This is a genomic window from Duganella sp. HH101 (assembly GCF_001758795.1).
GTDB lineage: Bacteria > Pseudomonadota > Gammaproteobacteria > Burkholderiales > Burkholderiaceae_D > Rugamonas > Rugamonas rivuli.
In genome coordinates, this window is the sequence record NZ_LRON01000013.1 from 113953 (window position 1) to 170466 (window position 56514).

Annotated in this window: 50 protein-coding genes (2 of these 50 cut by a window edge); 29 read left to right on the forward strand and 21 right to left on the reverse strand. The window is 66.2% G+C overall.

Annotated features, from left to right (window positions below; genetic code table 11):
- On the forward strand, positions 1-1264 hold the final stretch of the coding sequence (locus tag DUGA2_RS20465) for a Pls/PosA family non-ribosomal peptide synthetase (RefSeq protein ID WP_070271328.1). It extends 2768 nt beyond the left edge of the window; the window shows 1264 of its 4032 coding nt (coding positions 2769-4032); its start codon lies off the left edge, out of view; its stop codon occupies positions 1262-1264.
- Entirely contained in the window at positions 1261-1833 is a 573-nt protein-coding gene (locus DUGA2_RS20470; RefSeq protein ID WP_070271329.1) for a 4'-phosphopantetheinyl transferase superfamily protein, read from the forward strand. The genes DUGA2_RS20465 and DUGA2_RS20470 overlap by 4 nt, the downstream gene beginning before the upstream one ends.
- On the opposite strand, the gene DUGA2_RS20475 is transcribed toward DUGA2_RS20470, so the two are convergent.
- Together DUGA2_RS20475 and bla are read right to left on the reverse strand one after the other, a co-directional pair.
- Positions 1830-2345 (reverse strand): hypothetical protein, encoded by a 516-nt coding sequence (locus tag DUGA2_RS20475; protein ID WP_070271330.1) that lies wholly within the window; start codon positions 2343-2345, stop codon positions 1830-1832. The two genes, DUGA2_RS20470 and DUGA2_RS20475, sit on opposite strands and share 4 nt — an antisense overlap.
- A gap of 29 nt (positions 2346-2374) precedes the next feature.
- Positions 2375-3262: a class A beta-lactamase gene (gene bla / locus DUGA2_RS20480; RefSeq protein ID WP_070271331.1), complete on the reverse strand. Its 888-nt coding sequence runs from the start codon at positions 3260-3262 to the stop codon at positions 2375-2377.
- A gap of 105 nt (positions 3263-3367) precedes the next feature.
- On the opposite strand from bla, the gene DUGA2_RS20485 reads away from it, so the two are divergent.
- Positions 3368-4900, forward strand: coding sequence for an FAD-dependent monooxygenase (locus DUGA2_RS20485; RefSeq protein ID WP_070271332.1), 1533 nt, complete (start codon positions 3368-3370; stop codon positions 4898-4900).
- Here the strand turns inward: DUGA2_RS20485 and DUGA2_RS20490 are convergent.
- Positions 4897-5625 (reverse strand): bifunctional 2-polyprenyl-6-hydroxyphenol methylase/3-demethylubiquinol 3-O-methyltransferase UbiG, encoded by a 729-nt coding sequence (locus DUGA2_RS20490; protein WP_070271405.1) that lies wholly within the window; start codon positions 5623-5625, stop codon positions 4897-4899. The two genes, DUGA2_RS20485 and DUGA2_RS20490, sit on opposite strands and share 4 nt — an antisense overlap.
- 75 nt (positions 5626-5700) lie before the next feature.
- Here DUGA2_RS20490 and DUGA2_RS20495 point away from each other — a divergent pair, with 75 nt between their 5' ends.
- Genes DUGA2_RS20495 through DUGA2_RS20505 form a run of 3 tightly spaced genes read left to right on the forward strand, consistent with a single transcriptional unit; the run spans position 5701 to position 8540 of the window.
- Entirely contained in the window at positions 5701-6294 is a 594-nt protein-coding gene (locus DUGA2_RS20495) for a YdeI family protein (protein ID WP_070271333.1), read from the forward strand.
- Between the two features lie 4 nt (positions 6295-6298).
- The gene (locus DUGA2_RS20500; protein ID WP_070271334.1) at positions 6299-7579 is read left to right on the forward strand and encodes a D-amino acid dehydrogenase; all 1281 of its coding nucleotides are present in this window, start codon (positions 6299-6301) and stop codon (positions 7577-7579) included.
- 40 nt (positions 7580-7619) lie between these two features.
- Positions 7620-8540: a M48 family metallopeptidase gene (locus DUGA2_RS20505; protein WP_070271335.1), complete on the forward strand. Its 921-nt coding sequence runs from the start codon at positions 7620-7622 to the stop codon at positions 8538-8540.
- Between the two features lie 21 nt (positions 8541-8561).
- Here DUGA2_RS20505 and DUGA2_RS20510 read toward each other — a convergent pair whose 3' ends face one another.
- Positions 8562-9533: a LysR family transcriptional regulator gene (locus DUGA2_RS20510; RefSeq protein WP_083296393.1), complete on the reverse strand. Its 972-nt coding sequence runs from the start codon at positions 9531-9533 to the stop codon at positions 8562-8564.
- 114 nt (positions 9534-9647) lie between these two features.
- Between DUGA2_RS20510 and DUGA2_RS20515 the strand changes: the two genes are divergently transcribed.
- Entirely contained in the window at positions 9648-10601 is a 954-nt protein-coding gene (locus DUGA2_RS20515) for an MBL fold metallo-hydrolase (RefSeq protein WP_070271336.1), read from the forward strand.
- A 10-nt stretch (positions 10602-10611) separates the two neighbouring features.
- The gene (locus DUGA2_RS20520; protein ID WP_070271337.1) at positions 10612-11250 is read left to right on the forward strand and encodes a response regulator transcription factor; all 639 of its coding nucleotides are present in this window, start codon (positions 10612-10614) and stop codon (positions 11248-11250) included.
- Between the two features lie 4 nt (positions 11251-11254).
- On the opposite strand, the gene DUGA2_RS20525 is transcribed toward DUGA2_RS20520, so the two are convergent.
- The 5 genes from DUGA2_RS20525 to DUGA2_RS20545 all read right to left on the reverse strand — a co-directional run bounded on the left by DUGA2_RS20525 (position 11255) and on the right by DUGA2_RS20545 (position 15285).
- Positions 11255-11911 carry a YoaK family protein gene (locus tag DUGA2_RS20525; RefSeq protein WP_070271338.1) on the reverse strand — a complete coding sequence of 219 codons (657 nt, stop codon included), beginning with the start codon at positions 11909-11911 and terminating at the stop codon, positions 11255-11257.
- Positions 11911-12324, reverse strand: a complete 414-nt coding sequence (locus DUGA2_RS20530; RefSeq protein ID WP_070271407.1) for a DoxX family protein — start codon at positions 12322-12324, stop codon at positions 11911-11913. The genes DUGA2_RS20525 and DUGA2_RS20530 overlap by 1 nt, the downstream gene beginning before the upstream one ends.
- Positions 12324-14246 (reverse strand): amidohydrolase, encoded by a 1923-nt coding sequence (locus DUGA2_RS20535; protein WP_070271339.1) that lies wholly within the window; start codon positions 14244-14246, stop codon positions 12324-12326. Before DUGA2_RS20535 ends, DUGA2_RS20530 begins: the two co-directional genes overlap by 1 nt.
- Positions 14246-14515, reverse strand: coding sequence for a DUF1427 family protein (locus DUGA2_RS20540; protein WP_083296388.1), 270 nt, complete (start codon positions 14513-14515; stop codon positions 14246-14248). Before DUGA2_RS20540 ends, DUGA2_RS20535 begins: the two co-directional genes overlap by 1 nt.
- A gap of 113 nt (positions 14516-14628) precedes the next feature.
- Positions 14629-15285 (reverse strand): response regulator transcription factor, encoded by a 657-nt coding sequence (locus DUGA2_RS20545; protein ID WP_070271340.1) that lies wholly within the window; start codon positions 15283-15285, stop codon positions 14629-14631.
- Positions 15286-15453: 168 nt separating this feature from the next.
- On the opposite strand from DUGA2_RS20545, the gene DUGA2_RS20550 reads away from it, so the two are divergent.
- The 12 genes from DUGA2_RS20550 to DUGA2_RS20605 all read left to right on the forward strand — a co-directional run bounded on the left by DUGA2_RS20550 (position 15454) and on the right by DUGA2_RS20605 (position 27410).
- Complete coding sequence (locus tag DUGA2_RS20550) at positions 15454-15786, forward strand: hypothetical protein (protein ID WP_070271341.1); 333 nt, start codon at positions 15454-15456, stop codon at positions 15784-15786.
- An 18-nt stretch (positions 15787-15804) separates the two neighbouring features.
- Positions 15805-16509 (forward strand): response regulator transcription factor, encoded by a 705-nt coding sequence (locus tag DUGA2_RS20555; RefSeq protein WP_070271342.1) that lies wholly within the window; start codon positions 15805-15807, stop codon positions 16507-16509.
- A gap of 118 nt (positions 16510-16627) precedes the next feature.
- Positions 16628-16897, forward strand: a complete 270-nt coding sequence (locus tag DUGA2_RS20560) for a hypothetical protein (RefSeq protein ID WP_070271343.1) — start codon at positions 16628-16630, stop codon at positions 16895-16897.
- An 85-nt stretch (positions 16898-16982) separates the two neighbouring features.
- Positions 16983-19124, forward strand: coding sequence for a TonB-dependent receptor (locus DUGA2_RS20565; RefSeq protein ID WP_070271344.1), 2142 nt, complete (start codon positions 16983-16985; stop codon positions 19122-19124).
- Between the two features lie 51 nt (positions 19125-19175).
- Entirely contained in the window at positions 19176-19829 is a 654-nt protein-coding gene (locus tag DUGA2_RS20570) for a MarR family transcriptional regulator (RefSeq protein ID WP_008449769.1), read from the forward strand.
- Positions 19830-19919: 90 nt separating this feature from the next.
- Positions 19920-20462 (forward strand): carboxymuconolactone decarboxylase family protein, encoded by a 543-nt coding sequence (locus DUGA2_RS20575; RefSeq protein WP_070271345.1) that lies wholly within the window; start codon positions 19920-19922, stop codon positions 20460-20462.
- Positions 20463-20567: 105 nt separating this feature from the next.
- Entirely contained in the window at positions 20568-21398 is an 831-nt protein-coding gene (gene rhlP, locus DUGA2_RS20580; RefSeq protein ID WP_070271346.1) for a rhombotarget lipoprotein, read from the forward strand.
- Positions 21391-21918: a rhomboid family intramembrane serine protease gene (locus tag DUGA2_RS20585; protein WP_070271347.1), complete on the forward strand. Its 528-nt coding sequence runs from the start codon at positions 21391-21393 to the stop codon at positions 21916-21918. Before rhlP ends, DUGA2_RS20585 begins: the two co-directional genes overlap by 8 nt.
- Positions 21919-22058: 140 nt before the next feature.
- On the forward strand, positions 22059-24455 hold the full coding sequence (locus tag DUGA2_RS20590) for a TonB-dependent receptor (protein WP_070271348.1): 2397 nt from the start codon (positions 22059-22061) through the stop codon (positions 24453-24455).
- A complete protein-coding gene (locus DUGA2_RS20595; RefSeq protein WP_070271349.1) occupies positions 24456-25856 on the forward strand; it encodes a serine hydrolase in 1401 nt (466 codons plus the stop codon).
- On the forward strand, positions 25853-26770 hold the full coding sequence (locus DUGA2_RS20600) for a MaoC/PaaZ C-terminal domain-containing protein (RefSeq protein WP_070271350.1): 918 nt from the start codon (positions 25853-25855) through the stop codon (positions 26768-26770). Before DUGA2_RS20595 ends, DUGA2_RS20600 begins: the two co-directional genes overlap by 4 nt.
- Before the next feature lie 64 nt (positions 26771-26834).
- Complete coding sequence (locus DUGA2_RS20605; protein WP_070271351.1) at positions 26835-27410, forward strand: NnrU family protein; 576 nt, start codon at positions 26835-26837, stop codon at positions 27408-27410.
- A 4-nt stretch (positions 27411-27414) separates the two neighbouring features.
- Here DUGA2_RS20605 and DUGA2_RS20610 read toward each other — a convergent pair whose 3' ends face one another.
- Positions 27415-27810 (reverse strand): hypothetical protein, encoded by a 396-nt coding sequence (locus DUGA2_RS20610; protein WP_070271352.1) that lies wholly within the window; start codon positions 27808-27810, stop codon positions 27415-27417.
- Between the two features lie 97 nt (positions 27811-27907).
- On the opposite strand from DUGA2_RS20610, the gene DUGA2_RS20615 reads away from it, so the two are divergent.
- Positions 27908-29443 carry a class I SAM-dependent methyltransferase gene (locus tag DUGA2_RS20615; protein WP_070271353.1) on the forward strand — a complete coding sequence of 512 codons (1536 nt, stop codon included), beginning with the start codon at positions 27908-27910 and terminating at the stop codon, positions 29441-29443.
- Here DUGA2_RS20615 and DUGA2_RS20620 read toward each other — a convergent pair.
- The 6 genes from DUGA2_RS20620 to DUGA2_RS20645 form a co-directional block, all read right to left on the reverse strand.
- Positions 29420-30466 (reverse strand): GGDEF domain-containing protein, encoded by a 1047-nt coding sequence (locus tag DUGA2_RS20620; RefSeq protein WP_070271354.1) that lies wholly within the window; start codon positions 30464-30466, stop codon positions 29420-29422. The two genes, DUGA2_RS20615 and DUGA2_RS20620, sit on opposite strands and share 24 nt — an antisense overlap.
- 11 nt (positions 30467-30477) lie before the next feature.
- Positions 30478-33570 (reverse strand): efflux RND transporter permease subunit, encoded by a 3093-nt coding sequence (locus DUGA2_RS20625; RefSeq protein ID WP_070271355.1) that lies wholly within the window; start codon positions 33568-33570, stop codon positions 30478-30480.
- 13 nt (positions 33571-33583) lie between these two features.
- On the reverse strand, positions 33584-34729 hold the full coding sequence (locus DUGA2_RS20630) for an efflux RND transporter periplasmic adaptor subunit (RefSeq protein WP_070271356.1): 1146 nt from the start codon (positions 34727-34729) through the stop codon (positions 33584-33586).
- Between the two features lie 42 nt (positions 34730-34771).
- Positions 34772-36343, reverse strand: coding sequence for an efflux transporter outer membrane subunit (locus DUGA2_RS20635; RefSeq protein WP_070271357.1), 1572 nt, complete (start codon positions 36341-36343; stop codon positions 34772-34774).
- Between the two features lie 158 nt (positions 36344-36501).
- Complete coding sequence (locus DUGA2_RS20640; RefSeq protein ID WP_070271358.1) at positions 36502-37113, reverse strand: EF-hand domain-containing protein; 612 nt, start codon at positions 37111-37113, stop codon at positions 36502-36504.
- A 169-nt stretch (positions 37114-37282) separates the two neighbouring features.
- Positions 37283-38848, reverse strand: coding sequence for a protease pro-enzyme activation domain-containing protein (locus tag DUGA2_RS20645; RefSeq protein ID WP_229214739.1), 1566 nt, complete (start codon positions 38846-38848; stop codon positions 37283-37285).
- Positions 38849-38985: 137 nt separating this feature from the next.
- Between DUGA2_RS20645 and DUGA2_RS20650 the strand changes: the two genes are divergently transcribed.
- From DUGA2_RS20650 to DUGA2_RS20665, 4 genes are all read left to right on the forward strand, one after another.
- A complete protein-coding gene (locus tag DUGA2_RS20650; protein ID WP_070271360.1) occupies positions 38986-39546 on the forward strand; it encodes an XRE family transcriptional regulator in 561 nt (186 codons plus the stop codon).
- A complete protein-coding gene (locus DUGA2_RS20655; protein ID WP_070271361.1) occupies positions 39534-40052 on the forward strand; it encodes a GNAT family N-acetyltransferase in 519 nt (172 codons plus the stop codon). Before DUGA2_RS20650 ends, DUGA2_RS20655 begins: the two co-directional genes overlap by 13 nt.
- 107 nt (positions 40053-40159) lie before the next feature.
- Positions 40160-41830 carry an alkaline phosphatase family protein gene (locus DUGA2_RS20660; protein WP_070271362.1) on the forward strand — a complete coding sequence of 557 codons (1671 nt, stop codon included), beginning with the start codon at positions 40160-40162 and terminating at the stop codon, positions 41828-41830.
- A 91-nt stretch (positions 41831-41921) separates the two neighbouring features.
- The gene (locus tag DUGA2_RS20665; protein WP_373994843.1) at positions 41922-42638 is read left to right on the forward strand and encodes a PEP-CTERM sorting domain-containing protein; all 717 of its coding nucleotides are present in this window, start codon (positions 41922-41924) and stop codon (positions 42636-42638) included.
- Positions 42639-42645: 7 nt separating this feature from the next.
- Here the strand turns inward: DUGA2_RS20665 and DUGA2_RS20670 are convergent, their stop codons facing one another.
- Positions 42646-44052 carry a PLP-dependent aminotransferase family protein gene (locus tag DUGA2_RS20670; RefSeq protein WP_070271364.1) on the reverse strand — a complete coding sequence of 469 codons (1407 nt, stop codon included), beginning with the start codon at positions 44050-44052 and terminating at the stop codon, positions 42646-42648.
- A gap of 143 nt (positions 44053-44195) precedes the next feature.
- Between DUGA2_RS20670 and DUGA2_RS20675 the strand changes: the two genes are divergently transcribed.
- The 4 genes from DUGA2_RS20675 to DUGA2_RS20690 all read left to right on the forward strand — a co-directional run bounded on the left by DUGA2_RS20675 (position 44196) and on the right by DUGA2_RS20690 (position 50700).
- A complete protein-coding gene (locus DUGA2_RS20675) occupies positions 44196-45713 on the forward strand; it encodes a carboxylesterase/lipase family protein (RefSeq protein WP_070271365.1) in 1518 nt (505 codons plus the stop codon).
- Between the two features lie 112 nt (positions 45714-45825).
- Positions 45826-48195, forward strand: coding sequence for a M1 family metallopeptidase (locus tag DUGA2_RS20680; RefSeq protein WP_070271366.1), 2370 nt, complete (start codon positions 45826-45828; stop codon positions 48193-48195).
- The gene (locus DUGA2_RS20685) at positions 48195-48686 is read left to right on the forward strand and encodes a DUF6702 family protein (RefSeq protein WP_307170841.1); all 492 of its coding nucleotides are present in this window, start codon (positions 48195-48197) and stop codon (positions 48684-48686) included. Before DUGA2_RS20680 ends, DUGA2_RS20685 begins: the two co-directional genes overlap by 1 nt.
- A complete protein-coding gene (locus DUGA2_RS20690; protein ID WP_070271368.1) occupies positions 48628-50700 on the forward strand; it encodes a TonB-dependent receptor in 2073 nt (690 codons plus the stop codon). The genes DUGA2_RS20685 and DUGA2_RS20690 overlap by 59 nt, the downstream gene beginning before the upstream one ends.
- On the opposite strand, the gene DUGA2_RS20695 is transcribed toward DUGA2_RS20690, so the two are convergent.
- The 4 genes from DUGA2_RS20695 to DUGA2_RS20710 all read right to left on the reverse strand — a co-directional run.
- Complete coding sequence (locus DUGA2_RS20695) at positions 50697-52412, reverse strand: methyl-accepting chemotaxis protein (protein ID WP_168167804.1); 1716 nt, start codon at positions 52410-52412, stop codon at positions 50697-50699. The genes DUGA2_RS20690 and DUGA2_RS20695 overlap by 4 nt on opposite strands.
- 140 nt (positions 52413-52552) lie before the next feature.
- Positions 52553-53341, reverse strand: coding sequence for a phosphate/phosphite/phosphonate ABC transporter substrate-binding protein (locus tag DUGA2_RS20700; protein WP_070271370.1), 789 nt, complete (start codon positions 53339-53341; stop codon positions 52553-52555).
- Positions 53338-54315 carry a fatty acid desaturase gene (locus DUGA2_RS20705; protein ID WP_070271371.1) on the reverse strand — a complete coding sequence of 326 codons (978 nt, stop codon included), beginning with the start codon at positions 54313-54315 and terminating at the stop codon, positions 53338-53340. Before DUGA2_RS20705 ends, DUGA2_RS20700 begins: the two co-directional genes overlap by 4 nt.
- 9 nt (positions 54316-54324) lie before the next feature.
- Positions 54325-56514, reverse strand: partial view of a TonB-dependent receptor gene (locus tag DUGA2_RS20710; protein WP_168167805.1) — the 3' portion only. 87 nt of this gene lie beyond the right edge of the window; the window shows 2190 of its 2277 coding nt (coding positions 88-2277); the start codon falls outside the window, past its right edge — the gene reads right to left on this strand; the stop codon is at positions 54325-54327.

Here is a 56514-nt window from a genome sequence, read left to right on the forward strand (position 1 = left end):
CTTCCTGCTGGCCTTCCCCGCCAGCACAGTGCTGATCGTGCTGACGGCGATACTGTCGGCCGGCATCCGCTGGAGCGTGCTGCCACGCCTGAAGCCGGGCCGCTCGGCCATCCACAGCAACACCTACTGCGCCAAGTGGCTGGTCAGCCAGATCCAGGAATCGAGCTTGAACGTCCTGCACGGCATTTACGCGACGGTGTTCGCGCCGTACTGGTATCGCCTGCTGGGCGCCAAGGTCGGCAAGGATGCGGAGATCTCCACCGCGCTGGGCGTGGTGCCGGACATGCTGACCCTGGGCGACGAAACCTTCATCGCCGACGCGGTGATGCTGGGCGACGAGGAAATCGACGGCGGCTGGATGATCATGAAGCCGACCGTGATTTCGCACCGCAGCTTCGTCGGCAACGGCGCCTACATCCCGGACGGCACGGTGCTGCCGGAGCATGTACTGATCGGCGTGCATTCGCGCGCGCCGGACAACGATCAAATGAAAAGCGGCGATACCTGGCTTGGCTCCCCGCCGATCAACCTGCCCGCCCGCGAGCAGACCAGCGGCTATCCCGAGAACCTGACCTTCCATCCGTCGCCCTTGCGCCGACTGGGACGCGGCTTGATCGAAGCGTTCCGCATCGTCGCCCCGCACGCGCTGGTGATCGCGGTCGGCTACACGCTGGTGCTGGCGGTGATGCCGGCCGCCGGCGCCGGCCGCTGGGCCGAAGTGACCTGGGACCTGACGCTGGCGGGCCTGGGCTACGGCATCGGCAACTACATCTTCGTGGTGGTGCTCAAGTGGCTGCTGATCGGCCGTTACCGCAAACAGTCGGAGCCGATGTGGACGCCGTTCGTGTGGCTGTCCGAAGGCGTGACCAATCTGTACGAAGGCATCGCCGTGCCGAACTTCATGCGCTACCTGCGCGGCACGCCGTGGCTGCCGCTGGCGTTCAACATGCTGGGTTCGCGCATCGGCAAGGGCGTGTATCTGGACACCACCGACATCACGGAATTCGACTGCGTGCACATCGGCGACCATAGCGAACTCAATGCGCTGACCTGTCCGCAGACCCATTTGTTCGAAGACCGCGTGATGAAGATCGACCGCGTCACCATCGGCAAGAACGTCTACATGGGACCGCGCAGCGCGGTGCTGTACAGCGCTGTCGTCGGCGACAACGCCCGCCTCGGCGCGTTGACGCTGGTGATGAAGGGCGAGCAGATTCCGGCCAACGGCTACTGGGCCGGCTGCCCCGCCGCGCCGGCGAGATGAAGTCGATGCTCGTCTATCGCTGGCCCGGCCGCGTGCCAGTCCTGCGGGAAGGCGTGTTCGTCATCGGCGTTGCTACCAGCGCGAAACGACCTCAAGCCCGCGAACAACTGCGCTCCGCAACGCGGGCGGCGCTGGCCGCAGTGCTTGGCGTTGATGCCGATGCGATCAACATCGAGAGCACGCCAGGCGAAGCGCCGCGCATCCAAGTCGCTGGCGACGAACGCACTATCGGCTGCTCATTCACCCACGACGAGGGCTATGCGCTGGCCGCCATCAACCTGCATGGTTCGGTCGGCGTCGATATGATGGACGTGCAGGACATTCACGACTGGGACAATGTGGCGCGCGACTATCTCGGCCCGCAGGTTTGCGCGGCGCTGCGCGCGGCGCCCGCCAGCAAGCAAACCACTGAGTTCGCACGAGCCTGGACGCGGCACGAAGCCTGGCTGAAATGCCAAGGCCGTCAGCTGAGCGAGTGGCAAGCAGGCTGCGAGCCGTCTACCGGCGTCGCCCTGCGTGGCCTGCCTGAAGGATTGGTAGGCCATCTCGCGATGGCCGACGGGAGTTAGTTCGGCGCGTCGAGGAAGAAGATGGCGGTGAGTTTGGCCGGGGTCTTCTCGGTCGGCTTGTCGATCTGGACTTGCGCGCAGTCTTCGGCCACCAGGCTGCGCCAGTTGCCCACGCCGGCGGCGGAGAAGATCGTATGCGCCTTGGAGCTCATGCTCATATCGATCGCCAGGCGGGCATTGCGCTCGCCGGTCTTGGCGTAGTTCACGCCGCGCAGTTCGATGCCGTAGGCCGTTAGCCAAGGCTCCCACAGGCCCGTTTCCACGCCTTGCACGATGCGATTCAACATCTCTTCCAGCGTCAGGCCCTTTTTCTTCACCGAGCGCAGCACCGCCAGCGACGGCGCGAAGCGCGCATCGGTGCTCTGCTTGCCGGCGCCGCTGTCGCCTATGGCCTTGGCTTCCTTGGAAAACGCCGCATCGCGCTCGGTGTAGTCTCGCATGCGCGAGTAGAAATCGGCGTTCAGGAATGGATTGGCTACCCGGCCCGCAGGCGCTTGTTTTTGGTTCGTCATGATCAGGCCTTAATGTGTAAGGCCGTAGTTTAACCGACCCGGAACGCTTCCACGACAATCTTGCTCGCCTCGGCGAGGATCTCGCTGCGCGCTTTGTCGTCCTTGCCGGGCTGGGTGAGGTAGACCACCAGCACAATCGGCGCCTTGTTCGGCTGCCAGATCACGCCGATATCGTTGGTCGTGCCGTAGTCGCCCGTGCCGGTCTTGTCGGCCACCAGGGAGCCGGCCGGCACGCCGGCGCGGATGCGGGTGTCGCCGGTGGTATTCCCCAGCATCCAGTCCTTCAGCTGCTTGCGCTGCGCTGCGCCCAGGGCGTCGCCCAGCAGCAGCTTTTGCAGCGATTCCGCCATCGCCTCAGGCGTGGTGGTGTCGCGCGGATCGCCGGGCAGCGCGGTGTTGAGCTCCGTCTCGATGCGGTCCAGGCGGAATTCCGTGTCGCCGATAGAGCGCGCAAACGCAGTCACGGCGGCAGGTCCGCCGATCTGCTTCATCAGCAGGTTGGCCGCTGCGTTGTCGCTGTACTGGATGGTGGCTTCGCACAGCGCCGCCACCGTCATGCCTTGGCCGACGTGTTTCTCGGTGATCGGCGAATACGTGACCAGGTCGGTTTTTCGATACGCCACGCGTTTCTTCAGCAGCGCCGGTTCGCGCGCCAGCACGGCGGCCGACAGCATCATCTTGAAGGTGCTGCAAAACGGGAAGCGCTCGTCGGCGCGGTGCAGCAGGCGACGGCCGTCGGCCGTGTTCAGCGCGGCCACGCCCAGCCGGCCACCCGATTCCGCCTCCAGCTTGGCCAACAGCGCGGCGGCCGACAGGGGCGTGGAGGCCGGCGGGCTATCCAGCAGATCGGCGGCGCTGGCGAAGGGGGCGGCGGCCAGGGCCAGCAACAGGGCACGGCGGGAATCGAAAGCGGTCATGGTGCGCAGGTATAGTTAAGACAATATTTCGGATCATACCAGCCGATCCTTAAGCCTGTATTCAATTGAACGCACCCCGATTTGCACCGGATGTAGACTCATCGCATGGCCCCTCAAGTCCTCATCGTCGGCGCCGGTCCCACCGGCCTGGTACTCGCCATACGGCTGGCGCGGCACGGTATCGCCGTCCGCATCGTGGACCAGAACAGCGGCCCGGGCCAGGCTTCGCGTGCCATGGCGGTGCATGCGCGCACGCTGGAGTTCTATCGGCAGCTCGGTTTTGCCGATGTCGTCGTCAACCTCGGCATCAAGATCGAAGCCATCCACCTGCGCGAAGCGGGCGAGGATATCGCCGAACTGCGCCTCAAGGACATGGGCGCAGGCCTCAGCCCCTACCCTTTCGTGCTGGCCTTCCCGCAGGACGACCACGAACGCTTCCTGGTCGAGCAGTTGAAGGCCCTCGGCGTCGAAGTCGAATGGAACACCGCGCTGGAGTCGTTCACGCAGGACGAATGGGGCGTGCGCGCCGTGCTGGTGCGGGGCGGCGACCGCATCGCCTGCAGCGGCGTCTACCTGTGCGGCTGCGACGGCGCCCGCAGCCGCGTGCGCGAATCGCTCAAGCTGGACTTCCGCGGCGGCACTTACGACCACCTGTACTACGTGGCCGACGTCAAAACCTCGGGGCCGGAGAACCGCGACCTGGTCGGCCACCTGGGCGCCAACACCTTCGCGCTGATGCTGCCGGTGCGTTCGCGCGGCATGCAGCGGCTGATCGGCATCATGCCGCCGCAAGCGGAAGCCCTGTCCGAGCCGGGCTTCGAGGACATCCGGCCGGTGCTGGAGCCGCTGCTGGGCATCCGGGTGGAGCAGGTGAACTGGTTCTCGACCTATCGCGTGCATCACCGCGTGGCCTCGCAGTTCCGCGTGGGCCGCTGCTTCCTCGCCGGTGACGCCGCCCACATCCACAGTCCGGCCGGCGGCCAGGGCATGAACACCGGCATCGGCGACGCCGTCAACCTGTCGTGGAAGCTGGCCCTGGTGCTGCAGGGGCGCGGCGACCACGCCCTGCTCGACACCTACCAGGCCGAGCGCATCATTTTCGCGCGCAGGCTGGTCGCCACCACCGACCGGGCTTTCCAGATGATCGTTTCGCAGGGCGCAGGCGGGCAGTTGCTGCGCAGTTGGCTGGTGCCGCATGTGTTCCCGGTGCTGACCGGCTTTACGGCCGCGCGCCGCGCACTGTTCAAGGCTTTGTCGCAGGTGCAGATCCATTATCCGGACAGCCATCTGAGCGGCGGCCGTGCCGGCGAAGTGATCGGCGGCGACCGGCTGCCGTGGGTGCCGCAACCGGATGGCGGCGACAACTTCGACGCGCTGCAAACACTGGATTGGCAGGTGCATGTGTACGGCGAGCCCTCGCCCGCCCTCAGCGCCTGCGCATTTGAGCTATCGCTGCCGCTGCATGCCTACCCATGGACCGATGCCGCCGCCGACGCCGGCCTGCTGCGCGACGCCGCCTACCTGGTCCGCCCCGACATGCACGTGGCGCTGGCCCTGCCGCGCCAGGAGCTCGATTCCCTGCGCGGCATGATCGCGCGCTATCACCTGCGCTTCGCTCCCTGCAAATCCGAAGTTTAGCGCTGGGCGGCGACCAACAGCATCATCGGGCGGTCCAGCTCTTCGGCCAGGCCGGGATTGGCGGCCACCTGGTCGGCTGTCGGCGCCCATTCCTGCACATGCCGCACGTTGAAGCCGGCATGTATCAGGGCATTGAGCGTGGTGCCTATGGTACGGTGATATTTCAGCACGCCCTTGGCCAGCCAGTCGGTGCGGCGCGGCCCTTCGATGGAATAGCCGTCCAGCGGCCAGATCCTGCGGCCACCGGCATCCGTCGCCCAACCCGGCTGCGCGGGCGCCATGTAGACCGGGTGCTCGATCGTGAACACGAACTGCGCGCCCGGCGCCAGCGCCTGATGGATGGTCGCGGCCAGCTTGTCGAAATCCTCGATGTAATGGAAGGCCAGTGAGCTGTACGCAAAGTCGAACGCGCCGGCGGGCAGCGACAGCTGTTCCAGATCGGCGATCCGATAGTCGATATTGGCGGCCTGGGTGGCGGCCTTGGCGCGCGCGATCATCTGTTCGGACAGGTCCAGCGCCAGCACCTGCGCGGCGCCCTGCGCGCCGGCCCAGCGCGCGAACCAGCCGAAGCCGCAGCCCAGGTCGACCACACGCTTGTCTTTGAGCTCAGGCAGCATGGCGCGGATGGCCGGCCATTCGGGGGCGCCGTCCAGGCCATGGACGGAGCGCGGCAACTGGCTGTAACCGGCGAAAAATTCGGGTTGGTCGTAAATATTCTGTGCCATGCGATCCTCCATGCACCCGGCGGCGGGCCGGGTATAATTATTTTTTTGCCACTGTTGATTTCAACGAGGTGCACTATGACAGAGAAGACTTTGAACGCCAAGGTTGATGAATACGTCAGCAAGCCGGGGCAATGGCAGATCGCATACCAAAAGCTGCGCGCCATCGCACTGGCCTGCGACCTGGCCGAAGAATTCAAGTGGGGCAATCCCTGTTACACTCTCGACGGCCAGAACGTCGTCCTGATCCACGGCTTCAAGGAATACTGTGCGCTGCTGTTTTTCAAAGGCGCGCTGATGCAAGACCCCAAGGGCATTCTGATCCAGCAAACCGAGAATGTGCAAGCGGGACGCCAGATCCGCTTCACCAGCGCCGAACAAATCGCAAAAATGGAAGCGACCTTGAAAGCCTACATCCGCGACGCCATCAAGGTGGAGCAATCCGGCGCGCAGGTGGAATTCAAGAAAACCGCCGAATTCGCGATGCCGGAGGAATTCCTCAACCGGCTGGAAGAATCGCCCGAATTGCAGGAAGCCTTCGCCGCACTGACGCCGGGCCGCCAACGCGCCTACCTGCTACACTTCTCGTCGGCCAAGCAGGCCAAGACCCGCGAGTCGCGCGTGAACAAATGCATCCCGCATATCCTCAAGGGCAAAGGGCTGGACGACTAGCTTCATGAAAACCATAGCCATCATCGGCGGCGGCATCACCGGCGTCACCACCGCTTACGCCCTCGCCAAGCGCGGCTTCGCCGTCACGCTGCTGGAACGGCACCGCTACGCCGCGATGGAGACTTCGTTCGCCAACGGCGGCCAGCTGTCCGCCTCCAACGCCGAGGCATGGAACCACAGCAGCACCATCGTCAAAGGCCTGAAGTGGATGCTGAAGAACGATGCGCCACTGCTGGTCAACCCTAAACCCAGCTGGCACAAGCTGTCGTGGTTCGCCGAGTTCGTCGCTGCCATTCCCCACTATCGCGACCACACCATCGCCACCACCAGGCTGGCCGTGGCCGCGCGCGCGCATCTGTTCAGCTGGGCCGAGGAGGAAGGCATAGACTTCGACCTCAAACGCCAGGGCATCCTGCACATCTACCGCGACCGCGCCGGCTTCGAGCACGCGGCCGGCGTATCCAGGCTGCTGGAGCAAGGCGGCCTGCCGCGCCGCGCCGTCACGCCGCAGGAGATGCGCGCCCTCGAACCGACGCTGGCCGGCCAGTACTACGGCGGCCACTACACCGAAAGCGACAGCACCGGCGACATCCACAAATTCACCACCGGCCTGGCGCAGGCGGCGCAGCGCCTGGGCGTGGACCTGCGCTTCGGCCAGCGCGTGACCAAGGCCGCCGCCGACGCCCAGGGCGTCAACATCACCGTCGAGCAGGACGGCGCCGGCGACGCCAGCGAAGCCCGGCGCTACGACGCGGTGGTGGTCTGCGCCGGCACCGCCAGCCGCGAAATGGCGGCCATGCTGGGCGACCGCGTCAACGTCTATCCGGTCAAGGGCTATTCGATCACCGTCAACCTGGAGGACGCCGCCAGCCAGGCCGCCGCCCCCCACGTCAGCCTGGTGGACGACGCCGCCAAGCTGGTCGCCAGCCGCTTCGGCGCGGACCGCTTCCGCGTGGCCGGCACGGCGGAGTTCAACGGTTTCAACCGCGATATCCGCGCCGACCGCATCGCGCCGCTGGTCAACTGGGTGCAGCAATGCTTCCCCGGCGTGAGCACCCGCAGCGTCACGCCCTGGGCCGGGCTGCGGCCGATGATGCCGGACCTGATGCCCCGCGTGGGCCGTGGCAAGGCGCCATCGGTGTTCTACAACACCGGCCACGGCCACCTGGGCTGGACTTTATCGGCCGCCACGGCCGACATCATCGCCGACGCCGTGCTGGCCGCTTTGGGCGCGCCGGCGGCTTTGGTTAGCCAGCGTACCGCACAGGCCTTGAAAATGGCGTAAACTGCCATCATATCCAGCCTGTCTTACAAGGAGATCTGACATGACGGCAAAATCTTTCGCACGTATGACCCTGCTGGCCAGCGCCCTGGCGCTTGCGGTGCCGGCGTTTGCGGCCGAACCCACGGTACACGATGTGTATGTCGCCGCCGAAGCAGGCAAATACACCGAAGCCCAGGAACTGATGGACCAAGTCCTGAAAGCCCACCCGAACAGCGCCACCGCGCACTTCGTCGAGGCTGAGCTATTGGCAAAACAAGGCAAGTTCGCCGCCGCACAGGGCGAGCTGGCCACGGCTGAACGGTTGTCGCCCGGCCTGCCCAAGGTGAATCCTAGCGCCCTGGCCAAGCTGCGCACGCTGCTGGCCGATGGCCAGAAGCCGAAAGCCAACTACTCGCAACAGCAACCGGCACGCAGCAACGCCAGTTACAACAACGGCAACTACGGCGCTCCGCAGAGCAGCGGCATCCCCTGGGGCACCATCCTGATCCTGGGCGGCGGCCTGCTGGGCTTTATCTGGCTGGCGTCGCGCTTCATGTCGCGCCGTAACGCGCAGAACGACGCATCCTACAACCCGGCCGGCTACAACCCCGGCGGCGGCGCTGCCCCCGGCTATGCGCCAGGCGCAGGCTACCCTCAGCAGGGCTATCCACAGCAGGGCTACGGCCAGCCGCAGCAAGGTAGCGGCATGGGCTCGCGCATCATGGGCGGCCTGGCGACCGGCGCCGCGGTAGGCGCGGGCATCGTGGCGGGCGAAGCGATCGCCCGCCAGTTCACCGGCGGCAGCCACGATTCGGGCGCCCAGGCTGCGCCACGCAACGACATCGTCTACGACGATCCGTCGCGCGACGAACTGCTGCGCCGCGATGACATGGGCGGCAACGACTTCGGCGTCAGCGGCGGCTGGGGCGATTCCGGCGGCGGCGGCGACAGCGGCGGCGGTGGCGGCGGCGACTGGGATTAACCCGGCACCGGCATCATCACCTCACGGGGCGCGGCGCTCGCCCGCCCCGGCAGTTTCCATCGCAAGATCCCAGTACGGCGGATCGCCGAAATACTCCCTCAAATGACGTATCAGCAGCTGTGCCTTGACCTGGTTGGAACGACCGGGCATGTGCACCGCGTGGATCGCCGACTCCGTCGGTTCGCGCCGCCCCAGCGCCGCGGCCCGCACCACAGGCGCCATCGGGAACACCGGCACCAGCTGGCCGGCGACGATGGCGTCGCTCACCAGCCAGTTCGCCAGGTGGACCACGCCCGCGCCGCCTATGGCCGCGTGCAGCAGCGAGTCGGTGTCGTCGCAGCGCAGCGTGCCCTTGATGGCCAGCGGCTGGTTCTGGTTCACGCCGTCGAAACGCCACCAGCCGCGCGGCGCCGAGCGCCCGGTGACGGTCAGGCAGTTGTGGTCGAGCAGGTCCAGCGGCGTTTGCGGCCAGCCGTGGCGGGCCAGGTAGGCCGGGCTGGCGCTGACCACGCGGTTCTGGATCGCCAGCCGCGTCGCCACCAGGCCGCTGTCGGGCAGCACGCCGGCGCGCACCGCCACGTCCACCCGGCGCGCGGCCAGGTCGACGATGTCGTCGCTGACGTGCAGCTCCACCTCCAGCAAGGGCCAGTGCTGCAGGAAGCCGGCGATCGCCGGCGCCACATGCAGGCGCCCGAAGGCCGCCGGCGCCGTCACGGTCAGCAGGCCGCGCGGTTCGCTGTCCAGCTCCTGCACGGCGGCCTTGCCGTCGGCCAGTTCGGCCAGGATGTTGCGGGCGCGCGGCAGAAAACGCACGCCGGCGTCGGTCAGTATCATCTGGCGCGGGCTGCGCAGCAGCAGACGGGCGCCCAGTTCGGCCTCCAGCGCGTCGAGCTTGCGCGACACCGACGATACCGCCATCTTCATCTCCGCCGCCGCACGCGACAAGCTACCGTGCTCCACGACTGCCAGCAGGCACTGTAAGCTGTCTATCATCACTTCCCCCTCCATTTTGCAAATATCGCAAATTGCATTTGCCTTAATGGATATTGTGCCATTTTTTGCAAAGATGCATACTGCGTTTAGTAAATTCTTTGATAAGGAAAACCCATGAAATTCATCAGCAACTTCACACCGATTGCCACCGCCATCGCTTTTGCCGCCGCCGCACCCGTCATGGCCGCCGCGCCGCTGGCCGGCACCAACGCGCCCGGCTTCTTCCGCATCATGCTGGGCGACTTTGAAGTGACCGCGATCAGCGACGGCACCGTCGATCTGCCGATGAACAAGCTGCTGCAGCAGGCGCCCGCCAAGACCGACCAGGAACTGGCCCGCTCCTATCTGGCCAGCCCGCTGGAAACCTCGGTGACGGGCTACCTGGTCAACACCGGCGCCAAGCTGGTGCTGATCGACACCGGCGCCGGCAATCTGTTCGGACCGACGCTGGGCAAGCTGCTGGCCAACCTGAAGGCTTCGGGCTACCAGCCGGAGCAGGTCGATGAAGTGCTGATCACCCACATGCACCCGGACCACGTCGGCGGCCTCGCGGCCAACGGCCAGGCGGCCTTCCCCAACGCCATCGTCCGCGCCGACAAGCACGACGCCGACTTCTGGCTCAGCCAGGCCAATATGGACAAGGCCCCGGCCGAGAACAAGGGCTTCTTCCAGGGCGCGATGGCGTCGCTGTCGCCGTACATGGCCAACCAGCACCTGCAGCCGTTTAACGGCGCCGTCGAGATCACGCCCGGCATCCGCGCTGTCGCCAGCTACGGCCACACGCCTGGCCACATCAGCTACATGGTCGAGAGCAAAGGCAAGAAGCTGCTGGTGGTGGGCGATTTGATCCACGCGGGCGCGGTGCAGTTCGAGCACCCGGAAGTGACGATCGGCTTCGACAGCGATCCGAAGACCGCCGCCTACGCCCGCAAGCAAGCCTTCACGGCGGTCGCCAAGGAAGGCGCGCTGGTCGGCGCGGCCCACCTGCCCTTCCCCGGCCTGGGACATCTGCGCAGCGCCGGCCAGGCTTACCAGTGGGTGCCGGCAAACTACACCCAACTGCGTTAAACTGGATCGTATGGAAACAAGCAACACCCCTCGCCCCATCAGCGTCCTTGTCGTTGACGACCACCCCTTGCTGCGCACGGGGTTGGGCGAAGCCATCGCCAGCCAGGCCGATATGCGCGTGGCCGGCGAGGCCTGCAACGGCCGCGACGCGGTCGAGCTGTACCACACCCTGCGCCCCGACGTCACCATCATGGACATCGCCATGCCGGAGATGTGCGGCGTGACGGCGCTGCAGGAGATACGTCGCGAGCATCCCGGCGCCCGCATCGTCATGCTGACCACCTACAAGGGCGACGTGCAGATCATGCGCGCCGTGCAGGGCGGCGCGGCGGGCTTTTTATTGAAGAGTACCTTGCGCAAGGATTTGCTGGATACGATACGCGGCGTGCACCAGGGGCAGCGCCGCATCCCGCCGGAGATCGCGATGGAACTGGCCCAGCACATGGGCCAGGGGCCGTTGAGCCCGCGCGAAACGGAAGTGCTGAATCACGCCGCCACCGGCCACTCCAACCGCCGCATCGCCGAGCAGCTGGCGATTTCGGAAGAGACGGTGAAGGCGCACATGAAGAACGTGCTGGCCAAGCTGGCCGCGAACGACCGCACCCACGCGGTGACGATCGCCCTGCGGCGCGGGATCATCTCGATCTGAACTGTTAATCGTTGGCCGCGCAGGCCAGCCAAAGCAGCAGCGCGCAAGGCAGCAGCAGGCCATTGAAACCGGCCAGCATGAAGGCCAGCGCGCCGCTGATGCAGCCGACGGCAAACGCCAGCACCGGCCAGACCAGCTTCTTCAGGCGCGCCCGCGCATCGGCGTCGCCGCGCAGCATGTCCACCAGATCGATCACCAGCTGCGTCACATTGCCGGTCATGACGGTGGTGGCGGCCACCTTCCCCAGCAACAGCTTGCCGTAGGCGTTCTGCACCGCCATCGCGCCCGCGCACAGCATGCCGGTCAACATGATCAGCGGCGCATCCGGCCGGCCGACCGGCGTGGCCAGCCAGGCGCAGGCAACGCTGGCCGCCATCAACAGCGTCTGCAGCAGCAGGCTGTTACGCAGCTGGCGGCCGCCGCTGCGCTCCCAATGCAGTATCAGCAAGCGCGCCAGCGCCACCCCCAGCACGAACACCGGGAACACCAGCAGCTTGAGCCAGATGTCCGGCGCCGGCTGCGCCATGCCCCGGCCCAGCAGCACGAAGTTGCCGGTAACGTGGGCGGTGAACAATCCGAACAGGCCGATGAAGCCCAAGGTGTCGACATAGCCGGCCAGGAAGCCCAGCGCCACGCTTTGTCTTGTATCGCCGCGCTCCATCAGGGCTCCTTGCGCAGGTCGTGCCATGCCACCAGCAGGAAGGCGCCCGCCAGGCCGAGGTGTTCATAGAAGCCGTTGGCCGCCATGAAGCGCTCCGGTCCCGCGATTTCCCAATAGCGGTTGGCGAGCAGAGTCGCCATCAGCGTGAACACGGCCAGGTAGCCCGCGCCCAGCCAGCGATAGAAGCCGCTCAGTATCAGCAGCGACGCACCCAGCTCGCCGGCGATCACCAGCGCGGCCATCGGGCCGGCCGGCGACAGGCCAAAGTGCTGCATCTCGCCGACGGCGGACTGGAAGTCCATCAGCTTGTTGATGCCGCCTTGCAGATAGGCGGCACAGATCAGCAGCAGGCAGATCCAGCGTAGCGACGGCGTGGCCAGCCGCGTCAGTATAGGTTTGATCGGCGCCGTCATCACACCGCCCAGCAGGCGCAACCCAGCGCGCCCCAGAAACTCTTCAGATCGGACGTCGGCAGCTTGCTGGCCCACGCCGTCGCGTGCTGGTGGCCGTGGACGTTGCACTGGTTGGCGCAGCCGCATGCGGCCTGCTGTTGGCGCAGCTGCTGCTGTTCGCGCTTGCGCTGCTCAAGCTCCTTCAGCGCGGCGCGGTTGTTACCGATCTGCTCACCCCAGCCGGCGTAGCCGCCGAAACGGCGCACCGGCGACCAGTCCGGCATGGCCGGCGGCGGCGCCTCGTCGTAGCTGGCGAACTCGCCGGCCGCGTAGACGATCTTGCCGCCGACGATGGTCAGGCGCGAGCTCAAGTCGGCGATCTCGCTTTCGGCGCAGGCGTAGAAGTCCTTGTCCGGCACGATCAGGTCGGCCAGCTGGCCGGCCTCGATGCGGCCCTTCTTGCCCTCCTCGTTGGAGAACCAGGTGGTGTTCTCGGTCCACATGCGCAGCGCCGTTTCGCGGTCCAGGCAATTGGCGCGCGGGTACATCTGCATGCCGCCCACGGTCTTGCCGGTGATGAGCCACGACAGCGATACCCACGGGTTGTACGAGGCCACGCGGGTGGCGTCGGTGCCGGCGGACACCTTGACGCCCGCTTCCAGGATCTTCTTCACCGGCGGCGTGGCTTCGGCCGCGCCGTGGCCGTAACGCTCGACGAAGTACTCGCCCTGGTAGGCCATGCGGTGCTGCACGGCGACGCCGCCGCCCAGTGCCGCGATGCGGTCGATGGACTGGTCGGAGATGGTCTCGGCGTGGTCGAAGAACCAGTTCAGGCCAGTCAGCGGGATGTCCTGGTTGACGCGTTCGAACACGTCCAGCGCGCGGCTGATGGTTTCGTCATAGGTGGCGTGCATGCGCCACGGCCAGCGGTTCTGCGCCAGCACGCGCACCACGCCTTCCAGGTCGTCCTCCATATTGTCCGGCATGTCCGGGCGCGGCTGGCGGAAGTCCTCGAAGTCGGCGGCCGAGAAGGTCAGCATCTCGCCGGCGCCGTTGTGGCGGAAGTAGTCGTCGCCCTGCTGGTACTTGACGCTCTGGGTCCAGTTCAGGAAGTCTTCCTTTTCGTGCGCGGGCTTTTGCGTGAACAGGTTGTAGGCCAGGCGTATCGTCAGCTGCCTGGCGTCCGCCAGCTGCTGGATCACCTGGTAGTCTTCCGGATAATTCTGGAAGCCGCCGCCGGCGTCGATGGCGCCGGTGACGCCGAGGCGGTTCAGTTCGCGCATGAAGTGGCGGGTCGAATTGACCTGGTATTCCAGCGGCAGCTTGGGGCCTTTCGACAGCGTCTGGTACAGGATGGCCGCATTCGGCTTGGCCAGCAGCAGGCCGGTGGGGTTGCCGGCGCCGTCGCGCAGGATCTGGCCGCCGTGCGGTTCCGGCGTGTCCTTGGTGTAGCCGACGGCGCGCAGCGCGGCGCCATTCAACAGCGCGCGGTCATACAGGTGCAGGATGAACACCGGCGTGTCCGGCGCCACCGCGTTCAGTTCCTCGATGGTCGGCAGGCGCTTCTCGGCGAATTGATGTTCGGTGAAGCCGCCCACCACGCGCACCCATTGCGGCGCGGGCGTGATCGCCACCTGCGCCTTCAGCATGCCCATCGCATCGGCCAGGCTGCGCACGCCGTCCCAGCGCAGCTCCAGGTTGAAATTCAGGCCGCCGCGGATGATGTGGCAGTGGTTGTCGATCAGGCCGGGCAGCACGCGCTTGCCTTGCAGGTCGATGACGCGGGTGCGCGGGCCCGCCAGCGCCATGATCTCGTTGGCGCGGCCGACGTGGGTGAAGCGGCCGTCCTTGATGGCGACGGCTTCGGCGTGCGGATTGCTGCGATCGAGCGTGGTGAACAGGCCGCGGTGCAGGATCAGGTGGGGCGTTTGGTCTTGGCTCATCATGCATCCCCTTTGGTTTCGTCATTCTTTTGCGCGGACGGCAGCTGGCCGAAGCAATGCGGCTTCACGTGCTGTTCGAACCACGAGACCTGCCTGGACTCCGGCTGCCACAGCTGGCGCAGCAGCGGCGGCAGCTGCTCGCCGAGCAGGATGCCCAGCAGGCCGACCAGCGCCACCACCGGCGGCGCCGGCGAGCGCACGTTCAGGAAGCCATAGATTAATCCAACCAGCAGGCCAACGGCCAGCGACACGATATACATTTTCGACATGGGGTTCCTCGGATAGGGGATAAAACTGCACACCTCCAGTCTAGACAACCCCGCCCTTTTTGCCATCACCGGGAATGATCGCCGTTTGCTCACCCTTTGGGGATAGGCTGCGCTCAACCGCCTGTGCCGCAGGCATGCAGGTCGATGATGCCGCGTTCGATCGACAGCGTCACCGCATGGGTGCGGTCGCTGGCGTTCAGCTTGGCCAGGATGTTCTTCATGTGCACCTTGACGGTTTCTTCTGAAATCGCCAGGTGCATGCCGATGCGCTTGTTGCTCTGGCCTCCGGCCACCAGCTGCAGCACCTCGATCTCGCGCTTGCTCAGCGCATTCTCATACCAATGCTCGGCCATGCCGCAGGCCACCGCCGCCTGGATGCTGCGCCGCCCTTCGTGCACGCTGCGCACCGTCGCCAGCAACTCCTTGCGCAGCATGTTCTTGAGCAGGTAGCCTGAGGCGCCGGCAGCGATCGCGCGCCGGGCCAGCACGTCGCCCTCGTAGGTGGTCAGCACCACGATGCGGGCGTTGGGGAATTCGCTGCGGATGGCGATGGTGGCGTCGATGCCGCTCATGCCCGGCATCTGGATGTCCATCAGCGTGACGTCGGGCCGCAGCCGGCGATAGCACTCGATGGCCTGCTCTCCCGTGGTGGCCTCGCCCACCAGGCGCATGTCGTCCTCGGCGGCGAGGACGCTGGCTATGCCTTCGCGGAACATCGGATGGTCGTCCACGCTCAGTACAGTAATCGGCGTTGTCTGGGCCGTAGTCATTGGCGTTCTCAAAATCTTGCGGGGAAGCGGCAGCATGACACAAATACGCCGCCCCGGCCATACCCCCATCTAGGTAGTCCCCGCACCCCGTATCGGGGCGTGGCAAAACGTTACAGAAAGCTTAATCTTCAGCCTGGCATAGCGACACATCGTAAAGGGCGAACAAACATGCGTGGATACACATCCGGTTTTCCACGGGGGAGCGCGGGCGCGGGACTGCTGCTGTTGCGCCTCGCGCTCGCGGCGCAGCTGCTGTGGCACCTGGCCGGCGCGGCCACGGCCTGGTGGCACACCACGCTGGCGGTGCTGCTGTCCCTGATGCTGGCCGCCGGACTACTGACGCCGGTGGCGGCCGCGCTGTGCGCTTGCTACCACCTGCTGTATGCCGGCCATGCGGGTTCGCTGATCGCCGCAGCCACCGCCATCGCCCTGGTATTGATGGGGCCCGGCGCCTACGCGGCGGACGCCCGCCTGTTCGGGCGGCGCAAGATTTTAATGTAACGACCTGGGAGAATTGACATGCGACTGGATACCAAAAACTGGCCTCACGCCGCAATCGGCGGCAATGGCGCGGCGGTTGCCGGCACCATCGCCAACCACGACAGCAAGGTGCGCGTGCTGATCGCGCACAGCGACGCCATCGTCAGCGCAGGACTGGCCGCGCTGCTCGGCGCCGAGGGCGACATGCAGGTGGCGCAGGGCGAGGCCATGGCCCTGCCACAGCCCGTGCAGGCCGACGTGATCGTCCTCGATCACAAGGGCGCGCTGGAATACATGCGCCGCTGCGCCAACGCGCCGCAGCACGCCGGCGCGCAGGCGCGCGTGCTGATCGTCACACAGATGGAGCGCGAATGGGAAGTGCGCACCGCGATGATGGCGGGCGTGCACGGCTACCTGCTGCAAAACTGTACGCCCGACCAGGTGCCGGCGGCGGTGCGCTCGCTGAGCCGCGGCATACGCTACCTGAGCGCGGACCTGAGCCGCTGCGTGGCCGACAGCTTCACCCGCATCGGCCTGACCAGCCGCGAGACGGACGTGCTGCAGTTGCTGGCCCAGGGCCAGTGCAACAAGTCCATCGCGCGCGAACTGGGCATCGGCGTCGGCACCGTCAAGACCCACGTCAAAGGTTTATTCGACAAGCTTGGCGCAACGGCACGCACCCACGCCGTGGTGCTGGCCACGCGGCGCGGTCTGGTGGGCGACGGCGCCATCAGCCAGCATTGACTTCATTACGAGATTGTCATTGGCGTATCCGGCGCAAGCGCTGTAGAATCGCCGCATGCAAGCACATACACGCTCCGTAGGCACATCGCATCATAAGACGCGCACCCAGCGCGTCCTGATGTTTTTCGTGCTGGTGTTCCTGTCGCTGCAACTGATCGGGGCGAGTTCGCACAAGCACTCGTACACCGAAACGCAAAACGATTGCGCCTCGTGCGTGATCGCGCATATGCCGGCGGGCGTTCCGCCGCCGGCCATTGCGGTGCTTCCGGCGGCGATGCTGGCCGCCCTCCTCGTCCTCGTTCCGCAGCGTTCCGTTCGGGCCCTCCGAACCGACTTCCTCACCCCGCCCTCGCACGCGCCGCCCGGCGTTGCCGCTATCTCCTTCTGATCCGCTTCTTTTAGCACCGTTTAACACGGCCGCACTTTGCGTCCCGTGCGCGTACTCGCGCGCCTGAACATTTCAAGGATTTACCATGCAACGCACGCCACAACTCCGTACCATGCCACTGCTGCTGGCCGCAGCTTTCTACGCCCACCACGCCAGCGCCGCCGAAGACGGCAGCCCAGCGATGCAACAGGTGGAAGTCACCGCCGCCCACTTGAAGAGCGCGCGCATCGACCTGTCGCCCAACGTCGGCACCACCGTCTACTCCATCGACCGCCATATGATCGAGCAGCTGGGCCAGGGCGACAACACACCGTTCAATGAAGTGCTGCTGCGCCTGCCCGGCGTGAGCCAGGATTCGAAAGGCTCGGGCTCCATCCACGTGCGCGACGATCACGCCAACGTGCAGTACCGCGTCAACGGCGTGCAGCTGCCGGAGTCGATCACCGGATTCGGCCAATCGATCGACACCCGTTTCGTCCAGCAGACCGATTTCATCACCGGCGCGCTGCCGGCGCAATTCGGCCTGCGCACTTCCGGCATCGTCGATATCCAGACCAAGGAAGGCACGGTCAAATCCGGCGGCCGCATCGGCGTGCTGGTGGGCAGCCATGACTACGTGGCGCCAAGCGCGGAATTCTTCGGCACGCAGGGCGCGTTCAACTACTACCTGTCCGGCAGCTATCTGTCGAATGCCCTGGGCATCGAGAATCCGCTGCCGACCCGCAGCGCGCTGCACGACCGCACCAGGCAAAGCAAATCCTTCGGCGCCCTGTCGTGGTTCCTGGACGAGCAGACCCGCCTGGGCCTGATGTTCGGCACCTACAACGGCCGCTTCCAGATTCCGAACAATCCGGACCAGGCGCCCGCCTTTTCGCTGACCCGCCAGAGCGACGCAACAGCCGGCACCAGCAAGCTGCCGTCGGCACAGCTGGACGAGCGCCAGCGCGAGACCAACCGCTTCCTGGTGCTGTCGCTGCAAAAGAGCGTGGGCGACTTGAACTACCAGGTATCGGCCTTCCATCAATACTCCGAGCTGCACTACACGCCCGATGCGCTGGGCGATTTGATCTACAACGGCGTGGCCTCGGACACGCTGCGCTCCAACTCGGCCAGCGGCGCGCAGTTCGACGCCAGCTACAAACTGACCGACAACCACACCGTGCGCGCCGGCCTGGCCTACTCGCGCCAGACCACCCACAGCGACAACGCGGTCGCCGTGTTCGACACCGACGGCAGCGGCGCGCAGTCCGGCACCGATCCGCGCACCATCATCGACAACGGCAGCAAGACCGGCAAGCTGTCCAGCTTCTACCTGCAGGACGAATGGCATATCGCCGCGCCGCTGACGCTGAACTACGGCCTGCGCTTCGACAAGGTATCGGCCTACGTCGACGAGCAGCAATGGAGCCCGCGCGTCAACCTGGCCTACCAGCTGGCCAGGGGCACGGCGCTGCACGCCGGCTACTCGCGCTACTTCACTCCGCCGCCGCAGGAGCTGGCCGCGCAATCGAGCATCGACAAGTACGCCGGCACCTCCAACGCACCGCAGGTGCCGGTGTCGGACAACGTCAAGGCCGAGCGCACCAACTACTACGACATCGGCTTGAGCCACCAGTTCAGCGAAGAGCTGACCGTGACGGCCGACGCCTACTACAAGAAAATCCGCAACATGCTGGATGAAGGCCAGTTCGGCCAGGCGCTGATACTGTCGCCGTTCAACTATGATCGCGGCTACGCCAAAGGCGTGGAACTGTCGGCCGTGTACAACCGCGCCAACTGGGGCGGCTTCCTGAACCTGACCACGCAGCAGGCCAAGGGCCAGAACATCGTCTCCGGCCAGTCGCTGTTCGGGCCGGACGAGCTGGCGTACATCGCCAACCACTATATCTACGTCGACCACGACCAGACCTACACGGTATCGGGCGGCGCCCACTACCACTGGGGCGACACCAGGTTGAGCGGCGACTTCCTGTACGGCAGCGGCTTGCGCATGACGCCGGACGGCGCCGCGCCGAACTCCGGCACGCTGCCGCACTACACCACGGTCAACCTGTCGCTGACACACGACTGGAAGAATACGGCAGTGGGCAATATCGAAGGCCGCCTGGCGCTGGTCAACGCCTTCGATAAATCCTATCTGCTGCGCGACGGTTCCGGCGTAGGCGTGGGCGCTCCGCAGTACGGTGCTCGCCGCACGCTTTACGCTGGAATTTCGGTCGGATTCTGATTTTAGTTAGGAGTCCTTGATAAACTGGAATTCCTGTGTATAATCGGCGGCATGGACAGCAAAACCAACAAGCCGTGGCAGGATACGCCTGATGTGTCAGCGCGCATCATCTCCTCTATCGGACGCATCGCCAGTGTGATGCGCTCCGGTATGTGGGAGTTCGCCACCGCCGAAAACCTCAATCCGGCGCAGGCCGAGATACTGCAGCTGCTGCAAGGCCGCAAGCAGGGAGTGCGCTTGTCCTGGCTGGCGTCGCAGCTGTCGATCAGCGCGGCCAGCGCCAGCGATTCGGTGTCGGCCCTGGCGGCCAAGGGCTTGCTGTACAAGGCCAAGGCGGAGGACGACGGCCGCGCCACGGCGCTGTTCCTGACCGACGACGGCGCCGCCATGGCGGCCCGCATCGGCGGCGCATTGGGCTTTGCCGAAGACGCCGCGGCCGCCCTGCCCGCCGCCCAGCAGGCCGAGTTGCTGAGCGGTTTATTCAAGCTGATCGCCCAGTTGCAAAAGACCGAGCGCTTCCCCGAGATGCGGGCCTGCCTGTCGTGCCAGTACTTCGAAGCGAACCGCCATCCCGGCAAGCCGGCGCCGCATCACTGCGGGCTGGTGAACGCGCCGCTGTCGGTGGCGCTGCTGCGCATCGATTGTCCCGAACAGGTGCCGGCCGATCCGGCCACGCGCCAGCGCAACTGGAAGGTGTTTGCCTGAGATTTTTTTTGACCATATTAATTAGGACTCCTATTTGTTTTTACCCGCAGCACCTTAGTCGTACTTTTTTAACCCATGAAAGGAAACACCATGAACCGCATCGCTCTCGTCTCCCCCGCCGACACCACCGGCGAACGCCAACAACTGCTGGCGCAAATCCACGGCGCGTTCGGCGCCACGCCGAACATGTTCAAGGCCGTCGCCAATTCGACCGCCGCGCTGAAAAGCATGTGGGGCGCGTTCGGCGCCCTGGGCGGCGGCGTCATCGACGCCAAGCTGGGCGAGCAGATCGCCGTCGCCATCGCCGACCGCAACGAGTGCGACTACTGCCTGGCCGCGCACACGGCGCTGGGCCGCAAGGCCGGCGCCAGCGCCGAGGAGATGAGCGCGGCGCAAGCCGGCCAGTCCGACTATCCAAGGACCGCCGCCGCGCTGCGCTTCGCCACCGCCGTCGTCAACAACCGCGCGCAGATCGCCGACGAGGAAGTGGAAGCGCTGCGCGCGGCCGGCTTCGACGACGAAGCCATCGTCGAGATCATGGCCCACGTCGCGCTGAACCTGTTCACCAACTACGTCAACGTCGCCTTCAAGGTGCCGGTCGACTTCCCGTCGGTGAAGCTGCGCGCCAAGTAAAGTCCACCGGGGCGATACCGCCTGTAGCACAGGGTGATACCCGGGCAACCGGGCTTTCACCCGGGGTTTCAGGAACGCATAATCCGCCACTACCGGAGAATCCACATGCGTATCCTGAATATCCTGATCATTGCGCTGGCGGCGGCCTTGCTGTCGAGCTGCGCTTCCATGAGCTACAGCCGCAGCGTCAAGCAGACCGGCAGCATCGTCGACTATCTCTACCCGGACGCCAGGTCCGCGCCGGCCATGACGCCCACCATCACGCGCCTGCGGCCGCCGGTGCGGGTCGGCATCGCCTTCGTGCCCGGCGCCGGCTGGGGCAACGGCCTGCCGGAGACGGCGCGCATGAAACTGCTGGAACGCGTGCGCGACTCCTTCTCCAAGCACCCATACATCGGCAAGATCGAGATCATCCCGACGCAGTACATGCGCGCCAAGGGCGGCTTCACCAACCTTGAACAGGTGGCGCGCATGTTCGACGTCGAGGTGGTGGCCCTGCTCTCCTACGACCAGGTGCAGTTCAACGACTCCAACGCGCTGTCGGTGCTGTACTGGACCATCATCGGCGCCTACGTGGTGCACGGCGACCAGTACGATGTGCAGACCATGCTGGACGCCTCGGTGTTCGATGTACAGAGCCGCAAGCTGCTGTTCCGCGCGCCGGGCACCAGCCAGGTCAAGGGCAGCGCCAGCTGGGCGGGCTTCAGCGAAAAATCCCGCGCCGCGCAGACCGAAGGCTATAACGCCGCCGTCGACCAGCTGGTTCCCAACCTGCAGGCGGAGCTGGACAACTTCCGCGAGCGCATCAAGCACGACGCCAATTACCAGGTCGAGAACAAGGAAGGCTACAAGGGCGGCGGCGCGATGGACTGGGCCGGCCTGGCGCTGGTCGCGCTGCTGGCTGGCCTGGCGTGGGGACTGCGGCGCCGTGAATGAGCTGCTGGAGTTCGACCGCCACGCGCTGCTGGCCGGGCAGTTGTGGCGGCTGTGGACCGGACACCTGGTCCACTACACGCCGCAACACGCGCTGATCGATTTCGCGGTGGTGCTGGCCGCCGCCGTGATCGTGGTGCAGCTGAGCGCCACGCCGGCCATCGGCATGCGCCGTCTGGCGCTGGCGCTGTGCCTGGGCGCTCCGTTCATTTCAGCGGGGATGCTGCTGATCGCGCCCGGCTGCGTCAGCTATCGCGGCGCCTCGGGCATCGCCGCCATGCTGGTGGTGATGGCGGGCGGCGCGCTGTGGCCGCGCGCGGCGCGTTCGGTGCGCGCCGCGCTGCTGCTGATGGCCGCCACGCTGCTGGCCAAGATCGGCGCCGAGGCTGCGGGCGCGGTCCACGGCTTGAGCGATCTACCGGCCGACGTGGTGGTCGCCTGGCAGGCGCACCTGCTGGGCGTGGCCGCGGGCGCCATCGCGTTCGCGTTCGCGGCCCGCAAGCCCCGGCTGCAACTGGATTAACTATCAATATAAATCCTACTTGTTTGTGTTTCACAAGCCTCACCATTGCCGTTAATTCTTGTGTATCTGGCATGGATATAGGCATAATCGCTCGGACTTAAACGATCACGGCCCGATGTGTATCCTAACTGGAGTACGACATGAGCATCCCCGCCCGCACCGTCATTTCCGCCAGCCTGGCCGCTGCCTTCCTCGCACCGGCCGCGTGGGCGGCGGACGAGATTCCGTCGGTGGTCGTCACCGCGCAATCCCGCAAGCAGTTCGTGCAGGACGTGCCGATGACCATACAGGTATTGACCGCCAAGGACATCGACGCCATCGGCGCCAAGGACCTGGGCGACTTGAACGGCTACATACCGGGCCTGGTGGTGGACGCGGTCGAGCCGACCCAGCCCGGCTTCGGCATACGCGGCGTGCAGACGGGCGATTTCGGCATCGCCACCGATTCGCCGGTCGGCATCTATGTCGATGGCGTCTACACCGGCAAGACCGGCGGCGCGCTGATGAACTTCATCGACATCCAGCGCATCGAGGTGATCAAGGGGCCGCAGGGCACGCTGTTCGGCCGTAATAGCGCGGCCGGCGCCATCGCCATCACCACCAACGAACCTGGCAAGGAAGTCGACGCCGCCGGCCGCGTCAAACTGGGCAAATACGGCCGCGCCAATGCCGACGTGATGATCAACCTCCCGATCAGCGACACCTTCGCCGCTCGGCTGGTGGCGGTGCGCTCGGGCAGCGAGGGCTGGGTCGACAACACCAGCACCGGCAAGAAGTCCGGGGGCGACAAGGACTGGGCCACCCGCCTGATGTTGCGCAAGGACTTCGACGCCGCCAAGCTGGTGTTCGCGTGGGAGCACGAGAACATGGAGCAGTACGGCCGCCCTGCCTTCGGCGTCATCAAGGATCCCCGGCTGCCGCTGGGCGGCTACACCGGCGTCTACGACGCGGCCTACACCGCCAACTTCGTCAACCCGTTCACCGCGCCGCTGCAGAACGACCAGCAAGGCACCGAGGGCCGCATGTTCGACGGCGCCACGCTGCGCTTCGAAACGCCGCTGGCCGGCATGGTGTTCAACTCCACCACCGCCTACCGCCGCTTCACCACCCACAACATCACCGACAACGACGGCGGCAACCGCCCCGACCTGTACCTGACCACGCAGGACGCCAAGCGCGCCCGCAGCTTCCAGCAGGAGTTCAAACTATCCGGCAAGAGCGGCCAGCTCGATTGGATCGCGGGCCTGAGCTTCTACCACAACAACGAGCATCAGGACGCCGGCGCCTTCGTCACCACCGGCACGCTCGACACCCTGAGCCAGTTCGCCGGCGGCCAGCCGAATTTCGCCATGCTGTTCGGCGGGCTGGCGGCGGCGGGCCTGCCGGGCGTCGGTCCCGATACGGTGTTCAGCTGGGACGAGTCGCACTACAGCGACGTCCGCACCAGGTCGGCCTCGATCTACGGCGACACCATCTGGCACCTGTCGCCGTCGACCAACGTCACCGCCGGCCTGCGCTACACGCAGGACAAGAAGCAGATGACCTGGTTCGTGCCGGGCCGCGTGTCGCCGCAGCTGGACAACTTCCTCAACAGCTATGGGCCGCTGGCCGGGCTGGATGCGTCGGCCTTCCCGTCCAATGTGATCTTCAGCACGGCCGCGCAACTGGCGGCGTCGCCGGTGACGCGCGAGAAGGACTGGACCGACTGGAGCCCGCGCCTGGTGCTGGACCATAAGCTGAACCAGGACACGCTGCTGTTCACCTCCCTGTCGCGCGGCTACCAGGCGGGCGGCTTCAACATCTTCACGCCGCCCAATCCCGCCGCGCCGGCCGCCGCCGGCAAGGACCCGAGCTTCGCGCCGGAGAAGATGACCAACTTCGAAGCCGGCGTGAAGCTGGCCCTGCCCGCGCTGCGCGCCACGGTCAACGCCTCGCTGTTCGCCTACAAGTTCAAGAACCTGCAGGACATCCAGCTGTACAGCGTGGGTACGGTGCCGACCTATAACGTGGTGTCCAGCGACCAGAAGGCGCATGGCCTGGACCTCGATGGCCGCATCCGCATCTCGCCGCGCGTGACGGTGTTCGGCGGCATGGAGTATATCGACCAGACCTACACCCGCTACCAGCGCCTCGACGCCGCCGGCAACGTCACGCTGGACCTGGGCGGCCAGCCGGTCGGCACGCCGCGCGTGACGGCGATGGCGGGCGTGAACCTCAACTGGGAGACGCTGGGCGGCCGCAGCAGCCTGAATTTCCAGGGCACGCACGCGACCGCGCAGCGCTGCAACAACGACACCGCCAAGCTCCAGTGCCTGAGCACCGCGCAGCTCAAGACCGGCAAGGCCACCAGCAAGTTCGATCTGCGCCTGGCCTGGGACAGCCCCAGCTCACGCTACGGCGTGGCGCTGCTGGTCAACAATGTGTTCGACCAGCGCTACATCACCAATCTTGGCGGTCAAACCGAACAGTACGGCGGTCCCTACGCCTACCTCACGCCGCCGCGCATGATCGCTGTCGAATTCCGGGCCAGCCTGTAGATGGCGCGCTGGCTCAAGCTGGCCGCCGCGGCAGTGCTGGTGTTGCTGGTGCTCCTGGGCGGCGCGGTGTTGACGCTGGCGCTGCATCCGCCCGAGCTGCTGCGCGTCGGCGCAGGCTACGGCGCCAAGATGGTCTGCTCCAATGTCTTCATCGCCGGCCGCGACGCGCAGGCGGTGCTGGCCGACGATGTGCAAGCGCCCGGCCATCCCATCCTCAAGCTGCTGCGACTGCGCGTCGACACAGACCGCAAGCTGGTGCGCGCAGACCTGCTGGGCTTTGTCGGCAAGGGCCTGGCCGTGTACCGGCCCGGCACCGGCTGCGCGGTGGTGCCGGACGGCGAGGTCGGGAAGGCCATGCAGTACCAGTTTGCGCCGCTGAAGGTGTGGGCGCCCTCGTCCAGCGTGCCGTGGCCGACCGGCTCGCAGCCGGAAACGGTGCCGGCGGTGCAGGCCTTGCTTGAACAGGACGCGCTGGCCGGTCCCGGCATGCGCGGCATCGCCGTTATCCACCAGGGCCGCTTGATCGCGCAGCGCTACGGCGCGGGCTTCCACGCCGGCGTGCCGCTGCTGGGCTGGTCGATGACCAAGACAGTCAGCGCGGCGCTGGTCGGCATGCAGATCGCCGACGGCACGCTCAAGCCGCAGCAGAACGGTTTCTGGCCGGACGCCGGCGACCCGCGCGCGGCCATCACGCTGGCGCAGTTGATGGCGATGAGCAGCGGCCTGCAATTCAACGAGGGCTATGGCGCCGTCTCCGACGTGACGCGCATGCTGTACCTGGAGCCGGACATGGCGGCCTACAGCGGCTCGCTGCCGCTGGCGCAGGCGCCGGGCAGCACATGGAACTACTCCAGCGGCACCACGCTGCTGCTGTCGCGCATCTGGCAGCGCGCGGCGGCCGACGCCAAACACGCGGCGACATCGGCCGCCGTGCTGTCGCTGCCGCGCGAGCGCCTGTTCGATCCGCTGGGCATGAGCAGCGCCGTGATGGAAGCGGACGCGCGCGGCAATATGGTCGGTTCCAGCTATATGTATGCGAGCACGCAGGACTGGGCGCGCTTCGGCCAGTTCCTGTTGCAAGACGGCGTATGGCAGGGCAAGCGCCTGCTGCCCGAGGGCTTCGTCGCCGGCATGCAGCAGGTGGCGCCGGCATCGGGCGGTCAATATGGACAGGGCCAGGTGTGGCGCCGGGGGCCGTCCGGCGCGACGCCGGAAGGACAGAATCCCGATCTGCCGTTCAAGCTGCCGGCCGACACCTACTGGCTGGAAGGCCACGACGGCCAGAGCATCGCCATCGTGCCGTCGAAGCAGCTGCTGGTGGTGCGGCTGGGACTGACCCCGCACAGCTTGAACTATCAGCCGCAGGCGCTGCTGGCCGCCGTGGTCAAGGCGCTGGAATGATGGCGGCAGCCGGCGGCGCGGTTCCCTACAGCCTGTTGCGCCATCAGGGCGCGATGCTCAGGGCCACCGCCAGGATGCTGTTGCAGGCGGCCGGCAGGTCCGTGCTGCCATCATCCTCCGCACGCCGGCGCGCAAGCGCCCCGCCCCCTGCGCACGCCATCGCGCCGCTACGGCGCCGCATCGCCGCACCGCCGGCGCAACTGGTCGAACACTACATCCGCTGGTGCGGCGCGGCCGGCCGCTACGACGGCGAGCTGCCGCCGCATATGGTGTCGCAATGGAGCCTGCCGCTGGTGAGCGAGCTGCTGATGCAATTGCCCTACCGGCTCACCGGCATCATCAACCAGGGCGTGTCCATGATCGTGCACGGCCCTCTGCCGCGCGGCGCGGCGTTGATGCTGCACGCTTCGGTCGAGCAGGTCACGCAAGCCGACGGCTGGGCGAGAATCGTCGTCGCCATCGTCACCGGCACGGCGCAGGAAGCGCGGCTGGTGGAGACCAGGCTGCACATGCGGGTGCGCCTGCCCGGCCCGCGCAGCGCGCGCAAGGCGCCGGCGCGGCCGCCCGATCCGGCATGGCGGAACGCCGGCACATGGCGGGCCGAATCCAGCGACGGCCTGCGCTTCTCGCTGCTGACCGGCGACTTCAATCCCATCCACTGGTGCGGGCCGCTGGCGCGGCGCTCGGTGTTCGGCGCCAAGGTGCTGCACGGCTTCGGCAGCCTGGCGCGCAGCTGCGAGACGCTGGCGCCGGGCAGCTTCCGCGAGATCGAGGTGCGCTTCCTGCGCCCCGTCGCGCTGGACGGCGATGCATTGTCGGTGCAGCTGGCGCCCGAGGCCGATACCGACGGCCGGCGCGCGCTGCGGCTGGTCGGCGCGGCCGATACCGTGCATCTGGCCGGATGGCTGCGCTGATGTTGCGTGCCGCCGCCTGCCGGTGTATCGTCACCGCAGTTCAACCACTACCAAGGATGCAACGATGACCGTACTGATACTGGGCTTGCTGGTTTTTCTCGGATTGCATTCGGTCCGCATTTTCGCCGACGACTGGCGCAGCGCCATGCGCGCGCGCCTGGGCGAGAACGGCTGGAAGGGACTCTACTCGGTGGTGTCGCTGGCCGGCTTCGGTTTGATCATCTGGGGCTACAGCCTGGCGCGGCAGCAGCCCGTCGTTGTGTGGTCGCCGCCGGCCTTCATGGCGCACATCGCCGCGCCGCTGATGGTGCTGGCCTTCATCCTGCTGGCGGCGGCCTATGTGCCGGGCAACGGCATCAAGGCGCGCCTGCACCATCCGATGACGCTGGCCGTCAAGGTCTGGGCGCTGGCCCACCTGCTGGCCAACGGCACGCTGCATGACATCGTCCTGTTCGGCAGCTTCCTGGTGTGGTCGGTGTTGCTGTTCCGCGCGGCGCGCCAGCGCGATGCCGCCGCCGGCACCGTCTACCCGCCCGGCAAGTGGGCGGCGACGCTGGCCACGGTGGCGGTGGGTTTCGGCGCCTCGGTGCTGTTCGCCCACTGGCTGCACCTGATGCTGATCGGCGTGAAGCCGTTCTAGCGGCTCAGCGGCACTTACCGCGGATGATGGCGGAGATCACCCAGGGCAGCGAATACGGCCCCACCACGGCGATGGGGCCGATGTAGGCCGGCTGCAGCTTGAGCGCGTCCTCGTGCAGGCAGTCGGGCACCTTGGCCTGTTCGAAGGCGGCGCTCATCTTGTCGCGCACCGTGGGCGAGGTGGTGCCGAAGGCGCCGGCGGTGCGGGTGGCCGGGTCGACCGGATGCGGATCTTCGGCGACGACGGCGCGCACCGCCTGGCGTATCAGCTCGTCGGATAGCGGAGGCGGCAGGCTGAGATCGCGCACTGTCGGCTCGGGCTGCGGCGGTGCTTGCTGCGGCGCGGCCAGCGCGGCCAACGGCGGCAGCGCCAGCCAGGCGGCGATGATCATTTTCCTCATCCAATCTCCATTTTTCACACTCGATAGGCGGCTATGCTCACATCATAACAAAAATGCATTAATATGAGCAGTCCTCCCCCATACTGAAGGATGGCACATGACGGACTGGACCAGCGGCTACGTGGCGGACATCGGCTACACCTACGGCTGCTATGATTTATTGAATCCCCTGCGCGCCAGGCTGGCGCTGCTGAAGGCCGGCGTGGTGCTGCCGCAGACCGGAACCGCCTGCGAACTGGGCTACGGCCAAGGGCTGAGCGCGAACATCCATGCCGCCGCCTCGAGCACCGAATGGTATGGCACCGACTTCAATCCGGCGCAGGCCGGCTATGCGCAGGAACTGGCGGCCTGCATCGAAAACGGCCCGCAGTTGTTCGACCAGTCGTTCGCCGAATTCTGCAGCCGCACCGACCTGCCGGACTTCGACTTCATCGGCCTGCACGGCATCTGGAGCTGGATCTCGGATGAGAACCGCGCCATCATCGTCGACTTCGCGCGGCGCAAGCTCAAGGTCGGCGGCTTGCTGTACATCAGCTACAACACCCAGCCCGGCTTCGCGGCGATGGTCCCGGTGCGCAACCTGATGGTGCAGCACGCCGCCATCATGGAGCCGCCCGGCGCCGGCGTGGTGGCCAAGGTCGATGGCGCCATCGCCTTCATCAACAAGCTGCTGGCCACCGAGCCGATATTTGCGCGCCTCAACCCGCAGATCGCGGAGCGCCTCAAGAAAATGGCCAGCCTCGACCGCCACTACCTGGCCCACGAATATTTCAACCGCGACTGGCTGCCCATGTCCTTTGCCGACATGGCGGGCTGGCTGTCCTCGGCCAAGCTCGATTTCGCCTGCACGGCGGCCTACGGCCAGTTGGTGCCGGCGCTGAACCTGACGCCGGAACGGCAGGCGCTGCTCAACGATATTCCCGATGCGGTGTTCCGCGAGAGCGTCTTCGATTTCATGATCAACCAGCAGTTCCGCCGCGATTACTGGGTCAAGGGCAAGCGCAAGCTGCAGGGGAGCGAATACGCCGAACAACTGCGCGCCCACCGCGTGATCCTGTGCGCGCCGGCCGAGACGATCAAGCTCACCGCCAGCGGTGCGCTGGGCGAGGGCACGCTGGCCGAAGCCATCTACGCCCCCCTGATCAAGCTGCTGAGCGATCATGCGGTGCGCAGCATCGGCGACATCGAGCAGGCGCTCAGCGGCAACGGCATCGTGCTGACGCAACTGCACGAGGCCTGCCTGCTGCTGGCCGACAAGGGCGCGCTGGCGAACGCGCAAGACCCGTCGGTCACGGCCCGGCGCCGCCCGCAGACCGCGCGCCTGAACCAGCGCCTGCTGCGCCAGGCGTACGACGGCGGCGAGGTGTCGTCGCTGGCCAGCCCCGTGACGGGCTCCGGCGTCGCCGTCAGCCGCTTCCAGCAACTGTTTATCAACGCCATCGCCGAGGGCAAGCAGCAACCGTCGGAGTGGGCCTATTACGTATGGCAGATATTGAAGGCCTCGCGCCAAACCATTTCACTGGAAGGCGTCGCGCTCACGACCGATGAGGAAAATCTAAGCGAACTGGGCACTCAAGCCACCGAGTTCCGCGACCGCTGGCTGCCGCTGCTACGCGCCCTCGGCATCGTCTGACGCCGCCACCGCGTCGGCCACACGGACGGCGTTGCGGCCGCCCTGCTTGGCCGCGTACAGCATTTTGTCGGCCTGCATCAGCCAGTCGGCCGGCGCGGTGCGCTTGTCCATCGCCGCCACGCCTATCGATATCGTCAGCGGATGGCCGTCGATCAGGCAGGTCGCGGCGACCGCCGCGCGCAGGTTTTCCGCCAGCCGGCTGGCCGCCGGCAGCGCCGCGCCATTGGCGATGATGGCGAACTCCTCGCCGCCGTAGCGGAACAGGCGGTCGGTGGCGCGCGTGTGCAGCCGCATCACCTCGCACAGCCGCACCAGCGCCCGGTCGCCGGCCGCATGGCCGTACTGGTCGTTGACCTGCTTGAAATGGTCCAGGTCCAGCAGCAACAAACAGGACGCCAGGTGCGGACGGCGCTCGTCGGCATGGTCGGCCAGCTTGCGGTCCAGCGAGCGGCGGTTGCCGACGCCGGTCAGGAAGTCCAGCTCGACCTCGGTGTGCAGCGCCTTGTTCTGCTCGCCCGTGCGGTGCGAGAAGATGTAGGCGAACAGGTTGACCAGGCCGACGGTGACGACGATGGTCATCAGGTTGAGCAGCTCCAGCTGCGGCGCCAGGATCGCCACCAGCCCCACCAGCGAGCCGCCGTTGATCGCCACCGCCACGCCGGGCCGCAGCACGAAGTAGCAGGCGATCATGGTCGGGTACACCCAGTAGACCAGCGACACGCCGCGCAGATACACCGTCACCAGCATGCCGGCCGAATACACCAGCGTGACGCAGAAGCTGGCCACGCGGTGGCGGCCGGTGCGCCAGACGTGGACGATGACCGCCAGCATGGCCAGCACCAGCGCTATGTCGACCGCGGCCGACAGCCAGTTGCGCTGCACCAGGCGGTAGATGCCGAACGGCAGGATGCTGGGGATGCTCAGCGTGCACAGCAGCATCAGGATCACTTCTTCGATGCTGCGCTTGCGCCTGCCGGACAACCAGCCGAAGCGGCCGCCCCCTCCCTTTTCTGCGTCGGACATCTTCTATCGCTTTACGTGGCTTGGCCGGCGCCGTGGGCCGGGGTTGCGCCGCCGTGCTGGGCGGCCAGTTGCGCGGCCTGCGGGTCGGCCTTGTGCTGGCCCGACAGGAACAGATACATGGCCGGCACCACGAACAGCGTGAACAGCGTGCCGATCGACAGGCCGGTGAAGATCACCAGGCCCATCGCGTGGCGGCCGGCCGCACCCGCGCCGGAAGCGATCACCAGCGGCACCACGCCGAACACCATGGCGGCCGTCGTCATCAGGATGGGACGCAGGCGGGTGGCGGCCGCTTCCTCGATGGCCTCGCGCTTGCTCTTGCCGGCGGCGCGCAGGTGGTTGGCCACTTCGACGATCAGGATGCCGTGCTTGGAGATCAGCCCCATCAGCGTCACCAGCCCGACCTGGGTGTAGATGTTGATCGAGGCGTAGCCGAGGAAGATGAAGGTCATCGCGCCGAACAGCGCCATCGGCACCGAGAACAGGATCACGATAGGATCGCGGAAGCTCTCGAACTGCGCCGCCAGCGCCAGGAACACGATGATGACGGCGAAGGCCATCGTCACCACGAAGCCGCCCGATTCGCTCATGTACTGGCGCGAGCCGCCCGAGTAGTCCACCGTGTAGCCCGACGGCGCCACTTCCTTGACGGCGTTGCGCAGGTATTCCAGGATCTCGCCCTGCGAGGCGCCGGTGACGCCGGCGATGGTGGCCGAGTTCAGCTGCTGGAAGCGGGTCACGGATTCCGGCTGCACGCTGTACTTGATGCTGGCCACGGTGCTGGCCGGTATCATGGCGCCGCCCGGGGTCTTGATGTAGAAGTCCAGCACGTCGGCCGGGTTCAGCCGGTCGACCTGCTGCACCTGCGGGATCACCTTGTACGAGCGGCCCGAGATCGAGAAGTAGTTGACGTAGCCGCCGCCCAGCGCCGCGCCCATGGCGTTGCCGAAGTCCTGCTGCGTCAGGCCCAGCGTGGCCAGCTTGTCGCGGTCCACCTCGACCCGCGCCTGCGGCGAATCGATCTTCAGGTCGACGTCGGCGAAGTAGAACTTGTTGTCCTTGCGCGCCTTGTCCAGCACCGCCTGCGCCACCGTGTTCAGGTTCTCGAACGGCTCGGTGGTGGTGATGACGAACTGCACCGGCAAGCCCGAGCTGCCCGGCAGCGCCGGGAACTGGAACGCCGCCACGCGGCCGCCGGCCACCTGGTTCCATTTCTGCTGCAGGTCTTGCTGGATCTCGTGCGCCGAGCGCGAACGCTTGTCCCAGGACTTGAACAGCACGCCGCCGATGCCGGAATTGGTGGTCGGCACGCCGGTGATCTGGAACATCTGCTCGTACTCGGGCAGCGCGTGCGCGATGTCGAAGATCTGCTTGGCGTAGGCCTGCATCTGGTCCGAGGTGGCGGTCGGCGCCCCGACCACCTGCGACAGCACGATGCCCTGGTCCTCTTCCGGCGCCAGTTCCGACTGCGACATCTTGAACATCACGCCCAGCAGCAGGCTCAGGATCAGGCCCATGACGATCAGCACCGGCCAGGTGTTGAGCAGGCTGTGCAGCAGGCGCAGGTAGCCGTTGTGGACTTTCTCGAACACCTTGTCGATGGCCTTGACGAAGCGCCCCTCGTCCTGCTTGGGATCGAAGAAGTGGCCGCACATCATCGGCGACAGCGTCAGCGCGACGATGCCCGACACCGCCACCGCGCCGGCCAGCGTGAAGGCGAACTCGGTGAACAGCGCGCCGGTCAGGCCGCCCTGGAAGCCGATCGGCACGTACACCGCGATCAGCACCACCGTCATCGCCAGGATGGGCGAGCCGAGCTCGCGCGCGGCGATGATGGCGGCGTCGAAGGGCTTGATGCCCTCCTTCATGTGGCGGTCGACGTTCTCGACCACGATGATGGCGTCGTCCACCACCAGGCCGATCGCCAGCACGATGGCCAGCAGGGTCAGCAGGTTGATCGAGTAGCCCAGCATCAGCATCACGAAGAAGGTGCCGACCAGCGACAGCGGCATGGCGATCACCGGCACGATCACCGCGCGGAAGCTGCCCAGGAACAGGTAGATGACGATGGTGACGATGATCAGCGCCTCGACCAGCGTCTTGACCACCTCGTCGATGGAGGTGTTGATGAACTCGGTCGAGTCGTAGACGATCTCGCCGGTCAGGCCGTTCGGCAACTGCTCCTTGATCGGCGGGAAGGCCTCGCGCACGCGCTTGGCCACGTCCAGGATGTTGGCCTCCGGCGCCACCTTGATGCCGATGAACACCGAGCGCACGCCGCTGAAGGCGACGTTGAAGTCATAGTTTTCCGAGCCCAGCGTGACGGTGGCGATGTCCTCCAGGTGGACGATGGCGCCGCCGGACTGCTTGACGGCCAGCGCCTTGAACTCGTCCACCGTGTGCAGGTCGGTGCCGGCGGTCAGCGGCACCGTCACCATCTGGCCCTTGGAGGCGCCCAGGCCGGTCAGGTAGTTGTTCTGCGCCAGCGCGGCGCTGACCTCGGTGGCGGTGACGCCGTGCGCCGCCATCTTGCCGGCGTCCAGCCAGGCGCGCAGCGCGAACTGGCGCGCGCCCAGCAGCTCGGCGGTCTGCACGCCCTGGATGGAATCCAGTTTCGGCTTGACCACGCGCGCCAGGAAGTCGGTGACGTTGTTGGTCGGCAGCGTGTTGCTGTAGAAGCCCATGTACATGGCGTCGGTGGTCTGGCCGGTCTGCACCGTCAGCACCGGCTGCTGCGCCTGCTGCGGCAACTGGTTGCGCACCGAGTTGACCTGGGTGGTGATCTCGGTCAGCGCGCGGTTGGAATCGTAGTTCAGGCGCAAGGTGGCGGTGATCACGGACACGCCGCTGTTGGACGAGGACGACAGGTAGTCGATGCCCTGCGCCTGCGCGATGGCCCCTTCCAGCGGCTGCGTGATGAAGCCGGCCACGGTGGCGGCGTCGGCGCCGTAGTAGGTGGTGGAGATCGTCACCACCGCGTTCTGCGTCTTTGGATACTGGTTGATCGGCAGGCTGAACAGCGAACGCAGGCCCAGCACCACGATCAGCAGGCTGACCACGCTGGCCAGGACCGGCCGCTTGATGAAGATGTCGGTGAAATTCATGGCGCGGCTTCCCTTAGTGTTCCTGCGGCGTCGGATTCGGGCTGTTGGCCGGCTGCACCTTGTTGTCGATCACGGCCGGCGTGCCGTTCTTCAGCTTCAGCTGGCCGCTGGTGACGACGGTCTGGCCCGCCTTGAGGCCGGTCAGGATGGCGACCTGGTCGCCGCGCGTCGGGCCGGTCGTGACGAACACCTGCTGCGCCACCAGGTGGGCATTGCCCTTGTCATCCTTGAGCGCATCCTTGGCGTCGGCCGGCGGCGGCGCCAGTACGAACACGGTCGAGCCGTAGGGGTTGTAGGTGATGGCGGTCTGCGGCAGCGTCAGGTATTTCTTCTGCTCGCCCTGGTCCAGGCTGACGTTGGCGAACATGCCGGGCAGCAGCTGGCGCTTGCCGTTGGGCACGGTGGCCTCGACCTGCACGTTGCGGGTGGCGGCATCGACTTTCGGGCTGATCGACGTCACCTTGCCGGGGAAGGCCAGGCCGGGATAGGCGTCGGCGGTCAGGTTGAGCTTCTGGCCGATCGACAGCCCGGCCAGCTGTTTCTGCGGCACGAAGAAATCGACATACACCGTATCGATGGTTTGCAGCGTCACCAGCTTGTCGCCCGGGTTCAGGTACTGGCCGGGATTGACGGCGGTGATGCCGAGCTTGCCGGCGAACGGCGCGCGTATGGTTTTCTTGTCGACCACGGCCTGCTGCTGCGCCACCAGCGCCTTGCGGCTCTTCAGGTCGGCGTCGTCGTTGTCGAGCTGCGCCTGGCTGATGGCCTGGGCCGCGAACTGCAGCTTGTCGCGCTTGAGCACCGAGGCCGACAGGTCGGCGGCGGCCTGCAGCGCGCGCAGCTGGGCGATGTCGGCATCGGCGTTCATCTCGATCAGCACCTGGCCGGCCTTGACCTCGTCGCCCGACTTGAAGTGCACCTGGCGCACCAGGCCGGCGATCTCGGTGGTGACGTCGACGCCGCGCACCGGCACCAGCGTGCCGACCGACGTCAGCTGCGGCTGCCACTGCGATTCCTCGGCCTTGATCGCGGTGACGATTTGCGCGCTCGGCTTGGGCGAACTGGCGATCAACTTCTTAATCTGCAGATACTTGCCGAACGCCAGCACGGCGATCAGTAAAAGGACGCCGCCTATCATGATGAACATACGCTTGGTCATGAATCGATCTCCTGCTTTTTAGTGTTGTTTGATGTGTGCTGCCTACTTGGCGCTGCCGGCGCCGCCATACGGCGTCGCGGCCGAGACCGCCGTGGCCGCCGGCACGCCGCCGCTGCGGTTCCACCAGCCGCCGCCCAGCGCCTGGAACAGCGCCGCCGTGTCGGCATAGCGCGCCGCCTGCGCCTGCACCAGCGCCACGTGGGCCTGCTGGTAGCTGCGCTGCGCGTCCAGCAGCACCAGGTAGCTGATCCCGCCCAGCTTGTACTGCTGGGTGGCCAGCGCCAGCGATTCGGCCGCCAGCGATTCGGCCTCGGCCTGCGCCTTCAGCGCGGCGGCGTCGGAATCGAGCGCGCGCAGGCTGTCGGCGACGTTCTGGAAGGCCGCCAGCACGGTGCTGCGGTACTGCGCCGCCGCCACGTCGTAGGCCGCTTCCGCCGCACGCCGCCTGGCGCTCAGCGCGCCGCCGTTGAAGAGGGGCGCGGTCAGGCCGGCGGCCAGGTTCCAGGCCGTGGTCTCGGCATCGAACAGCTTGCTGAAGGTTTGCGACGACGAGCCGTAGCTGCCGCTCAGCGTGAATTGCGGATACTGGGCCGCCGTCGCCACGCCGATCTGCGCGCTGGCCGCGTGCAGCAGCTCCTCGCTGGCGCGGATGTCGGGCCGCTGGCGCACCAGCGCCGACGGCAGCGACACCGGCAGCGAATCCGGCAGGGTCAGCGACTCCAGCGCGAACTCGGGCATGCCCGCCTCGCCCGGCAGCTTGCCGGCCAACACGGACAACTGGTGGCGGCTCTGCGCCAGCGCCTTTTCCAGCGGCGGCAAGGTGGCGGCGATCTGCGCCACCTGGTTGCGCTGGGTGAGCAGCGTGTTGCGCGGCACGGCGCCGAATTCGAACTGCTTGTCGATCACGCCCATCTGCTTGTTGAGCGCGTCCAGCACTTCCTGCGTGGCCTTGAGCTGCGCGCGCAGCGAGGCTTCGCGGATGGCGGTCGTCACCACGTTGGCGCTCAGCGCCAGGTAGGTGGCCTCGACCTGGAAGCGCTGGTAGTCGACCTGGGCGCGCGCGCCTTCCAGCGTGCGCCGGGTGGCGCCGAACACGTCCGGCGTGTAGGCCACGTTGACCGAGGCGTTGTACAGGTTGAAGACGCCGCCCTTGTCGCCGCCGGCGGCCGAGGTTTTCTGTCGCGCCATGCCCAGCTGGCCGTTGACCGAGGGATAGACCAGACTGCCGGCCTCGGCGTTGTAGCTTTCCTGGGCCTGGCGCAGCGCCGCCTCGGCCGCCGCCATGCTGGGGTTCTGTTCCAGCGCGCCGCGTATCAGTTGGTCCAGCGCGGGCGAGCGGAACACGGCCCACCATTGCGCGGGTATGTCCTGCCCCATCGCGAACTGCTGGGCGCCGCCGGCCGCGCCGGGCGACGCCGCGGTCCTGCCCGCCAGCGGCGCGGGGGTGTAGCTGTCGCCCGCTGCGGCCGGGGCGGCCGGGGTTTTGAAATCGGGACCGAGGGCGCAGCCGCCCAGTCCCGCCGCGGCCAGCGCCGCCACACCGGCCCGCAGCACGTGGCGGTGGAACTGCCTGAAGTTCTGTTTTCTCACAAAAAACTCCCGCTTGAGGTTCATGTCAAACCGAAAAGTTAACTGAACTGCACTTTTGGCTGACATATTCGCATTTTTTACGGGATGAGTGTGTATTTTGTATCGATACGAAACCGTGGGCGTAAAAAAACGGGCTACGCCGTGAAGGCGAAGCCCGTTCCAGGGGATGTGCGGTGCGCTGATCAGGCCGCTTCGGCGGTGGCCACCACGCCGTAGGCGCGGTTGGCTTCGGTCAGCGAAAAGGCCGTCGGGCCGTTGACCACGGAATCGGCCACGCGCTCGCTGCTGCGATAGGTGATCGGCATCTGGTAGCGGCGCAGTTCGTCCGGGCTGATCTTGCCGTCCTTGTTGGTGTCGGCGGCCATGTCGACCTTGCCGCTGCCCAGCACGCCGTTTTCATCGACGCCAGGCAATGGATCGGGCGACACCAGGCTGTTGCTGTCGTCGCTGTTGCCGTCGAGGCCGAACTTGGCCTTGAAGAACTCGGTTTCAGGACGCTGCACCAGGCGCTTCAAGCCTTCGTCGAACTGTTTCAGCGCCAGCTTGAGGCCGTCGTCGTCGGATTCGGCCACCGCTTTGACGACGGCGCTGGCCTTGTGGTCGACAGCAGCGCTGGACAAGCCGTTCTGCACCGACGCATTGAAGCCCGGCAGCGACAGGTAGGCTGCGACCGAGGCGCTCAAATCCGCGTTGGTGTCGGCAACAGCAGAGGCGACTTTCTTGGGCTCGAACGCCTTCTCCGCAGCAACGGCTGCGGTCAGGTTCGGACCACCAATATTGTTCACCATAATCATAATCGACTCCTGTTTGACGACGCCCCGGGACGGTCGAACAAAAAAAATTTCTACGCCATTATTCTATCAAGGTTTTGGCAACAATCGCCATTTTTAGCGGCGTCCAAGGCTAAAAAGTGTCTTTTTCCCATGCGAAACTTGCAGTGAGGAATTGTTTTAATATACAGAATTAATCGCTTAATGCCTGCAATAGTTTTTCTCCATGGGGACAGCCCCACCCCGTGCACGTATCCCAGCCGTGCGCCGCCTGCTGGCTGCCATTGTTGCCATCCGTGATATCCCGCGTGACGCCCTTGCCTTGCAGCGAACCGTACAGCAGCGGGTTGAGGAAACCAACCGGGCGGCCGAGCCGCTGGTTGACCAGCGCCAGCAAGCCGGCCCACAGCGGCGCCACCGCGCTGGTGCCGCCGAACACCAGGTTCTGGCCGTCGACCCTGACCTTGTAGCCGCTGGCCGGATCGGCGTCGCCGGCCACGTCCGGCACGCCGCGCGCGGCCTGGCCGTTCGCCACGCCCTGCTGATAATCGGGCCGCCCGAAGAAGCTGCTGTAGCCGCCGCCGGTCGCGCTGTTGGGGCCGCTGTTCCAGACGGTCTCGACGGTGCCGCCGCCATCCTTCAGCATGACGCGCGTGCCGCCGCAGGCCAGCGCGTGCGGCGCCGACGAGGGGAAGTCGACATGCTGGCCGCCGTCGGCGACGCCGTCGGTGGAGCCGTTGTCGCCGGCCGCGCACAAGATCGTCACCCCCATCGCGGCGGCGTCGGCGAAGGCTTGCTCGAAGGCGGTCATGGCTTGCCCGGTCCAGGCCGATTCAGGAGCGCCCCAGCTGATCGAGATCACCGACGGCTGGTGGATGTCGTCGTGCACGGCGGCCGTGATGGCGTCGAGGAAACCGCGCTCGGTGTTGGGCGCGTAGTACACCGCGATCAGCGCGCCAGGCGCCACCGCGCCCGCCACTTCGATGTCGAGCATCACTTCGCCGTCGGCGCTGTTGGCGGTGGTGGGACGGTTCTTGGCGTGGTCGATGCAGACCGATTTGACGCGCGGCACCGGCAAGCCCAGCTCGTTGAAATAGATCTTCAGGTCGCGCGGCCGGCTGCCGCCGCCCAGCTCGATGATACCGATGCATTGGCCGCTGCCGTCCAGCCCCTGCGGGAAGTTGTACAGCCGCGCCAGCTGCGGCGGCGTGAAGGCGATGTTGGCCGCCGCCGCCGACGCGAAGCCGTCGGCCTGCAGGCGCTGGAACTTGGGCGTGGCCACCGGCCGGTCGTCCAGTCCGAACACGCCTTCGACCACGCCGGCCAGCTGGCTAGGAACGCTGAGCTCGCCGACCCGGCCGCGATAGCTGCCATCCGGATACTCGTACTCTTCCAGCTGCACGCCGAAGGCGTCGTTCATCTGCGCGGCGGTGCCGGCCAACACCACGCGGCGCTGTGCCGCGTCGCTGCTGATGACCACCATGCCGTGCTGCGCCGCGAAGGCCGTCACGGTGGCGATGTCGGCGTCGCTGGCGCCGTGCGCCTGGGCGAATTGCGTGCGGCTCAGGTAGCGGCGCTCGACCGGCTGGGTGTCGCCGCTGGCGGCCTGCAGGTCCACCTGCGCGTGGTCGGGCGCGGCGCGCAGCCGCACGGTGATTTCTATGGTCTGCTCGTCCGCCACCGGACCCAGCGCGACCGCACCCTGCAGCGCCAGCTGGCCGCTGCCGGGAATGATGTGGGGGTTGGAAATGCCTGCCATGATCGTCTCCTTTCGCATGGATTGCCCTCAAAAGATACTGGCAGCAATGGCCGCGGGATTGATACAACGCAGAAGTGGCGCCGATAAACCGAAGCGCCGCCTTGCCCCATTCCTAAATATGGGATACATTCTCATTTATGAGAAACGATATCGAATCCCGCCTGGCCCGCCGGCTGGCCGCGCTGCGCGAAGAGCGCGGCCTGTCGCTGGACGAACTGGCCGCCGCCAGCGGCATCAGCCGCGCCACGCTGTCGCGCCTGGAACGCGCGGAAACCAGCCCCACCGCCGCCCTGCTGGGCAAGCTGTGCGCCGTGTTCGGCCTGCCGATGTCGCGCCTGGTCGCCGAGGCCGAAGCCCAGCCCGGCGAATTGCTGCGCGCCGCCGACCAGCCGCTGTGGCAAGACCCCGACACCGGCTTCCGCCGCCGCATGGTGTCGCCGCCGGCGCGCGGCTACGCGGTCGAGCTGGTCGAAGGCTGGCTGCCGCCCGGCGCCCGCATCGACTACGAGCAGGCTCCGGTGCCCGGCATGGAGCAGCATCTGTGGCTGCTCGAAGGCGCGCTGGACTACACCCTCGACGGCGCCACCCACCCGTTGCAGGCGGGCGACTGCCTGCGCTTCCACCTGTTCGGCGCCACGCGCTTTTTCTGTCCCGGGCCCACGCCGGCCCGCTACCTGATCGCCATATGCCCACCATAAAACAACTCGACGCCGATGGCCTGCGCCGGCACGCCGGCGACCTGGCGCAGGTGCTGCGCGACTGCGTGCTGCACGGCGCCAGCGTCGGCTTCCTGCTGCCCTGCCCGCTGGAGGAGGCACGGGACTTCTGGCTGTCGCTGGCGCCGCAGATCGCCAGCGGCGAACGCCTGCTGTTCGTCGCCCACGCTGCGGACGGCGCGCTGTGCGGCACCGTGCAACTGGTGGTGGGCGGCATGCCCAACGGCCGGCACCGGGCGGAGATCTCCAAGATGCTGGTGCACAGCGGCGCGCGCCGGCAAGGCATCGCGCAGGCGCTGATGCAGCACGCGCTGGCCACCGCGCGGACGCTGGGCCGCACGCTGCTGGTGCTCGACACCTGCACCGGCTTCCCGGCCCAGGCCATGTATGCAAAGCTCGGCTTCGCCGTCACCGGCGTGGTGCCCGGCTACGCCGCCCTGCCCGACGGCACGCTGGGCGCGGCCACCTTCATGCACCTGCAGCTGTAGCGGGGCCGCCGCGCCTGTCATGGAGCCGTCACAAGGATGGAGTACGATGTCGCGGGCGCATGGTAGGCTGTGCGCCCAAACATCTTTCAACCTGACGACGACCCAACATGACAAAGAAACTGTCCCTGCCCGCACTCGTAATCGCGACTTCCTGCCTAGCCCTGGGCGCGTACGCCGCCGCCCCTGCCGCCAGCGCGGCCGCCGCGGCCCAGCCCAAGCTGGTGGTGGTGCTGGTGGTGGACGGCCTGCCGAACGAACAGCTGCTGCGCTACCGCGACCAGTTCGGCCAGGGCGGCCTGCGCCGCATGCTGGACCAGGGCGCGTCGTTCAGCAACGCCCACCAGGCACACGGCATCACCGTCACCGCGATCGGCCACAGCGCCGTGCTGACCGGCGCCTACCCGTATGTGCACGGCGTGATCGGCAATAACTGGATCGACCCGATCACCCGGAAATCGGTGTACTGCACCGAAGACACCAATTACACCTACATCGGCGAAGAAACCAAGTCCAGCGACGGCACCGCGCCGACCCGCCTGAAGGTCGACACGCTGGGCGACCAGCTGCGCTACGCCACCGGCAGCCGCAGCAAGGTCGTCACCGTGTCCGGTAAGGACCGCGGCGCGATTCTGCTGGCCGGCAAGACCGGCACCGCCTACATGTACATGGACAAGAGCGGCAACTTCGCCAGCAGCACCTTTTACATGAAAGCCCATCCGGGCTGGGTCCAGCAATACCAGGCCGGCAAGCCGCAGGACCGCTACTACGGCAAGTCGTGGACGGCGCTGCTGCCGGATGCGGCCTACGCCGGCGACGCCAACCCCGACCTGAACCAGGTCAAGGCGGGCGCCCACAACCGCCTGCCGTACAGCTACTACAGCGAGAGCGGCGAGATCGACGCCGGCTACTACAACAGCCTGAAGACCGGCCCCTTCCTCGACCAGCTGACGCTGGACTTCGCGCGCGCCGCGGTGGACGGCGAAAACCTCGGCCGCAATCCGGCCGGCGTGCCGGACCTGCTGGGCGTGAGCCTGTCGGCGCACGACTACGTCAACCACGCCTTCGGCCCGGAAAGCAAGCTGTCGCACGACCACCTGCAGCGCCTGGACCGCATGCTGGCCGACTTCTTCAGCCACCTCGACAAAAAAGTCGGCATGGACAATGTGCTGGTGGTGCTGACCGCCGACCACGGCTTCCCGAACACGCCGGAATTCGCCCAGACCCAGCACATCGACGCCCAGCGCATCGACGGCGACAAGCTGATGGCCGCGCTGGACCAGCACCTGTCGGAAAAATTCGGCGGCGCCAAGCTGCTGAGCGCCTGGTCGCTGCCCAACATCCACCTCGACTACGCGCAGATCGACAAAAGCGGCCTGAAACGCGAAGAAGTGGAAACCGCCGCCGCCCGCTACCTGCTGGCGCAGAACGGCATCGTCGAAGCCTACACCCGCACCCAGCTCGAAAGCGGCGCCGCCAACACCACCCGCATCGCCACCCTGATGCGCCGCGCCTGGAACCGCGAAGCCTCGGGCGACCTGATGGTCGTCACCAAGCCTTACTGGTACTTCGGCACCGGCACCAGCGGCACCTCGCACGGCTCGCCGTACGCCTACGACACCAATGTGCCGCTGATGATCATGGGCAAACGCTGGATCAAGCCGGGCGCCTACGGCCAGTATGCGGAAGTGGTCGACATCGCGCCGACCCTGGCCCATCTGCTGCAGGTGCGCCCGCCGTCCGGCGCCGAAGGCCGGGTACTGACGGAAACGCTACGTTAATCAATTGTAATTTGCATATTTGAAATAATTAATTGGCAATAGCGCGGAATGATGATATTTTTTCATCTCTTACAACCGAGATGGGGAAATGATGAAAAAGATCGCATTCGCAGTACTCGCTTTGATTGCCGGCGTTACCAACGCTGCTGAGTTGTATAACAATGGCCCGGTGGTCGACGCCACCGGTGTCTCCGTCATCGGACCGGGCGCCACCACGTTCGGCTTCGGTGCGCAAAGCGGTGTAGGCAATTTCGTCGCCGACGATTTCGATGTCACGGCAGGCAAGAGCTGGAACGTCTCCAGCCTGAGCTTCTTCGGCTACCAGACCGGCGCCGGCGCCTTCAGCTTCACTTCGGCCACCTGGAGCATCGTCTCGGGCGCGGACATCAATTCGGGCACCGTGGTGGCCTCCGGCACCACCGGCGTCACCAATGGCGGCCTGGCCGGCTACCGCGTCACCGATGGCACGCTGACCAACAAGCAGCGCGGCATCTACAAGATCGACGCCGACATCACCGACATCACGCTGGGCTCCGGCCACTACTGGCTGACCTGGGGCCTGGCAGGCACCGGCCTGTCCGGTCCTTGGCAGCCGCCTACGTCCGATGCCCGCGAAGGCAACGCTGCGCAAGCGACCGGCGGCGGCGCCTTCGCCACCCTGGAAGAATCCGGCAGCGGCCTGACGGTGGAATTGCCGTTCGCCGTCAACGGCACCATCGCCGCGGTACCGGAACCGGAAACCTACGCCATGATGCTCGGTGGCCTGGGCCTGATCGGCCTGGCACGCCGCCGCGCGCGCCGCGGCTGATCCGGGTTCAGACCAGGGCTTGATGCCGCGCCGGCGGCTTGCGCGCCAAAAGCTGCGACAGCTTGCGCAAGGCGGCCGCCAACCGGTGGCCGTCGCGGATCGAGCCCAGCGAAATACGGATCGCGTTCGGCGGGGGGGAGCCCGCGTAGAACGCTTCCGATGAAGTCACGGCCAGGCCTTCTTCGGCCTGCGCCGCCTGCGCCAATGCATGCGCGGTCCAGTAACTGGGCAGGGGCAGCCAGACATGGATGCCATCCCCGCCCGCCTCCGCCTTGCCGGCCAACAGCTGGTGCGCCAGCAACTGGCGCTTGCGCGCCTCCTCCTTCACACCCGCCAGCAAGCGCTGGGCCGAACCGTCGTGTATCCATTGCGTGGCCAGCGCCGTCGTCAGCGGCGCCGGCATCAGCACCAAGGAACGCAGCGCCGCCATGAAGGCCTCGCGCTGCTGCGGATCGGACAGCAGCACGAACGCCGTGCGCAGGCCGGGCGCCAGGCATTTGGACAGCGTCGAAATATAGCTGACCTGGCGCGGCGCGTAGTGCGCCAGCGGCGGTGGCGGCGCATCGGCCAGCAGCCAGTAGGGATCGTCCTCGATGATCTGCACGCCGCAGCGCGCGGCCACACGGGCGATCTCGCGCCGGCGCGCGGCCGGCATGGTGTGCGTGGTCGGGTTTTGCAGCGTCGGATTCAGGTAGAGCAGCGCCACGCGCTGTTTGCCGCAGGCTTTCTCCAGCGCGTCCGGCAGCATGCCGCCGGCGTCCACCGCCACCGCCTGCACGCGCCGCCCCAGTTGCGCGGCCGTCGCGCGCAGGCCGGGATACACCGCCGGCTCGGCCAGGATGATGTCGCCGGGCCGGCTCAAGGTCAGTATCAGCGCCGCCAGCGCGGACTGCGCGCCGGGGCAGACCACCACCTGCTCCTGGTCCACCCGGCCCAGCATCGGCGCCAGCCACGCGGCGCCGGCCGCGCGGTCGGCCCGGCTGCCGCCGCCCAGGTGGTAGTTCATCAGCAGGCCGCTGTCGGTGCGCAGCAGTACCTGGGCCAGGCCCTGTTTCAGCAGATCGTCGAAGTCGACGCCGTCCGGCGGCGGCGGGATATTCATGCTCAGGTCCAGCAGCTGCGCCAGCTCCACCTTGGGTGCGGCGGCGTAGGTGCCGCGCGCGCCCTGCCCTTCCAGCAGGTTGCGGCGCCTGGCCTCGTCATAAGCGCGCGTCACCGTGGTGAGGTCGACCTGCAGCAACTGCGCCAGGCGACGCTGCGGCGGCAGGCGGTCGCCCGGCTTCAAACGGCCGTCGGCCAGCGCCCGCTCGACAAAATCCGCGATCTGCAGGTAGCGCGGCCCCGCATGCTGCTCGAACCGGCCCAGCCAGGCGACGGCCCGATCTTCATCTTGTATGGATTTCGACTTCGACATTTAGTAAGAATGTATGGTTTTTGCCCCTGAGCAGCATGCTACCACTCCGGGGTCAAGTCTGACATTCGGACACGAGCCCTACCCTGGCAGGCGCCAAGGTTGAGGCCGTGTAGAATTGGCGAACCTGACCCCGGATTGAGACTATGAGAAAAATCGGTTTGCTGCTCGCTGCCAGCGTGTTCGCCTCCTCCGCCTTCGCAACCGCGCCGCGCGCCGTCACCGCCACCGGCGTGGTCGAAGGCACATCGGAGGCTGCCGGCGTCAAATCGTATAAAGGGATACCGTTTGCGGCGCCGCCTGTCGGCGATCTGCGCTGGAAGGCGCCGCAGCCGGCCTCGAAGTGGCGCGGCGTGCGCAAGGCCGATCGCTTCGGCCCGCGCGCCATGCAGCTGCCGCTGTTCGGCGACATGGTGTTCCGCTCCGACGGCGTCAGCGAGGACTGCCTGTACCTCAACGTCTGGACGCCGGCCAAATCGGCCAGGGACAAGCTGCCGGTGCTGGTCTACTTCTACGGCGGCGGCTTCGCGGCGGGCGACGGTTCCGAGCCGCGCTACGACGGCGCAAGCATGGCCGCCAAAGGCATCGTCACGCTGACCGTCAACTACCGCCTGAATATCTTCGGTTTCCTGGCCCACCCCGAACTGAGCGCCGAATCGCCGCACAAGGCCTCCGGCAACTACGGCCTGATGGACCAGGCGGCGGCGCTGCAATGGGTGCAAAAAAATATCGCGGCCTTCGGCGGCGATCCAAAACGCGTGACCATCGCCGGAGAGTCGGCCGGCTCATGGTCGGTCAGCGCGCAGATGATGACGCCCCTGTCCAAAGGCCTGATCGCCGGCGCCATCGGCGAAAGCGGCTCGCTGCTCGGCCACAACGCCCCGCTGCCGCTGGCGCTCGCGGAAAAGCGCGGCGCCGCCTTCGCCAGGGAGATCGGCGCACCAACACTGGCCGCGCTGCGCGCCATGCCCGCGCAGCAGCTGCTCGACACCCTCAAGCGCCCCGACGCGCCATGGCTCGCCGCCATCGAGGACGGCTACGTGCTGCCTCGCAGCCCGCTCGCCATCTACAGCGCCGGCCAGCAGGCCAAGGTGCCGCTGCTGGCCGGATGGAATTCGCAGGAAGGCCACTACTCCAACGTCCTGCGCGACAACGCGCCGACGCCCGAGAACTTCAGCAAGGCGCTGCACGAGATGTACGGCGAGCGCGCCGACGCGGCGCTGCTGGCCTACAGCGGCGACACTCAACAAGCCGCGAACGACCTGGCCGGCGATCTGTTCATCGCCTACGGCACCTGGAAGTGGCTGGACACGCACGCGCGCACCAGCGGCCAGCCGGTCTACCGCTACTACTATGCGCACCCGCGCCCGGGCCAGGAAGGCGCCGGCCACTCCGTCGAAATCGAATACGCGCTGGGCAATCTCGATACGAATAAAGTCTATGCCTGGAGCGCCGGCGACCACGCGCTGTCGGCACAGATGCAGGCCTACTTCGCCAACTTTATCAAGACCGGAAACCCCAACGGCGCCGGCCTGCCCGAATGGCCGCGCGTCAGCAGCGGCAAGGGTTCCCGCCTGATGCGGCTGGACCTTCCATCGGCCGCAGCGACCGCCGCCGACGACGCCCGCCACGCCTTCCAGGATCAACAAAGGAAAACCAACTAAACAAAAATGAAAACTGCCACTTAGTTTGTATTTTATTGTATCGCCCGGTAATTCTTTGAAAAGTTGCTATACACTAGCTTTTTTATTCGGGCATACACCAGGAATACAAACTATGCGCAAGACATTCAGCTTGATGGCTCTTTGCTTCACCGTATCCGCGTTTGCAGCGGAGCCTTTCGACGACAAGTTCCGCCAGCTCGATGAAGTTCTCCCCAGCGCCAATTCCTACCGCACCGCCTCCGGCGCGCCCGGCGCCGCCTACTGGCAGCAGCGCGCCGACTACACGATCCGCGCCACGCTCGACGAAGCCAAACGCGCCATCACCGGCAGCGAGCAAATCGCCTACCACAACAACTCGCCCGACACGCTGAGCTACCTGTGGGTGCAGCTCGACCAGAACATCTACAAAAAAGATTCCGACGCCCGCATGATGCTGACGCAGCCTTCGCGCGAAGCATGGGCCAAGCCGCGCACGCCGGAAGACGGCTACAAGTTCGAAGGCATGCGCAGCATCCTGGCCGGCCGCGAGTTCGACGGCGGCTACAAGATCAAGACCGTGTCGGCCGGCGGCCAGCCACTGAAGTACGCCATCAACCGCACCATGATGCGCATCGACCTGCCCGCGCCGCTGAAGCCGGGCCAGAGCTTCACCTTCAATATCGACTGGTCCTATAACATCAACGAGCAGCAGGTGCTGGGTGGCCGCGCCGGCTACGAACACTTCGAAGACGACAAGAACGACTTGTTCGAAATCGCCCAGTGGTATCCGCGCATGGCCGCCTACTACGACGTGATGGGCTGGCAGCACAAGCAGTTCCTGGGCTCCGGCGAGTTCACGCTGGAATTCGGCGACTACGACGTGCAGCTGACCGTCCCCGCCGACCACGTCGTGGCCTCCACCGGCGAACTGCAAAACCCCAACGACGTGCTGACCGCGACGCAGCGCGACCGCCTGGCCAAGGCGCGCACCGCGACCTCGCCGGTCGTCATCGTGACGCAGGAAGAAGCCGAGAAGGCCGAGAAATCCGTCAGCACCGCATCCAAGACCTGGCACTTCAAGGCCGCCAATGTGCGCGACTTCGCCTGGGCTTCCAGCCGCAAATTCATCTGGGATGCGCAAGGCTTCAAGAAGGATTCCACCAACGTGATGGCGATGTCCTACTATCCGAAGGAAGGCAATCCGCTGTGGGGCAAATACAGCACCCAGGCCATCGTCCACACCATCGACCAGTACAACAAGTACAGCTTCGACTATCCGTATCCAACCGCGATCTCTGTCAACGGCCCGGTCGGCGGCATGGAGTATCCGATGATCTCCTTCAACGGCCCGCGCCCGGCCAAGGACAAAAAGACCGGCGCCCTCACCTGGTCGCAGCAGACCAAGTATGGCCTGATCGGCGTCATCATCCACGAGGTGGGCCACAACTACTACCCGATGATCATCAACTCGGACGAGCGCCAGTGGACCTGGATGGATGAAGGCCTGAACACCTTCGTGCAGTACCTGGCCGAGCAGGCATGGGAAGACAACTACCCGTCGCGCCGCGGCGAGGCGCGCAACATCGTCGACTACATGCGCAGCCAGAACCAGGTGCCCATCATGACCAACTCGGAGTCGCTGCTCCAGTTCGGGAACAACGCCTACGCCAAGCCGGCCACCGGCTTGAACATCCTGCGCGAGACCATCCTGGGCCGCGACCTGTTCGACTACGCGTTCAAGGAATACGCACGCCGCTGGAAGTTCAAGCGCCCCACTCCGGCCGACTTCTTCCGCACCATGGAAGACGCATCGGGCACCGACCTTGACTGGTTCTGGCGCGGCTGGTTCTACACCACCGACGCGGTGGACATCAGCATCGACGGCATCAGCGAATACGGCGTGAGCACCAAGGATCCGGAAAAGGAAAAGGCCTGGAAAAAAGCGCAGAAGGATGCGGAGCCGGTTTCGATTTCCGAGCAGCGCAACAAGGCACTGCCGAAGCGCCTGAGCGAGCATCCGGAGCTGAAGGACTTCTACAACGAGCACGACGAGTTCACCGTCACCAACAAGGACCGCAACACCTACGCCGAAGCCATCGAGAAGCTGGAGCCGTGGGAGAAGAAGCTGCTGGACCAGGGCAAGCACCTGTACCTGGTGGACTTCTCCAACCTGGGCGGCATGGTGATGCCGCTGATCCTGGAGGTGGAACTCAAGAGCGGCAAGAAGTACATCGAACGCATTCCGGCCGAAGTATGGCGCTACTCGCCGAAGAAGATCACCAAGTTGATCGTCGCCGACGAGCCGATCGTGGGCCTGACCCAGGATCCGTACTGGGAAACCGCCGACATCGACACCAGCAACAACGCCTGGCCGCGCAAGGTGACGCAGTCGCGCATGGAGCTGTTCAAGACCGAGCGTGACCGCAACAACCTGATGCGCGACTACAATACGCCGCTCAAGGGCAAGGGCGACAAGTCGTCGAAGGACGCGTCGTCGGAATGATGCCGCGCGCTTTACGCCTGACCTTCGCCGCCGTGCTGGCGTTTGCCGGCACGGCGGCACATGCCCATAATTTTCACATGGGCATAGCCGACATCAGCTACAACGAGCGCACCGGCAATACCGAGATCGTGCACACCTACACCGCGCACGATGTCGCCACGCTGCTGGCGAATCTCTACGGCCGCAATCTGGACCTGGGCCAGGCGGACAGCGAAGCGCCGCTGCGCCGCTACGTGGAAAAGCAGTTCTACCTCGAAGGCCCCGACCGCAAGCGCCTGCCGCTGAACTGGGTCGGCATGAAGGCCGACGCCGACAGCGTCGTCATCTTCCAGGAGATCGAGGGTCAAAAACTGGCGCCCGCGACACGCATACACAATGCGCTGATGATAGACTTCCTGCCATCTCAAAAGAACACCGTCAACCTCCAAACCGATGGCCCCGTCCAGACTCTCATCTTCGATCAAAACAGCATCGATCAAACAACCCGTTAAATATTTGCTGTTGTTCGCGCTGGGTTCCGCGCAGGCCGACGACGAGATCCTGCAAAGGGTCTTCGTCGACGGCTCGCGCGCCAGCCAGCTGGGCGTGGCCGATGCGGCCAGCGCAGGCAGCGTCACGCAGCAGGAGCTGGCGGCGCGCACCGTCTACCGTCCAGGCGAAATCCTCGAAGCCGTGCCAGGCCTGATCGTCAGCCAGCATAGCGGCGAGGGCAAGGCCAACCAGTTCTACCTGCGCGGCTTCAACCTCGATCACGGCACCGATCTGCGCACCACCGTCGACGACATGCCGGTCAACCAGCGCAGCCACGCGCACGGCCAGGGCTGGACCGACTTGAATTTCCTGATACCGGAACTGGCGATGCGGCTCGACTACAAGAAAGGCCCCTACTCCGCAGAGGAAGGCGACTTCGCTTCCGCCGGCACGGCGTCGGTGTTGTACGCCAACCGGCTGCTGCGCGGCACGGCCACGGCGTCGGCCGGCCAGCACGGCTACGGCCGCGCGCTGCTGGCCGACTCGCTGGACGCCGGCAACGGCACCCTGTTGTACGCGCTCGAGGCGCTGCACAACGACGGCTCGTACGCGCGTCCCGACGACTATCAAAAACTGAACGCGGTGCTGCGTTACAGCGAAGGCTATGCCAACAACGGTTTCAACGTCAGCCTGATGGCCTACCGCGCCGACTGGAATTCGACCGACCAGATCCCGCTGCGCGCCGCGCAGGACGGCAGCATAGGCCGCAACGACGCCATCGACAATACCGATGGCGGCAAGTCGCACCGCTACAGCCTTTCCGGCGCATGGCGCCGCACCAGCGAGGACAGCTCGTCCAAGGTCAACGCCTACATCATCGCCAACCAGCTGGACCTGTATTCCAACTTCACCTACTTCATGGACGACCCGCTGCACGGCGACCAGTTCGCGCAGCCGGACAAGCGCGTCACCAGCGGCCTGAATGCGAGTCATAGCTGGCACCAGCATTCGGAAGGCAACACCAGCACCACCACCATCGGTATCCAGCTGCAGAACGATAATATCTTCAACGGCCTGCTCAACACACAGGCGCGCAAGCCGCTGTCGGTCACGCGGCAAGACCACATCGTCGAATCCAGCGCCGCGCTCTACGTAGAGAACAACACGCGCTGGAACGCGGCCTGGCGCACGGTGGCAGGGCTGCGCGTGGACAGCTACCGCTTCGACGTGCGCAGCAGCCTGGCCGCCAATACCGGCAAGGCCAGCGACCATCTGGCGAGTCCCAGCCTGAGCGTGGTCTACGGCCCCTGGCAGACGGCGGAACTGTACGCCAACATCGGCACCGGCTTCCACAGCAACGACGCGCGCGGCGCCACCATCCAGATCGATCCTAAAACTGGCGAGGCGGCAGGCAAGGTGTCGCCGCTGGTGCGCTCGCGCGGCATGGAGCTGGGCGCGCGCAGCAGCTGGCTGCCGGGGTTGCAGTCTTCGCTGTCGCTGTACCGGCTGGATTTCGATTCGGAGCTTAGCTTCGCGGGAGATGCCGGCACCACCGAGGCGGGACGGCCCAGCCGCCGCTACGGCGTGGAGTTCTCCAACTACTACAAGCCTTTGAAGTGGTTGTCGGTCGACCTGGACCTGGCCTACGCGCGCGCCCGCTCGCACGACGACGCACCTGAAGGCAACTACATCCCGGGCGCCATCGAAGGCACGGGCCAGCTGGCGCTGACGGTGGACGACGGCGGCCCGTATTCCGGCTCGCTGAAGTTGCGCTACTTCGGTCCCCGCCCCCTGATCGAGGATAACAGCGTGCGGTCCAGGCAAAGCCTGACGCTGAACGGACGATGGGGATGGAAAATCAGGAAGGGGTTGACGCTGGAACTGGAAGCCTTCAACCTGACCAATCGCCGGGATTCGGCGATCGATTACTACTACCCGTCGCAACTCCGGGGGGAAGCGGAGCCGGTCAACGACATCCACTTCCACCCCATCGAATCGCGTTCGCTACGGGCGACGCTGATCAGGAACTTTTAAAACTCTTCCCACTCGCCGCTGCTGTCGCCGGCGCTGGTCTTCAGTTTTTTCGGCGCGGCGGCGGGGGCGGCCTTGGCGGCCACCTTGGGCCGCGGCGTCTTCGGCACCGCAGCAACGGCGACGACGGCGCGTGCCGCCGGGCGTGCCGGCGCCTTGTGCGCCACATGCGACGCATTGATCTTGAACGCGCTGACCACCTGCTCCAGCTTGTCCGCCTGATCGCGCAAGGTCTGCGCGGCGGCGGCGGTCTGCTCCACCAGCGCGGAGTTCTGCTGCGTGGTCTGATCCATCTGCGTCACCGCCTGGTGCACCTGGGCGATGCCGTCGTTCTGCTCCTGCGTGGCCGCGCTGATCTCGCCGACGATGTCCGTCACCTGCTTGATGCTGGCGACGACTTCCTGCATCGTCGTCCCGGCCTGCTCCACCAGCTTGGTGCCCGAACCGACCTTCTCCACCGAATCATCGATCAGCGCCTTGATCTCCTTGGCCGCAGCCGCAGAGCGTTGCGCCAGGTTGCGCACCTCGGTCGCCACCACCGCGAAGCCACGACCCTGCTCACCCGCGCGCGCCGCCTCCACCGCCGCATTCAGCGCCAGGATGTTGGTCTGGAAGGCGATGCCGTCGATGACCGAAATAATGTCGACGATCTTGCGCGACGATTCGTTGATCGAGCCCATGGTGACAACCACCTGCTCCACCACGGTGCCGCCCTGCGCCGCCACGTCCGACGCCGAACGCGCCAGCTGGTTGGCCTGGCGCGCGTTGTCGGCGTTCTGGCCGACGGTGGAGGTCAGCTGCTCCATGCTGGCGGCGGTCTGCTCCAGCGCCGCCGCTTGCGACGAGGTGCGCTGCGACAGGTCGCCGGTGCCGCCGGCGATTTCCTGCGACGCCGTGCCGACGGCCAGCGTCGAAACGCGCACGGTGTCGATCACGCCGGCGATCTGCTCCAGCAGCTTGTTGAAGGCCACGGCCGTGTGGCCGATTTCGTCCATGCGTTCGATCTTGATCTGGTGCGTCAGGTCCAGCGACTGGCTCACATCCTCCAGCGTGCCGCGTATCGAGGCCAGGCTGCCCTTGATGATGACGTACAGCTGCCAGGCCAGCGCGCCAGTGACCAGCAGACCGAGCACCACCACGCTCACCATCAGGCGGAAGGCGAATTTGTAGGCGGCGTCGCTCTCTTCGCGCACGTCGCTGATCAGCTTATTGTTGTAGGCGATATGGTCGTCGAAGCCTTTCTTGACCGCGCCGGCGGACAGTGCCAGCGGCGTGCCGGCCAGCAGCGTGGCGCGTACCGCGTCCATGTCGCCGGCGTGGGCGCCGGCCAGGAACGGCACCAGCGCCTGGCGATAGGCCGCCATGTTGGCCTTGTCCGCTTCCAGCATCTTGCGGTCGGTGTCGTCGAAGATGTGTTCTTTTTCGTAGGTCGCGATCACTTCGTCGAACTTGGCGTGCGCGTCGTTGTAGGCTTTGTCCAGCGCCGTCTTGTCGGCCAGGTTGGAGAACACCGACAGGCGGTAGCCGGCCAGGCGGCTGTCGGCCAGGTAGCCCTTGGCCATGTTCAGGCCTGCGATGCTGGGGATTAAACGGGTTTGCACGACATCGAGGCGCTGCTGCGCTCGGGACAGTTGTGTCAGGCCGGTGATGCCGACGAATATCAGCGCAAGTAACGCCAATGACAAAGTCAAGATCAAGCGCTTTGTAATAGTCATGGTGACTTTTTCCATAGTAGTGGTGGAGGAGCCGGCCGTCTCTGCGGCCATAGACCAGTATAACGGAACAGTGTTACCGCAAAATAACTCCTGGACAAATTACAGCGCGCCGCAACCAAAAACGCAACGCAAGCTTGACGCTAAGTCAACACCGGATAGCCGGCCGCCCTCGCCTCGGCTTCCAGCAGCAGCACGCGCTCGTAATCGGCGTCGGCGCGATGCTCGAAGCGATCGATATGCAAGGCACTCAACAGCCGCTGAACCGCCGGCGATGGCGCCAGCAAGGCGGCCCGCAGTTGCGCCGCCAATTCGTCCGGCACGGCGCGCCCGGCGATCAGCGGCAATCCGGGCGACGGCGCCGAGTACTGCAGGATGGAGAGGCCGCGCAGGCTGTCCGGCTGTTCCAGCGCGATGTAGCCGAAGGTCGCGCTGTCGATGGCGGCGATGGCGGCCGCGCCCTCGCGCACCAGGCGCAGGCTGGCCGCGTGGCTGCCCGACCATTTAACCGATGCGAAGAAGCGGCCGTCGCGCGTGTGCGGCGCGACCGCGTGGCGCAGCGCGTTCATGCCGCTGTGCGAGTGGCGCTCGTTGACGGCGGCGACGCGTCCGCGCGCTTCGGCCAGGCTGCGGATGCCGCCGCCCTCGCGCACCACGATGGCGCTGCGATAGTCGCTGCCCTCGCAACCGTTGAAATCGAAGCACGGCGTGGCCAGCAGCGCGACCTCGCCGCGCAGTTGCGTCATATAGGGATAGCCGCAGGTCTGGCTGATCAGCAGTTCGGGACTGCGCCAGAACGACGGCAGGTCGTGCGGCCGCACCAGTTCCGCATGCACGCCCACCTCGTCCGCCAGCGCCAGCAACAGGGCCTCGTAGGCGCCCGCGATGCGCGGCGAGACGTTGTACATCGGCAGGGCGATTTTCCAGGTCATGATGTGGGCATGTCGGGGTGGACCGGCGCGTCGACGGGGCGCACGCCAAAGCGGCGCACCAGTTCTCCGTAGCCGTGCAGATGGAAGCCGCCGCTGCGCGCATTGTACGCCGCGCGCCGGGCGCGGTACACGCGCGGCAGCAGATACCACGGCAGCGACGGCAGGTCATGGTGCACCAGGTGCAGGTTGTTATTCAAGAACAGCAGCCGGAAGAACAGGCCCGCTTCATTGAGCACGATGCGCTGCTTGTGTTCCGCCGCCGGCCGGTGTTCGTAATACGACCGCACCATCGTCAGCGACTGCGCCGGATACGATATCGCCAGCACGTAGTACAGCGGCGACATGCCGAACGCCGCGTGCACCCACCACAGCAGCCCGCCCAGCATGGCGAAGTGGATCAGCCACATCGGCACGTTGCTCCAGTCGCCGCGCAACGGCTGGCGCACCGCCTCGCTCCACGCCGAGGCGACCGCGATGGCCGGTCCGACCAGCAGCCGTCCCCAGAAGGTCTTGTTGAACCAGTACAGCAGCCGCACCGGGCGGCCCATGCCGGCCCATACCTCGGGCGACACGTAGTAGCTCTCGGTGTCGAGCGCCGGCATGGTCAGGTGGAAGTCGATGTGGTGGCGCAGATGACTGTCGCGGTAAAGGCGGTAGGGATACCAGACCGCCAGCGGCACGTAGCCGAACAGGCGGTTGACCCAGACCCATCGCGTCGGGTGGCCGTGTATCAGTTCGTGCTGGAGCGACATATACCAGGCGCACCACCAGATCATCAGCAGCGTGGCGGGCACGTTGCCGATCTGGCGCCAGCAAGCCAGCGTGCCGAACCAGCCGCCGTGGATCACGGCGATCAGCAGCCATGTCGGCCACTCCCCCAGCCACAGCAAGCGTCCGCGCTCGGCGGCGACTTCAGCCCGTTGTGGCGCATCGACATATTCGGAACGCTGCTGCTTCAGGCTGGGGGAGTCCATGGCGGTCCGTTAGAAGCGCGCCCTGGCGCGCAGGCCTATAGTACGCGGACGCACCATGAACAGGGTATCCCCCGGCTGGATGGCGATGGTGTTCGGCGTGACGTCGCTGATCTTGGCGCCGTTGGTCAGGTTGGTGCCGAACAGGCCGAACTCGTAGACGCCGGTCTTGTAGGTGATGGTGGCGTTGAGCGTGTTCGACGACGGTATCTGCGCATAACTGCCCTGCGCCGCCGCGAAGTTGGTGTAGGCGTCGCTGTGGTAGGCGTAGCTGGCCGCGATGCCCACTTCGTCGCTGCCGCGCACCGGCAACGTGTAGCTGGCGGTGGCGGTGGCCGACAGGCGCGGCGCGTATGGCGCGCGGCTGCCTTCCGGGATGTTCTGCGCGGCGATGCCGGTGACGACGGTGCGCGTGGCGTAGGCGTGGTTGTAGGCGGCGCTCAGGCCCAGCGATGCGCGGCGGGTCAGCTTGAAGGCGGTTTCCAGCTCCAGGCCTTCGCTGCGGATCTTGCCGGCGTTCTGCGTGAAGTAGTAGGTGCACGGCAGCTTGTTAAACACCTGCACGTCCTTCCACTCGATCACGTAGGCGCTGGCGTTGAAGGTCATGCGCTGGTCCAGCAGCGTGTTCTTCGAGCCGACTTCGTAGTTCCACAGGCTGTCCGGCGCGAAGGTGGCGGGCGCGTTCACGCCGCAGAAATTGAACGGCACCGGCTGGTTGTTGCCGCCGTAGCGGAAGCCCTTGCCCACCGATGCGTACAGCGTGTGGTCGGCGTCGACATGGTAGGCGGCGGCGAAGCGCGGATTGGCGCCCTGCGAGGTCGCGCTGCTGTTGCTCACCTCCGGCTGGCCCACCGGCGCGGACGGCGTGGCGCCGACCAGGTTGCCGAACAAGCCGGTGAAGCGCAGGTCGAAGTCCTGCGTGCCGCGGAACAGGCGCACGCCGGCGGTCAGGTCCAGCTTGTCCCAAACGGTGTAGGTGCCCTCGGCGAACAAGGCCGCCTGGCGCGACCTGGTGTTCTGCGTGCCGGAGAAGAAATCGTTGGGATTGAAGGCCAGGTCGTTGGTCTGCGAGTTATAGCCCGGGAAGTTGTGGGTGGCGGCGAAGCGTTCGTCGAAGCGGGTGGTCGGCTCATCCTGGCGCGTGTTGCGCTTGCCGGTTTCGAAGAAGGCGCCGGCGGTCCACTTCAGCGGTCCGCTGCCCTTGGAGTTGAGGCGGAACTCCTGCGCGAAATCGGTGACGCGATTGCCGATCGTGTAGGCGGCCTGCATCAGCGGCGCCTTGCCGCCGAAGATGAAGGCGGTGGCCGGATACTGGGCAGAGGTCACGTACAGCGTGTCGCGGTGCAGATAGGAGGTCGACGACACCAGCTGCGCGCTCCCAAGGTCGTAGCTCACGCCCAGGTTGTACAGCTGCAGATTGTCGTTGCTGGTCTGCGGCAGCAGCGCGTAGGTGGTGAACGGCGCCAGGCCCGCATAGGCGTCGTTGACGCCGCCCTTGATGTTGGAAGCGGTGATGCTGGCGTCGACCAGCAGGTCCGGCGAGGCGCGCAGGCGCAATGCGGCGCGCGCCTGGTTGGTGGAGACGTCGTTGGTGGTCTTGCCGTAGGTGCTGCTGCCGGCCAGCTGGTTGCGGATATAGCCGGAGTCGTTGCCGGTGTAGCCGGTCAGGCGCAGGCCCAGCACATCGGCCTTCAGCGGCAGGTTGACCATGCCGCGCAGATTGCGGTTGGTTCCGCCGAAGCCGGAGGTGTTCGAACCCACCGCCTCCACGGTGCCGAACAAGTCGGCCAGGTCGGGCTTCTGCGTGATCTGGCGCACCGCGCCGGCCATGGCGCCCGCGCCGAACAGCGTGCCTTGCGGCCCTTGCAGCACTTCCACGCGCTCCAGGTCCAGCACCTTCAGGTCGGGATTGGAGGATTTCAGCGTCACCGGCATGTCGTCGATGTAGACCGCCACCAGCGACGCATCCTGCACTTCGGACGGCACGATGCCGCGCACCACCAGCCCGCGCATGGTGATGTTGTTGACGCCCGGCGCCTGCTGCTGCACCGACATCGCCGGCACCAGGTTGGCGATATCGCTCAAATTGCCCTGCCCGTAGCGGGTCAGGCTTTCCGGCTTCAATACGGTGATCGCCGCCGGCACCTGCTGCACATCGACCGCGCTGGCCGAGCGGGTGGCGGTGACTTCGACGCGGTCGAT

Excerpts from the sequence above, each read along its gene's own strand:
- DUGA2_RS20500 (WP_070271334.1), top strand. The coding sequence starts at position 6,299 with ATGAAAACCATAGCCATCATCGGCGGCGGCATCACCGGCGTCACCACC.
- DUGA2_RS20670 (WP_070271364.1), bottom strand. The coding sequence starts at position 44,052 with ATGTCGAAGTCGAAATCCATACAAGATGAAGATCGGGCCGTCGCCTGG.
- DUGA2_RS20515 (WP_070271336.1), top strand. The coding sequence starts at position 9,648 with ATGAAATTCATCAGCAACTTCACACCGATTGCCACCGCCATCGCTTTT.
- DUGA2_RS20490 (WP_070271405.1), bottom strand. The coding sequence starts at position 5,625 with ATGGCACAGAATATTTACGACCAACCCGAATTTTTCGCCGGTTACAGC.
- DUGA2_RS20570 (WP_008449769.1), top strand. The coding sequence starts at position 19,176 with ATGGACAGCAAAACCAACAAGCCGTGGCAGGATACGCCTGATGTGTCA.
- DUGA2_RS20555 (WP_070271342.1), top strand. The coding sequence starts at position 15,805 with ATGCGACTGGATACCAAAAACTGGCCTCACGCCGCAATCGGCGGCAAT.
- DUGA2_RS20495 (WP_070271333.1), top strand. The coding sequence starts at position 5,701 with ATGACAGAGAAGACTTTGAACGCCAAGGTTGATGAATACGTCAGCAAG.
- DUGA2_RS20605 (WP_070271351.1), top strand. The coding sequence starts at position 26,835 with ATGACCGTACTGATACTGGGCTTGCTGGTTTTTCTCGGATTGCATTCG.
- DUGA2_RS20575 (WP_070271345.1), top strand. The coding sequence starts at position 19,920 with ATGAACCGCATCGCTCTCGTCTCCCCCGCCGACACCACCGGCGAACGC.
- DUGA2_RS20685 (WP_307170841.1), top strand. The coding sequence starts at position 48,195 with ATGCCGCGCGCTTTACGCCTGACCTTCGCCGCCGTGCTGGCGTTTGCC.
- DUGA2_RS20665 (WP_373994843.1), top strand. The coding sequence starts at position 41,922 with ATGAAAAAGATCGCATTCGCAGTACTCGCTTTGATTGCCGGCGTTACC.
- DUGA2_RS20590 (WP_070271348.1), top strand. The coding sequence starts at position 22,059 with ATGAGCATCCCCGCCCGCACCGTCATTTCCGCCAGCCTGGCCGCTGCC.
- DUGA2_RS20535 (WP_070271339.1), bottom strand. The coding sequence starts at position 14,246 with ATGAGCCAAGACCAAACGCCCCACCTGATCCTGCACCGCGGCCTGTTC.
- DUGA2_RS20615 (WP_070271353.1), top strand. The coding sequence starts at position 27,908 with ATGACGGACTGGACCAGCGGCTACGTGGCGGACATCGGCTACACCTAC.
- DUGA2_RS20610 (WP_070271352.1), bottom strand. The coding sequence starts at position 27,810 with ATGAGGAAAATGATCATCGCCGCCTGGCTGGCGCTGCCGCCGTTGGCC.
- DUGA2_RS20560 (WP_070271343.1), top strand. The coding sequence starts at position 16,628 with ATGTTTTTCGTGCTGGTGTTCCTGTCGCTGCAACTGATCGGGGCGAGT.
- DUGA2_RS20485 (WP_070271332.1), top strand. The coding sequence starts at position 3,368 with ATGGCCCCTCAAGTCCTCATCGTCGGCGCCGGTCCCACCGGCCTGGTA.
- DUGA2_RS20680 (WP_070271366.1), top strand. The coding sequence starts at position 45,826 with ATGCGCAAGACATTCAGCTTGATGGCTCTTTGCTTCACCGTATCCGCG.
- DUGA2_RS20530 (WP_070271407.1), bottom strand. The coding sequence starts at position 12,324 with ATGACGGCGCCGATCAAACCTATACTGACGCGGCTGGCCACGCCGTCG.
- DUGA2_RS20545 (WP_070271340.1), bottom strand. The coding sequence starts at position 15,285 with ATGACTACGGCCCAGACAACGCCGATTACTGTACTGAGCGTGGACGAC.
- bla (WP_070271331.1), bottom strand. The coding sequence starts at position 3,262 with ATGACCGCTTTCGATTCCCGCCGTGCCCTGTTGCTGGCCCTGGCCGCC.
- DUGA2_RS20630 (WP_070271356.1), bottom strand. The coding sequence starts at position 34,729 with ATGACCAAGCGTATGTTCATCATGATAGGCGGCGTCCTTTTACTGATC.
- DUGA2_RS20655 (WP_070271361.1), top strand. The coding sequence starts at position 39,534 with ATGCCCACCATAAAACAACTCGACGCCGATGGCCTGCGCCGGCACGCC.
- DUGA2_RS20550 (WP_070271341.1), top strand. The coding sequence starts at position 15,454 with ATGCGTGGATACACATCCGGTTTTCCACGGGGGAGCGCGGGCGCGGGA.
- DUGA2_RS20695 (WP_168167804.1), bottom strand. The coding sequence starts at position 52,412 with ATGACTATTACAAAGCGCTTGATCTTGACTTTGTCATTGGCGTTACTT.
- DUGA2_RS20690 (WP_070271368.1), top strand. The coding sequence starts at position 48,628 with ATGGCCCCGTCCAGACTCTCATCTTCGATCAAAACAGCATCGATCAAA.
- DUGA2_RS20675 (WP_070271365.1), top strand. The coding sequence starts at position 44,196 with ATGAGAAAAATCGGTTTGCTGCTCGCTGCCAGCGTGTTCGCCTCCTCC.
- DUGA2_RS20475 (WP_070271330.1), bottom strand. The coding sequence starts at position 2,345 with ATGACGAACCAAAAACAAGCGCCTGCGGGCCGGGTAGCCAATCCATTC.
- DUGA2_RS20640 (WP_070271358.1), bottom strand. The coding sequence starts at position 37,113 with ATGATTATGGTGAACAATATTGGTGGTCCGAACCTGACCGCAGCCGTT.
- DUGA2_RS20520 (WP_070271337.1), top strand. The coding sequence starts at position 10,612 with ATGGAAACAAGCAACACCCCTCGCCCCATCAGCGTCCTTGTCGTTGAC.
- DUGA2_RS20470 (WP_070271329.1), top strand. The coding sequence starts at position 1,261 with ATGAAGTCGATGCTCGTCTATCGCTGGCCCGGCCGCGTGCCAGTCCTG.
- DUGA2_RS20600 (WP_070271350.1), top strand. The coding sequence starts at position 25,853 with ATGATGGCGGCAGCCGGCGGCGCGGTTCCCTACAGCCTGTTGCGCCAT.
- DUGA2_RS20505 (WP_070271335.1), top strand. The coding sequence starts at position 7,620 with ATGACGGCAAAATCTTTCGCACGTATGACCCTGCTGGCCAGCGCCCTG.
- DUGA2_RS20540 (WP_083296388.1), bottom strand. The coding sequence starts at position 14,515 with ATGTCGAAAATGTATATCGTGTCGCTGGCCGTTGGCCTGCTGGTTGGA.
- DUGA2_RS20635 (WP_070271357.1), bottom strand. The coding sequence starts at position 36,343 with ATGAACCTCAAGCGGGAGTTTTTTGTGAGAAAACAGAACTTCAGGCAG.
- DUGA2_RS20625 (WP_070271355.1), bottom strand. The coding sequence starts at position 33,570 with ATGAATTTCACCGACATCTTCATCAAGCGGCCGGTCCTGGCCAGCGTG.
- rhlP (WP_070271346.1), top strand. The coding sequence starts at position 20,568 with ATGCGTATCCTGAATATCCTGATCATTGCGCTGGCGGCGGCCTTGCTG.
- DUGA2_RS20660 (WP_070271362.1), top strand. The coding sequence starts at position 40,160 with ATGACAAAGAAACTGTCCCTGCCCGCACTCGTAATCGCGACTTCCTGC.
- DUGA2_RS20565 (WP_070271344.1), top strand. The coding sequence starts at position 16,983 with ATGCAACGCACGCCACAACTCCGTACCATGCCACTGCTGCTGGCCGCA.
- DUGA2_RS20525 (WP_070271338.1), bottom strand. The coding sequence starts at position 11,911 with ATGGAGCGCGGCGATACAAGACAAAGCGTGGCGCTGGGCTTCCTGGCC.
- DUGA2_RS20595 (WP_070271349.1), top strand. The coding sequence starts at position 24,456 with ATGGCGCGCTGGCTCAAGCTGGCCGCCGCGGCAGTGCTGGTGTTGCTG.
- DUGA2_RS20705 (WP_070271371.1), bottom strand. The coding sequence starts at position 54,315 with ATGGACTCCCCCAGCCTGAAGCAGCAGCGTTCCGAATATGTCGATGCG.
- DUGA2_RS20620 (WP_070271354.1), bottom strand. The coding sequence starts at position 30,466 with ATGTCCGACGCAGAAAAGGGAGGGGGCGGCCGCTTCGGCTGGTTGTCC.
- DUGA2_RS20510 (WP_083296393.1), bottom strand. The coding sequence starts at position 9,533 with ATGATAGACAGCTTACAGTGCCTGCTGGCAGTCGTGGAGCACGGTAGC.
- DUGA2_RS20700 (WP_070271370.1), bottom strand. The coding sequence starts at position 53,341 with ATGACCTGGAAAATCGCCCTGCCGATGTACAACGTCTCGCCGCGCATC.
- DUGA2_RS20650 (WP_070271360.1), top strand. The coding sequence starts at position 38,986 with ATGAGAAACGATATCGAATCCCGCCTGGCCCGCCGGCTGGCCGCGCTG.
- DUGA2_RS20645 (WP_229214739.1), bottom strand. The coding sequence starts at position 38,848 with ATGGCAGGCATTTCCAACCCCCACATCATTCCCGGCAGCGGCCAGCTG.